Source organism: Frankia nepalensis (genome assembly GCF_016786325.1).
GTDB classification, from domain to species: domain Bacteria; phylum Actinomycetota; class Actinomycetes; order Frankiales; family Frankiaceae; genus Pseudofrankia; species Pseudofrankia nepalensis.
In genome coordinates this window covers 1-57,469 of sequence record NZ_JADWYU010000085.1, presented here as the reverse complement: position 1 = coordinate 57,469, position 57,469 = coordinate 1, and the positions used below count along the sequence as shown (strand labels likewise).

Annotated in this window: 50 protein-coding genes and 1 pseudogene (1 of these 51 cut by a window edge); 26 read left to right on the top strand and 25 right to left on the bottom strand. The window is 72.8% G+C overall.

The window, feature by feature from the left end; all coding sequences use genetic code 11:
* The 6 genes and pseudogenes from I6A81_RS04920 to I6A81_RS04895 form a co-directional block, all read right to left on the bottom strand.
* Positions 1-52: the 5' end (the start) of a 1-acyl-sn-glycerol-3-phosphate acyltransferase gene (locus I6A81_RS04920; RefSeq protein ID WP_202999464.1), read on the bottom strand. Its footprint begins 965 nt before the window's first position; the window shows 52 of its 1,017 coding nt (coding positions 1-52); its start codon is at positions 50-52; its stop codon lies beyond the left edge, outside the window.
* Positions 53-261: 209 nt separating this feature from the next.
* Positions 262-1,098, bottom strand: a pseudogene (locus tag I6A81_RS04915) (patatin-like phospholipase family protein); the annotation flags it as partial.
* Positions 1,099-1,307: 209 nt separating this feature from the next.
* Positions 1,308-2,327, bottom strand: a complete 1,020-nt coding sequence (locus I6A81_RS04910) for a NosD domain-containing protein (RefSeq protein WP_202999462.1) — start codon at positions 2,325-2,327, stop codon at positions 1,308-1,310.
* A gap of 618 nt (positions 2,328-2,945) precedes the next feature.
* Complete coding sequence (locus tag I6A81_RS45420) at positions 2,946-3,962, bottom strand: glycoside hydrolase family 26 protein (protein ID WP_202999460.1); 1,017 nt, start codon at positions 3,960-3,962, stop codon at positions 2,946-2,948.
* Positions 3,905-5,455 (bottom strand): glycosyltransferase family 2 protein, encoded by a 1,551-nt coding sequence (locus I6A81_RS04900; protein ID WP_202999458.1) that lies wholly within the window; start codon positions 5,453-5,455, stop codon positions 3,905-3,907. Before I6A81_RS04900 ends, I6A81_RS45420 begins: the two co-directional genes overlap by 58 nt.
* Positions 5,456-5,508: 53 nt before the next feature.
* Positions 5,509-7,608, bottom strand: coding sequence for an acyltransferase family protein (locus I6A81_RS04895; RefSeq protein WP_202999456.1), 2,100 nt, complete (start codon positions 7,606-7,608; stop codon positions 5,509-5,511).
* Between the two features lie 629 nt (positions 7,609-8,237).
* Between I6A81_RS04895 and I6A81_RS04890 the strand changes: the two genes are divergently transcribed.
* Positions 8,238-8,846, top strand: coding sequence for a hypothetical protein (locus I6A81_RS04890; protein WP_202999454.1), 609 nt, complete (start codon positions 8,238-8,240; stop codon positions 8,844-8,846).
* A gap of 188 nt (positions 8,847-9,034) precedes the next feature.
* Here the strand turns inward: I6A81_RS04890 and I6A81_RS04885 are convergent, their stop codons facing one another.
* Entirely contained in the window at positions 9,035-9,337 is a 303-nt protein-coding gene (locus I6A81_RS04885) for a DUF6458 family protein (RefSeq protein ID WP_202999452.1), read from the bottom strand.
* Between the two features lie 244 nt (positions 9,338-9,581).
* Between I6A81_RS04885 and I6A81_RS04880 the strand changes: the two genes are divergently transcribed.
* Both I6A81_RS04880 and I6A81_RS04875 read left to right on the top strand, forming a co-directional pair.
* Positions 9,582-10,721, top strand: coding sequence for a hypothetical protein (locus I6A81_RS04880; protein WP_202999450.1), 1,140 nt, complete (start codon positions 9,582-9,584; stop codon positions 10,719-10,721).
* Positions 10,722-10,934: 213 nt separating this feature from the next.
* Positions 10,935-11,723 (top strand): peptidoglycan-binding protein, encoded by a 789-nt coding sequence (locus I6A81_RS04875; protein WP_202999449.1) that lies wholly within the window; start codon positions 10,935-10,937, stop codon positions 11,721-11,723.
* Positions 11,724-11,726: 3 nt separating this feature from the next.
* On the opposite strand, the gene I6A81_RS04870 is transcribed toward I6A81_RS04875, so the two are convergent.
* Together I6A81_RS04870 and I6A81_RS04865 are read right to left on the bottom strand one after the other, a co-directional pair.
* A complete protein-coding gene (locus tag I6A81_RS04870; RefSeq protein ID WP_238428161.1) occupies positions 11,727-12,680 on the bottom strand; it encodes an SWIM zinc finger family protein in 954 nt (317 codons plus the stop codon).
* Entirely contained in the window at positions 12,673-15,816 is a 3,144-nt protein-coding gene (locus I6A81_RS04865; RefSeq protein ID WP_202999448.1) for a DEAD/DEAH box helicase, read from the bottom strand. The genes I6A81_RS04870 and I6A81_RS04865 overlap by 8 nt, the downstream gene beginning before the upstream one ends.
* Before the next feature lie 81 nt (positions 15,817-15,897).
* Between I6A81_RS04865 and I6A81_RS42995 the strand changes: the two genes are divergently transcribed.
* Both I6A81_RS42995 and I6A81_RS04860 read left to right on the top strand, forming a co-directional pair.
* Entirely contained in the window at positions 15,898-16,086 is a 189-nt protein-coding gene (locus I6A81_RS42995; RefSeq protein ID WP_202999447.1) for a hypothetical protein, read from the top strand.
* Positions 16,080-16,601 carry a TrmH family RNA methyltransferase gene (locus I6A81_RS04860; protein WP_202999446.1) on the top strand — a complete coding sequence of 174 codons (522 nt, stop codon included), beginning with the start codon at positions 16,080-16,082 and terminating at the stop codon, positions 16,599-16,601. Before I6A81_RS42995 ends, I6A81_RS04860 begins: the two co-directional genes overlap by 7 nt.
* 428 nt (positions 16,602-17,029) lie before the next feature.
* Here the strand turns inward: I6A81_RS04860 and I6A81_RS04855 are convergent, their stop codons facing one another.
* The 3 genes from I6A81_RS04855 to I6A81_RS04845 all read right to left on the bottom strand — a co-directional run bounded on the left by I6A81_RS04855 (position 17,030) and on the right by I6A81_RS04845 (position 21,591).
* Entirely contained in the window at positions 17,030-19,072 is a 2,043-nt protein-coding gene (locus I6A81_RS04855) for a M13 family metallopeptidase (RefSeq protein WP_307874481.1), read from the bottom strand.
* A 180-nt stretch (positions 19,073-19,252) separates the two neighbouring features.
* Entirely contained in the window at positions 19,253-20,461 is a 1,209-nt protein-coding gene (locus I6A81_RS04850; RefSeq protein WP_202999445.1) for an amidohydrolase family protein, read from the bottom strand.
* A gap of 275 nt (positions 20,462-20,736) precedes the next feature.
* Complete coding sequence (locus I6A81_RS04845; protein WP_202999444.1) at positions 20,737-21,591, bottom strand: glycosyltransferase; 855 nt, start codon at positions 21,589-21,591, stop codon at positions 20,737-20,739.
* 206 nt (positions 21,592-21,797) lie between these two features.
* On the opposite strand from I6A81_RS04845, the gene I6A81_RS04840 reads away from it, so the two are divergent.
* Both I6A81_RS04840 and I6A81_RS04835 read left to right on the top strand, forming a co-directional pair.
* Positions 21,798-22,616 (top strand): MerR family transcriptional regulator, encoded by an 819-nt coding sequence (locus tag I6A81_RS04840; RefSeq protein WP_202999443.1) that lies wholly within the window; start codon positions 21,798-21,800, stop codon positions 22,614-22,616.
* Positions 22,613-22,978 (top strand): VOC family protein, encoded by a 366-nt coding sequence (locus I6A81_RS04835; protein WP_202999441.1) that lies wholly within the window; start codon positions 22,613-22,615, stop codon positions 22,976-22,978. Before I6A81_RS04840 ends, I6A81_RS04835 begins: the two co-directional genes overlap by 4 nt.
* Positions 22,979-23,221: 243 nt before the next feature.
* On the opposite strand, the gene I6A81_RS04830 is transcribed toward I6A81_RS04835, so the two are convergent.
* Complete coding sequence (locus I6A81_RS04830) at positions 23,222-24,301, bottom strand: DUF7507 domain-containing protein (RefSeq protein ID WP_238428160.1); 1,080 nt, start codon at positions 24,299-24,301, stop codon at positions 23,222-23,224.
* Positions 24,302-24,893: 592 nt separating this feature from the next.
* Between I6A81_RS04830 and I6A81_RS04825 the strand changes: the two genes are divergently transcribed.
* Complete coding sequence (locus I6A81_RS04825) at positions 24,894-25,736, top strand: SAM-dependent methyltransferase (protein WP_202999439.1); 843 nt, start codon at positions 24,894-24,896, stop codon at positions 25,734-25,736.
* Between the two features lie 254 nt (positions 25,737-25,990).
* On the opposite strand, the gene I6A81_RS04820 is transcribed toward I6A81_RS04825, so the two are convergent.
* From I6A81_RS04820 to I6A81_RS04810, 3 genes are all read right to left on the bottom strand, one after another.
* The gene (locus I6A81_RS04820; RefSeq protein WP_202999521.1) at positions 25,991-26,437 is read right to left on the bottom strand and encodes a peroxiredoxin; all 447 of its coding nucleotides are present in this window, start codon (positions 26,435-26,437) and stop codon (positions 25,991-25,993) included.
* 21 nt (positions 26,438-26,458) lie between these two features.
* Positions 26,459-27,010 (bottom strand): thiamine pyrophosphate-binding protein, encoded by a 552-nt coding sequence (locus tag I6A81_RS04815; protein ID WP_202999437.1) that lies wholly within the window; start codon positions 27,008-27,010, stop codon positions 26,459-26,461.
* Positions 27,011-27,390: 380 nt separating this feature from the next.
* Positions 27,391-28,584: a PP2C family protein-serine/threonine phosphatase gene (locus I6A81_RS04810; RefSeq protein WP_202999435.1), complete on the bottom strand. Its 1,194-nt coding sequence runs from the start codon at positions 28,582-28,584 to the stop codon at positions 27,391-27,393.
* A 171-nt stretch (positions 28,585-28,755) separates the two neighbouring features.
* Between I6A81_RS04810 and I6A81_RS04805 the strand changes: the two genes are divergently transcribed.
* Positions 28,756-29,454 carry a LuxR C-terminal-related transcriptional regulator gene (locus I6A81_RS04805; RefSeq protein WP_202999433.1) on the top strand — a complete coding sequence of 233 codons (699 nt, stop codon included), beginning with the start codon at positions 28,756-28,758 and terminating at the stop codon, positions 29,452-29,454.
* A 296-nt stretch (positions 29,455-29,750) separates the two neighbouring features.
* On the opposite strand, the gene I6A81_RS04800 is transcribed toward I6A81_RS04805, so the two are convergent.
* Positions 29,751-31,223 carry an MFS transporter gene (locus tag I6A81_RS04800; protein ID WP_202999431.1) on the bottom strand — a complete coding sequence of 491 codons (1,473 nt, stop codon included), beginning with the start codon at positions 31,221-31,223 and terminating at the stop codon, positions 29,751-29,753.
* A 220-nt stretch (positions 31,224-31,443) separates the two neighbouring features.
* Between I6A81_RS04800 and I6A81_RS04795 the strand changes: the two genes are divergently transcribed.
* Positions 31,444-32,064: a TetR/AcrR family transcriptional regulator gene (locus I6A81_RS04795; protein ID WP_307874479.1), complete on the top strand. Its 621-nt coding sequence runs from the start codon at positions 31,444-31,446 to the stop codon at positions 32,062-32,064.
* 85 nt (positions 32,065-32,149) lie between these two features.
* Here the strand turns inward: I6A81_RS04795 and I6A81_RS04790 are convergent, their stop codons facing one another.
* On the bottom strand, positions 32,150-32,473 hold the full coding sequence (locus I6A81_RS04790; protein WP_202999427.1) for a hypothetical protein: 324 nt from the start codon (positions 32,471-32,473) through the stop codon (positions 32,150-32,152).
* A gap of 52 nt (positions 32,474-32,525) precedes the next feature.
* Positions 32,526-35,528 (bottom strand): phosphoenolpyruvate carboxylase, encoded by a 3,003-nt coding sequence (gene ppc / locus I6A81_RS04785; protein ID WP_407661251.1) that lies wholly within the window; start codon positions 35,526-35,528, stop codon positions 32,526-32,528.
* A gap of 477 nt (positions 35,529-36,005) precedes the next feature.
* Between ppc and I6A81_RS04780 the strand changes: the two genes are divergently transcribed.
* From I6A81_RS04780 to I6A81_RS04765, 4 genes are all read left to right on the top strand, one after another.
* The gene (locus tag I6A81_RS04780) at positions 36,006-36,224 is read left to right on the top strand and encodes a hypothetical protein (RefSeq protein ID WP_202999425.1); all 219 of its coding nucleotides are present in this window, start codon (positions 36,006-36,008) and stop codon (positions 36,222-36,224) included.
* Complete coding sequence (locus tag I6A81_RS04775) at positions 36,221-37,009, top strand: SDR family NAD(P)-dependent oxidoreductase (protein WP_202999423.1); 789 nt, start codon at positions 36,221-36,223, stop codon at positions 37,007-37,009. Before I6A81_RS04780 ends, I6A81_RS04775 begins: the two co-directional genes overlap by 4 nt.
* A gap of 97 nt (positions 37,010-37,106) precedes the next feature.
* Positions 37,107-38,303: a M24 family metallopeptidase gene (locus tag I6A81_RS04770; protein ID WP_202999421.1), complete on the top strand. Its 1,197-nt coding sequence runs from the start codon at positions 37,107-37,109 to the stop codon at positions 38,301-38,303.
* A 124-nt stretch (positions 38,304-38,427) separates the two neighbouring features.
* Positions 38,428-39,621: a M24 family metallopeptidase gene (locus I6A81_RS04765; protein WP_202999420.1), complete on the top strand. Its 1,194-nt coding sequence runs from the start codon at positions 38,428-38,430 to the stop codon at positions 39,619-39,621.
* A gap of 94 nt (positions 39,622-39,715) precedes the next feature.
* On the opposite strand, the gene I6A81_RS04760 is transcribed toward I6A81_RS04765, so the two are convergent.
* The gene (locus I6A81_RS04760; RefSeq protein WP_202999419.1) at positions 39,716-40,348 is read right to left on the bottom strand and encodes a TetR/AcrR family transcriptional regulator; all 633 of its coding nucleotides are present in this window, start codon (positions 40,346-40,348) and stop codon (positions 39,716-39,718) included.
* Between the two features lie 543 nt (positions 40,349-40,891).
* Between I6A81_RS04760 and I6A81_RS04755 the strand changes: the two genes are divergently transcribed.
* The 10 genes from I6A81_RS04755 (at position 40,892) to I6A81_RS04710 (ending at position 52,391) form a co-directional block, all read left to right on the top strand.
* Positions 40,892-42,133 (top strand): ABC transporter substrate-binding protein, encoded by a 1,242-nt coding sequence (locus tag I6A81_RS04755; RefSeq protein ID WP_202999418.1) that lies wholly within the window; start codon positions 40,892-40,894, stop codon positions 42,131-42,133.
* A gap of 124 nt (positions 42,134-42,257) precedes the next feature.
* On the top strand, positions 42,258-45,125 hold the full coding sequence (locus tag I6A81_RS04750; protein ID WP_203010112.1) for an ABC transporter permease subunit: 2,868 nt from the start codon (positions 42,258-42,260) through the stop codon (positions 45,123-45,125).
* The gene (locus I6A81_RS04745; RefSeq protein ID WP_238428157.1) at positions 45,122-45,904 is read left to right on the top strand and encodes an ABC transporter ATP-binding protein; all 783 of its coding nucleotides are present in this window, start codon (positions 45,122-45,124) and stop codon (positions 45,902-45,904) included. The genes I6A81_RS04750 and I6A81_RS04745 overlap by 4 nt, the downstream gene beginning before the upstream one ends.
* Before the next feature lie 107 nt (positions 45,905-46,011).
* The gene (locus I6A81_RS04740; RefSeq protein WP_202999417.1) at positions 46,012-46,776 is read left to right on the top strand and encodes a glucose 1-dehydrogenase; all 765 of its coding nucleotides are present in this window, start codon (positions 46,012-46,014) and stop codon (positions 46,774-46,776) included.
* Positions 46,777-46,899: 123 nt separating this feature from the next.
* Positions 46,900-47,439: a nuclear transport factor 2 family protein gene (locus I6A81_RS04735; RefSeq protein WP_202999416.1), complete on the top strand. Its 540-nt coding sequence runs from the start codon at positions 46,900-46,902 to the stop codon at positions 47,437-47,439.
* Entirely contained in the window at positions 47,436-48,230 is a 795-nt protein-coding gene (locus I6A81_RS04730; RefSeq protein ID WP_202999415.1) for a glucose 1-dehydrogenase, read from the top strand. The genes I6A81_RS04735 and I6A81_RS04730 overlap by 4 nt, the downstream gene beginning before the upstream one ends.
* A gap of 16 nt (positions 48,231-48,246) precedes the next feature.
* Positions 48,247-48,696, top strand: coding sequence for a nuclear transport factor 2 family protein (locus I6A81_RS04725; RefSeq protein WP_202999413.1), 450 nt, complete (start codon positions 48,247-48,249; stop codon positions 48,694-48,696).
* Positions 48,697-49,052: 356 nt separating this feature from the next.
* On the top strand, positions 49,053-50,993 hold the full coding sequence (locus I6A81_RS04720; RefSeq protein ID WP_307874478.1) for a glycoside hydrolase family 2 protein: 1,941 nt from the start codon (positions 49,053-49,055) through the stop codon (positions 50,991-50,993).
* Between the two features lie 181 nt (positions 50,994-51,174).
* The gene (locus I6A81_RS04715; RefSeq protein WP_202999507.1) at positions 51,175-51,450 is read left to right on the top strand and encodes a GlsB/YeaQ/YmgE family stress response membrane protein; all 276 of its coding nucleotides are present in this window, start codon (positions 51,175-51,177) and stop codon (positions 51,448-51,450) included.
* A gap of 389 nt (positions 51,451-51,839) precedes the next feature.
* Positions 51,840-52,391: a flavin reductase family protein gene (locus I6A81_RS04710; RefSeq protein WP_202999411.1), complete on the top strand. Its 552-nt coding sequence runs from the start codon at positions 51,840-51,842 to the stop codon at positions 52,389-52,391.
* Here I6A81_RS04710 and I6A81_RS04705 read toward each other — a convergent pair.
* The gene (locus I6A81_RS04705; RefSeq protein ID WP_202999409.1) at positions 52,381-53,124 is read right to left on the bottom strand and encodes a hypothetical protein; all 744 of its coding nucleotides are present in this window, start codon (positions 53,122-53,124) and stop codon (positions 52,381-52,383) included. The two genes, I6A81_RS04710 and I6A81_RS04705, sit on opposite strands and share 11 nt — an antisense overlap.
* Before the next feature lie 55 nt (positions 53,125-53,179).
* On the opposite strand from I6A81_RS04705, the gene rpsD reads away from it, so the two are divergent.
* Positions 53,180-53,788: a 30S ribosomal protein S4 gene (rpsD, locus tag I6A81_RS04700; protein WP_407661250.1), complete on the top strand. Its 609-nt coding sequence runs from the start codon at positions 53,180-53,182 to the stop codon at positions 53,786-53,788.
* A 135-nt stretch (positions 53,789-53,923) separates the two neighbouring features.
* Here the strand turns inward: rpsD and I6A81_RS04695 are convergent, their stop codons facing one another.
* Positions 53,924-54,406: a winged helix-turn-helix transcriptional regulator gene (locus I6A81_RS04695; protein ID WP_202999405.1), complete on the bottom strand. Its 483-nt coding sequence runs from the start codon at positions 54,404-54,406 to the stop codon at positions 53,924-53,926.
* An 83-nt stretch (positions 54,407-54,489) separates the two neighbouring features.
* On the opposite strand from I6A81_RS04695, the gene I6A81_RS04690 reads away from it, so the two are divergent.
* A complete protein-coding gene (locus I6A81_RS04690; protein ID WP_202999403.1) occupies positions 54,490-55,074 on the top strand; it encodes a PaaI family thioesterase in 585 nt (194 codons plus the stop codon).
* Between the two features lie 60 nt (positions 55,075-55,134).
* Here I6A81_RS04690 and I6A81_RS04685 read toward each other — a convergent pair whose 3' ends face one another.
* From I6A81_RS04685 to I6A81_RS04675, 3 genes are all read right to left on the bottom strand, one after another.
* Positions 55,135-55,956 (bottom strand): SAM-dependent methyltransferase, encoded by an 822-nt coding sequence (locus tag I6A81_RS04685; protein ID WP_202999401.1) that lies wholly within the window; start codon positions 55,954-55,956, stop codon positions 55,135-55,137.
* 109 nt (positions 55,957-56,065) lie between these two features.
* Positions 56,066-56,206 (bottom strand): hypothetical protein, encoded by a 141-nt coding sequence (locus tag I6A81_RS04680; RefSeq protein ID WP_202999399.1) that lies wholly within the window; start codon positions 56,204-56,206, stop codon positions 56,066-56,068.
* A 380-nt stretch (positions 56,207-56,586) separates the two neighbouring features.
* Positions 56,587-57,363: an MMPL family transporter gene (locus I6A81_RS04675; RefSeq protein WP_323132730.1), complete on the bottom strand. Its 777-nt coding sequence runs from the start codon at positions 57,361-57,363 to the stop codon at positions 56,587-56,589.
* Positions 57,364-57,469: the final 106 nt, after the last annotated feature.

Genomic DNA, 57,469 nt, shown 5'->3' with positions numbered 1-57,469 from the left:
CGAACAGCGGGTCGACGACCAGGCGACGGACGGCGCGGGGCGGCACCTTCACCTGGTGCCGCCCGGCCCGCCCGGCCCGCCCGGCCCGCCCGGTCCAGCGGACCTGGCGGTCGCGGTGGTGCTCGCCCTCCCAGTGGTTCCCCCGGCCCCGCCGGCGTCAGCCCGGCTGCCGTTGGACTCGCTGCCGTTGGACTCGCTGGCGTCGGCGGCCGGGCTGACGGGTGACTGCGGGGCCGGTGGGCCGTTTGGGGCGCCCGTCGGGGCCCGTTCGAGGTACTCGGCGGTCGCCTGACGGGCCCGCTCGATCCTGCGGCGCACCCCGGAGGGGGACCGGTAGCGCAGGCCGAGCAACGGCGTGTCGTTGCCGTCGCCGACCGGGAGAACGTGCACCGTCACCCCTTCGGGCAGGGCAGCCATGGCGTCGGCGAAGCCGCGGCGCCGGGCGATCTCGAAGGCGACCAGCCCTGCCTCCCATGGCCAGCGGCCCGGGCGCAGCGGCCGCTCGATCCGTCCGACGTGCAGCACGTACACCGTCCGCGCGCCGAGGGCCACCGCCCGGCCCACCGGGGTGCTCTCGACGAGACCGCCGTCCACGTAGTGCTCGCCACCGATCTTCACCGGCGGGAGCAGGGCGGGAACGGCGCAGGATGCCAGGACCGCGTCGACCAGCGGCCCCTGGGCGAACCAGCGCGCGGACGCCCGCTCGATGCTGGCGGCCACGCACTGGAAGCGCACCGGCAGTTCCTCGAACGTGGCCGCGAGATGTGCCTGCAGCATCCGCCGCAGCGGTGCGTTCGAATGCAGATAGCCGTGCTGGACGACCGTCGCCAGACGCTTCGCCGGACCGCCCGCGAACACGTCGGAGCTGCCGAGGTCGGACCACAGCTCCGCCAGCTTCTCGATGGCCCCGGCCGTGGGATCGGCGGCGACCGCGGCACCGTTGATGGCCCCGACCGACGTCCCGACGACCAGATCGGGCCGGCAACCGGCCTCCAGCAGCGCGCCGAGCATGCCGACCTCGGCGGCGCCGAGCACGCCGCCGCCACCAAGCACGAAGGCGACCGGACCCGTCGGGGAGGCTGGCGAAACGGTCGTCACGGGACGCTGCTACCCGCGCGGCCGCGCGGCGAACCGATCATCACCTCGGCCGTGGCCCCGATGCTCCTAGCACGCTGGACCATGCCCCGCTCCTGGGCGTGTTGGGACATGGCCCCGCGCGCCGGACCGGCGCGCCGCCGCGGCGCCGGTCCGGCCATCCGGTCCCAGTCCACCGAATCCAGACGACTACGGGTGGTCTGGCTGGGGTCTCAGTTGCCGGTCTCTTTGCACCCGCCCAGGTTCGAGAACCCCTTTCCTGGTCCACCGCTCTGCGCGACGTTGCTACAGGAGAGGACGTTCCCCTTGCCCTTGGGGTCGATCCAGAAGAGGTACCCCTCGCTACCCGAGAGCACCTTGTTGTTGGTGAAGATGTTGTTGGTCGCCGAATTGTAGCCGTCGGGGCCGTGCACATGCGTCTGGAAGGCGGCTGAATTCTTGTCGAGCGGCGGCACGTTGACGCCGGAGTTTTCGGTGATGGTGTTGTTGTCGCCCTTGACGTCGACCCAGGAGTCGGCCGAGTTCTGCGGCTTGAGCGGCGCCCCCGGCTCCTCCGGGTCGGTGCCGAGCGTGCCGCCGTCGAAGTAGTTCCCCTTGACCAGGTTGAACGAGGATGCCTCCTTGATGTCCAGCCCTTCGCCGGTGAACTCGGTGATCGTGTTGTTGAGCACCTGGTTGTGGTCGGACTGGTCGGACTGGTCGGAGCCGCTGCCCATGTACAGCTTTTCCCAGTTGCCGCCGTCGCTGCCTATGTAGATGGCCTCGCCGTAGCCGGGCGAGCTGTAGCCCGTCTTGGTCACGAAGCTGTTCATGATCGTGTTGTAGCTGGACCCGCTGCGGAAGTGCACCGCTTCCTGTCCGATGGTGTCGACCATCACGCCGTCAAGGACGTTGTGGCTCGAGCCGTCGAGCACCAGGCCCTTTTTCTGGTTGGTGATGCGGATGCCACTGATTGTCCAGTGGTTCGCCTTGAAGACGTGGAGGCCGTAGTCACCCCCGGTGCCGTCGCCCCCGGGCTTGCCGTCGATGATCGCCTGCCGGGATCCCTGCAGGATGATGGGCTTCTCGGCGGTACCGGATACGCCGATCCTGAACTTGGCGGCGGCGTTCTGCTTGCCGATGGTGACGGAACTGCCCTTGGCGGTGTAGACGCCGTCCTTCATGGTGATGACGTCGCCGGGGCGGGCGTCGGCCAGGGCGTCCGCCAGCTCGCCGCCGTCCGTGACGGTCACGGCCCGGCCGCCCGGTTGGGGGGCGACGAGCGCCGGAGCGGGCGGGGTCTGTGGCCCAGCGGCTGGTCCGGACGGCGTGGGCTGATCACGGGTGGCCGTCGACACGGGAAGTCCGGACGTCCGGCTGGCGAGGGCGCCTTCTTCGGCCTCGGAGGCGCCGAAGAGCCCGGCGGCCGAGGCCCAGAGCACGAGGGTCAGGGTGAGGACGGCCGCGACCACGGAGGTGACGACAATCTTATGGCGTGTGATTGTTCGCTGAAGAGCAAGGGCAAAATTCTTGATCACGGGTCACGTATTCCTGGGTGACTATTTTGGCGCGATCTTCGGCAGGAGATTTCTGGGGACAGGAGCCTCTTGGCCCGGTGTGCGTAAGTCGTCACGATCGTACCTCCCAAAGACTGGCGCACTTCGAGGGCCCGACGCCCTGTGAGCGAGGATGCGCGCCGTTCCCCACACGCTCGTCGCGTACGACACGGCCGACTCGCCGAGTGCGTCAATCGAGGGCAACCCGCCGCGGCTTCATCCACGTCTCGGTTCACCACATCCACGGGGCCGCGGTGGTGATCGCGCGCCCGCCGGCTCACCGCCGTCCTGATGTTGCTCGGGCCGCGCCGCGTCCTATGCGGGGTCGACCTGGCGGAGGATCTCCCGCACGGCGGCGAGCGTCTCCGGCGTCGAGTCGAGCCGCCAGTCGGCGCGGCCGGCCGGCCGCGCGTCGTAGTCGAAGTAGCAGATGGTCCGGATCCGTGGGTACGACCGGGACTCGGCCATGTCGGCGATCCACTGGGCCTTGGTGCCGTGATGCCCCGGCAGCGGCTCGTGGCAGCCTGTCTCGCCGATCCAGAATTGTTTGTCTGACAGCGAGGTGATCCGGCGGTAGGGGTCGGCGACGATCTCGTCGAACGACTTCCACTCCTGTGGTTCGTTGAATACGTCACAGCCGACGATGTCGACCCAGTCCGCGCCGGGCCAGTAGCGCTCCATCGCCACGCCACCGATGTCTCGCCCGGTGGGGCACCAGAACCATCGGATGTTGGAGAGACCAGGCATGCGCCGCTCGCGGGCCACGATGTAGCGCCAGGCGGCGACATAGTGCTCGGGCGCCGACCTGCCGCGAGGGTGGGCGGCGGACCAGGGGTACCAGTCGCCGTTGGGCTCGTGACCCCACCGGCAGACGACCGGTCCGTCGAACGAGCGCATTCCGGTCAGCATCGCGTCGACGTGCCGGTCGTGTCTGCCTGCCGGGATGTCCGCCAGGGACAGGACCTCGGCCGCGAGCTTCGGCATCCAGCAGACGACGAGCTCGCGGCCGGCGGCGGGGGCGCGGTCGGCGGGGTAGCGAGCCCAGGTGGTGTCGAACGTGTAGTAGAGGCCGCCGACGACCGGAGCCCGGTATCCCAGCTGCTCCTCCCTGGCCCGCAGGTTCTCCGGCGGGTGGACGATGCCGATCCTGGCCGGGACCGCGCCCCACCTGGGTGTGCATCCCAGGCTGGCGAGCCCCGCGACGACCGCGCCAGCGCCCAGCGCGGCCGCCGCGGCCCCGAGTACTTTCCGCCGCGTTTCGGAAATCGGTTCCGTCAGGCGATCAGCGCGGTGTTCTCGACCTTCTGCCGCCGAACACGCCGCTCCCGCCACGCCATGGACGCTATCGGTACCCAGACGAACGAGGCAAGCGCCGCCATGAAAAGAACGGGGGCGACCGAGACGGGGTCGTTCCGGGTAATCCAGAAATGCACGCCACCGGCGAACATGACGAGGTTGGTCGTGCTCGTCCACAGGACAAGGACGGCGGTGACCTTGGAGGTCATGGTGGTGCGCTTCGTCTCACCGGTCGGTACCCACTCGGAAGTACGGTTCCGCAACGTGTCGAGGATCGCGGCGGCGTGGGAGTACGACGATATCGTGTAGACGCGGATCGTCGCCGGTGTCCAGCCCGTCCGGTGCATCACCCGGATCAGCGGATACATGAGGAACGTCGGGAGCAGCCAGAAGAAGTTGGACAGGTGCACCCGGTCCGGCAGGAACCACACCATGATGATCGTGGGAAGCGGAAGGGTGAGGATTCCGACCGCCGTCGAGATGTAGTAGCCGAACCCGGTGAAGAAGCACAGGCGCTGCCGGTAGCTGAGCGGCGAGTCGTGGAACGCCTGGTCCCGCAGCAGGCTCATCGAGCCGGCGCACCAGCGGTACTGCTGCGAGATGAAGCTCGCCAGCCGGTCCGGGCAGACCCCCTTCGCCAGGACCACCGGCACGTAGATGGTCCGGTAGCCCACCTTGAGCAGGTTCACGCCGGTGTGCACGTCCTCGCTGTGGCCGATCTGGGCGAAGCCACCCGACTTCGTCAGCGCGCCGCGCCGGTAGATCGCGCAGGTGCCGACGCAGATCGGCGCCCCGAGCCGGTCACGGGAGACCTGGGCCCAGCGGTAGAACGACTCCTGTACGGTGCCCGCGCAGCGCTGCAGCCACGACATCGACCGGTCGGTGTCGAAGAACTGCGGCGACTGGACGATGCCGACGTCCTCGTACGCGTCGAAGTACGGCGCGAGCTCCAGGATGAAGTCCGCCCTGGGGCAGAAGTCCGCGTCGAAGATCACGATCAGGTCGCCGTCGGAGTGCTCGAATCCGAACTTCAGGTTTCCGGCCTTCTTCATGCGTCCGCGGTCCGGTCTCGTGAGGTACCGGAACCCGAAGTCCTCGGCGAGCTGGCGCACCTCGGCCCGGGCGCCGTCGTCCAGCGCGTACACGGTGACCGTTCCCGGGTACCGCAGCCGCGCGACGTGTTCGTAGGTGTTCCGGATGACTCGGAGATCCTCGCCGACGCACGGCAGGAACACGTCCACCGACGGATACGTCGTGGGGCTCCACAACTCGGTGATGGCCTGGTGGTCGACGCGCGAGACCCGGCGTTTCGCGGTGGTGCAGATATGCGTGAGGATCATGTAGGCCGCGAACACGCTGAACGGGATCCAGAACCACCAGGTCGCGACCGCGGTGTTGGCGAACAGCAGCAGCGACGTGGCCGCGGAGAGGGTCGCGAAGCTACGCAGCCAGATGAACCAGCGGTGCTGGCGACCGAAATAGACGTACTTCTCGGCGTCGGTGGGCGCGCGCGGCAGGTCGTCGGCCACCGACCGTCCGGGCCTGTGCCGCCCGGGCGAACTGGGAACCGTGACGTTGACGGTCACTGGGGGACCCCCCGGAATATCGGTTGGAGCATGGGCGCGAGCCACGTGGCGTAGGTGTCGGTGATATGGCCCTGATCGCGGTAGACAGTCATGTTGTCCACCGCCGCAGGGCAGAGCCGCGGGGTGCAGAAGAAGGGCAGCGTGTCGACGTACCCGATGCCGGCCCGTCGCATCGCGTCGGCGATGACGAAGTACCGGTCCGGAAAGCGGCCGAACGCCTCGGTGCGCGGGACCAGGCACCGCTGTGCCTCGTCCAGGTTCCGCTGGAGGCAGGTGATCGGATCGGCGAGGAAGGTCGGCGTGTCGCCGATGTAGGCGACCGACGCGGTCGAGCCGGCCAGCGTGACGAGGGCCGCGACCGACCTGCGCGCCCATTCCTCGTCGGTGATGTTGTCCCAGGGCGCGATGTTGGACTGGCTGGCGATGACGAGGTCCGGCTGTAGGCGGGCCACCTCGGCCGCGGCCCACCGCCGGAACACGTCACATTCGCGGTACTCGCGCTTCAGGTCGTTCTGGAAGAACTGGACGTCCGCGATCGGGCAGGCACCCTTGGTGATCTCGACGAGCTTCCACCCCGTCCGCTTCGCCTCCTGGTCCAGCGCGGTCATCCACTGATGGGCGTGCGAGTCGCCGAGGACGACCGCGACCCGCTCGGCGGTGAGGTCGCCGGCGTCGCACAGTCTGATCTCGGTCTGATGGAGATCCGCGAACCCGCAGCTGCCCATGCCGGGCGGCATGTCCGTCGGCGCGTCGGCGAGCGCCGGCGTCAGGTTGCGCGGCAGCCTTTCGATCTGGATGCTGCGCGTCAGCGCCGCCTGGACCGCGGTGACGTCCGGAGTGTTCAGCGCCAGCGCGCTGCGCGCGACGCCAGACGTCTCCAGCGACGGCAGCGTGAGGGTTCCGGCCACCGAGCAGAGGGCGACGAAGGCCGAGAGCGCCGCGCCGGCCCGAATCCAGCCGAACGTGCTCCAGCTGGCCCGGCGTGCGGCGTCCTCGAGGAAGTAGGTGAGGACGGCGAACCAGAACGCGAGGCAGACGATCTCCACCTGCTCCCAGACGCCCAGCGGGCGGCCCACCCACGCCGGCAGCAGGATCAGCATCGGCCAGTGCCAGAGATACCAGGCGTAGGAGACCTTGCCGGCGTACTGCATGGACGGCCGTTCCAGCAGGAACGTCTCCGGCGTCCGGCCGTGCCGCAGCACCCCCGCGCCGATCAGCAGCGCCGCGCCGGCGACCGGCACCACGGCCGCGACCCCGGGATAGACCGTGTGCTCGTCGTAGAGCACCGCCGCGGCGAGGATGGCGCCCAGGCCGGACCAGGCGAGGATCCGGCAGAGCCTGGCCGGGAGGCGGGCCCACCGGTCGGCCGTCAGCGCGACGAGCGCCCCGGCGCCGAGCTCCCACGCCCTCGTCTGCAGCGAGAAGTAGGCGAGGGGGGCCTGGTCCGCGGAGATCGCGACCGAGTAGGCCAGCGTCGCGACGGTGATGGCGGCGATGGCCGTGACGACCAGCCGGTACCGCGGGCGGCGCCGGCCGAGCAGGCAGCAGAGCAGGATCAGCACCGGCCAGACGGCGTAGAACTGCTCCTCGACGGCGAGCGACCAGAAATGCTGCACCGGGGACGGCGGATCGGAGGCGTTCTGGTACTGCACGCCCTCGTACGCGAAGTGGTAATTGACCCCGTAGAAGGCCGCGTACCCGACGTCGGTCATCAGGGACTTCATCTGCTGGTACGGCAGAACGTAGTGCGCGACGGCGACGGAACAGGCGACGACCAGCGCGGCCGGCGGCAGGAGACGGCGGAAACGAGCGGCGTAGAACCGTGCCAGGCTTACCCGCCCGGTAGCCACCGCCTCCGCGTGGAGCTGCCTGGTGATGAGGAACCCGGAAATCACGAAGAACACGTCGACGCCGATGTAGCCGCCGGTCAGGAAGGGCACCTCGGCGTGATAGAAGGCGACGGTCACGATGGCGATCGCCCGAAGCCCCTGGATGTCCGGCCGAAAACGTCTCGGTACCGGACGGCCGGTCGGCACCGCCCGGCTGTCGCCGGGCTCGCCGACGCGCTGGGTGGGCAGGACGATGGTGTTTGACATGGGCGGACTTCCGCGGGAGGGCGTCGGCGGGCAGCGCGGCGCGGGCCCGTCCACCCGCGTCCGGAGGCTTCGGAACGACGAGTCACGGCGACCCGTTCCGCTGACCCGCCGACACAGGACGGCCGGGTACAGAGGTGGTTTTCGCTGGGACCACCGGCGAGTCAGGACCCGCGCGGGCCTCCGGGCACTCCGGCCCTAATTCGCGTAAAGCGCATGATAGATCCCCCGAGGTGACGACGATCCGTTTGACGAGCAGGGCCGACAATGGCCCGCTCCCGGAGATTACAACGCATCGGGTGTACGGGCCGGGATCCTGCTGTAACGGTCTGGTGACACGTCCCCCATACATGCGCACAAAAAAGCGTCAATCCACCCACTGGCGCCAATCACCTCAATGATTCGGCGGAACGCGAGGAAGAAAACGAAAGGCCGGCGCGGGCGTTCGGCGAGACCCACGCCGGCCGGCCGGGAGGCGCCGACGGGCCGGTGCCCGGCAATGTCGCCCGCCGGCTGGCGGCTCAGGAGCGCCCGGGCGGAGTCGCCTGGGCCCGCGGGTGTGGTGACCGTGGATACGCGCCCGCTGGGTGTCGTGGGAGCGCCGCGCGATCCGCCTGTGTCCTTTCGCCGTCGTGTCCGCCGTCCTGCTCGCCGGCGCCGGCGCCGACGCGGCCGGCGCGGCCGGCATGGCCGAAGCGGCCGAACTGGTCGAACTGGCCGGCGTCACGGGAGCCGCGGCGGGCGCGCGGACGGGAGCCGCGACGGACTCCGTCTCGCCGCTGGCGTCGTTCGGGATCGCGCTGCTTCCCCGGCCCACCGGGCCCGGTGAGGACGCCGCGGCGGACCGGTCGCGGTCGGCGCGGTGCGTCGTCGAGACCGTCCGGCCGGGGACGGCCCTGACCCGCGCCGTGGAGGTGTCCGCCGACTCGGCCGAGCGGCTGCCGCTGTCCGTGTACCCGGCCGCGGCCGCCGTCGCCGACGGGTACTTCCAGTTCGCCCCAGGGCGGGCCGCGAACGACCTGTCGAGCTGGACGACGCTCGACCGGGCCGAGGTCGCCCCGTCGCCGGGTTCCCCGGTCACGGTCCGGGTGACCATCACCGTGCCCTCGGACGCGGCCCTGACGGTCCGCGCCGGGCGCCTCGCGGGGACGGCGGAGGCGACGCTGACCTGCCGGCCGGCGTGGCTGGCCCGGCGGGCGCGGACCGCCCGGAGGAAGGGCGGTTCGCGCCCGCCGGGCTGAGCGCGGCCTTACTCGTGCCGGCGCTGGCCGCGCTGGCCGCGCTGGCCGCCGCGCTGGCGCTGTTCACCAGGGCCGCCGCCAGACGGCGCCGGTCGCGGCCGGTGCCGCCCGTTCCGGGGATACCGGTCCGCGCTGAACCGGTCGGCGCGCCGGGGCGTCGCGTTCAGTTCAGCGCGTTCGGCCGGTGGTCAGCGCATCGGCCGGTAGTCGGTCGTCGTCACCTGGCGGCGGAATCGGGGGTCGCGGTCCGTGGCGACCTCGTCGTAGACCTCGACGTCAGGACGGACCGCGGGACGCTGCTGCTGCTGGTACACGACGCGCTGCCGCCGGCGCGGGGCGAACAGGAAGACGTCGAGAATGATCCCGACCGCGCCGGCCACCATCAGCACAACCCCGATCACCGCGATGTCGAGACCCGAGATCTCGACGTCGACGGCGAATGTGAGGATCGCGCCGAGGGCCATGAGGAATATGCCGGCACCGATACCCATCGTGTGCTCCCTTCGAGGGGCCTCCCGGCTGGAGACGATCGCGTCTCGGCGTACCCGAAGAGATTGGTGGTATTCGACGGAAACCCTGTGGATATAATATCCAATCCTGTTTCTGACCGCGGGGTATTCGGCCAGGGGCGCTGGCCTGCGGTTTCGTGGCTCGAACGGATTTCGGCCCAGACGTGGAACCGGGGCGCGCGACCGCGCGTCGAAGACGCGTGGGGGCTGCCGCAAGGGGGTTGCCGTGAGAGCTCGTCCGGTCCGCGCGCCGCGTACATCCGCCGTGACCCGGCTGGTGGAGGCTGCCCGCCGCGCCTGGCCGCGCGTGCCGCGCGCGGCGGTGTGGGTACTGGTCGCGGTGGCGCTGGTCATCGGCGGCACGTTGCTCACGGTCGGGCGGGCGGATGGCGACGACGAGACGGTCCGGCCCGAGGCCGCGCGGGCGGTCTCCGACCTGCCGGCGCCGGCGCCACAGTGGCGACTGGAGTCGTTCCTGGACGCGGTCGTGGAGGTCCCGGCCTCCTGGGGGTACGCGCCGGCGCCGGCCAGCGACTGGTGCGCGGCGACCGAGCAGCCCCGCGTCTTCCCCGAGCAGCCGTACGTCAACACCCGAGGGCCCGGCGCGCCCGTGCTCATGATCGCCTGTCCGCCCACCGGAGCGGCGCCGGATCTGCACGGCGGCGACGTCCCCCGCGAGCACTGGGCCCCGCACGTCTGGTTCGCCGCGACCCCCGCGGCCGGCGGCGTCGAGGAGGTGCCGGACGGGCGGGTGAGCACCGAGGGCTGGACCCGGCTCGTCCGCACGGTCGGCTCGGCGAAGGTGTTCGTCCTGACGGACGACGCCCACCTCGGCGAGGCCGAGCGGATCATCGCCTCGGCCCGCCAGAGCGCCGTCGACCAGCACGGCTGCGCCGCCAGCTCGCCGATCCAGGCCGGCAGGTTCGTCAGCCCACCCGCGCCGTTCGACCTGGCCCGGCTCGACACCGTCGACAGCGTCGCGGTCTGCCACTACGACCTGAGCCGCCCGGTGGGCACCCCCGGGCTCCTGGCCTCCCACGAGCTCGGCGGAGCCGGCGCGACGGCGCTGCTGGCGGCGATCCAGGCCGCGCCGGTCGGCGGCGGGCCGGACACGCCGGACACCTGCGTGACGGAAAGGTGGGGCGACACCGGGATCGTGCTGCGCCTGACGGCGGACGGGTCGTCGCGGGAGGCCTACGTCTACTACGACTGGTGCTTCGGCAACGGCATCGATGACGGAACCACCCGCCGAGCGCTGACCCCCGAGAACTGCGGCCCGCTCTGGTCGGGACGCGTGGTGGTCTGGAGCGGTAGCGGCGCGCCCTTCGCGGCCTGCGACCCCGCGGCGGTGTCCGGAAAGGCGTAGCCGAGACTCGCCCGGCGGCGTCTCGGCGGCGTCTCGGCGGCGTCTCGGCGGCGTCTCGGCGGCTCGCGGCGGCTCGCGGCGTCGCGCGGTGTGGGGTGCGTCGTTGGCCGGATTCGAGTACGGAGGCGCCTGGATGCCCCTAGGCTGCCCCTGATCACCGGCGGTGCCGACCGGGCCGGTCGGCCAGGGACCTCGAGACGCGTGGGGGCAGGTGTGACGACTCCCGACCGGGTGCGCGTGGGGCGGGGTAGCTGGCCGTCGGACGGCAGGGGCGGCACCGTCAACGCGACGGGCAACGGCTTCGGGCCGTACTACGGGATCGGGGCTGGCGAGCGGGCGCCCGAGGGGAGCACGCCCGAGGACATCGAGGCGGTCCGGGCGGGGGTGAAGGCGATCCAGCGGGCGCTGAACTGGCACGTGGCCGTCTCCGGTGAGAAGACGCCGGCCATTCCGGCGGACGGCCGGTTCACCGAGGCGACCCGGGCCGCGGTCATCGCCTTCCAGCAGCGCAAGCAGCCGACGATCAACCGCGACATGTACCTTCCGGCGGTCGAGCGCAGCCCTTCCGGCCTCGTACACAAGGAGACGGCGTACGCGTTGTTCATGCCGATCGCCGACCGGTACGCGTTGAAGTACACCGTCCCGCGGGGCCTGCTGCGGGGGATCACGACGATCGAGAGCAACTGGGACCCGGGCGCGGTCGGCTACTGGACCAACTCGGACTTCGGCCTGAACCAGTGGAACACCACGCTGCCCGACATCACCAGGGACAAGGCGCTTGACCCGTACTGGGCGCTGGACTCGACCGCGCACGCGATGCGTGACCGCATCGACTCGGACCGGTGGGGCAAGAACTGGGTCTATGTAATCGCGGCGCACAACGTGCCCACCTGGGCGGCCGAATGGGCACAGGGCAAGCTGTCGGCCGCCAACCCGGACGACAAGCCGAAGCTCGACCGGATGACCGGCTACGTCACCAACGTCCTCGCTCGCGTCTGGTAATCGCTACACGAGGCCGCTCGGCGGGCTCTCCGCCGGACCCGCGGGGTCGGCCGGGCTTCCCGACGCGTCACCGGCCTCGTCACGCCGCCGGGCCGTGAAGCTCTGGTACGCGGGGCGCAGCGCGTCGCGCAGGTCGCCGAACGGTTCCACCACCAGCGGCCCGCACAGTTCCAGCAGGATGTCGGGACGCGCCGCGGGCCGGTGACGATCGGGCGTGGTGCCCAGGCGGCCGGCGGGAACCGGCGATGACCAGAACGCGGCGGGCGCGCTGGGCAGCGGCTCCGCGTCTCCGCCGGCCGGGAGCGCCGCCGTCGTGGCGCCGGACGGCCCGGGCACCGCCGGGGACCATCCCGGCCCCGCCGGCCAGGAGTACGCGCGGGTGCCGTCCGCGGAACGAGAGGTGGGCGGCGGGCGAAGGCGTCGGATCTCGCCGAGGAGCGCGTCACGTTCCCGGCCGCGCAGCGCCAGGAGCGCGAACGGGTCGAGGCCGAGCACGTCGGCGAGCTGGTGGCCGGCCGCCACGAGGTGCGCGCACGGCCGCTGCCAGTCGGCGCAGGTGCAGTCCATCGCCAGGTCGTCGACGCGGGTGGGCAGGAGGGAGAGCCCGAGCGCGCCGAAGACCTCCTCGATCCCCGCGGGCATCGAGCCGGCCAGCAGCGCGGCGGCGTACCCGGCCTCGGCGGCGAGCGCCTCCTCGACGCGGCCCCAGTCAGCGTCGCCGAACGTCCGGACGGCGAGCCGGGCCTTGTACAGGTCCTCGTCCCGGTCACGGACCATCGCGACGACGAGGTTGCCGGATCGCCGCACGCTCAGCACGGCCTCGGTGCGCACCAGAGCGCGGCCGGCGCGCAGTGGCTCGGGCGGGCTCATGCCCACGACCAGCGCGAGGAACTCCGACGACCACCAGGCCCGCCCGTCCCGGCGGCCGCGGTCCCCGCCGGCCCGGACGTCAGTCATGGACGGCCTCGGGCGCGAGCGCGACGAGATCCCGCAGCTCGTCGGTGGACAGCGCCCCCAGCCAGCTCTCGCCGCCGCCGACGATGGTCCGGGCCAGCGCCGCCTTGTCCGTGAGGATCCGGTCGATGCGCTCCTCGAGCGTGCCCATGCACAGCAGCGTCTGGACCCACACGTCGCGCCGCTGGCCGATGCGGTGGGCGCGGTCCGTCGCCTGTGCCTCCACCGCGGGGTTCCACCAGCGGTCGATGTGGATGACGTGGTTCGCCGCGGTCAGGTTCACGCCGGTGCCGCCGGCCTTGAGGGAGAGCAGGAACACGCCCGGTCCTTGCCGGGTCTGGAAGCGCTCGACGAGCCTGTCCCGCTCGGCGGGACGCAGGCCGCCGTGCAGGAACGACACGTCCACCCCGAGCCGGGTGGACAGGTAGGGGGCGAGCATGGCGCCGAAGCGGGCGAACTGGGTGAAGCACAGCGCCCGCTCGCCGCCCGCGACGACCTGCGCGAGCAGCTCCTCCAGCCGGGCCAGCTTGCCGGACCGGCCGGGCAGCGCCGAGGAGTCCCCGAGCAGGTGGGCCGGGTGGTTGCAGACCTGCTTCAGCCGCGTCATCGCCGCGAGCACGACGCCGCTCCGGCGTACCGGGGACGAGGCGTCCCGCAGGCGCTCCATCATGTCGTCGACGACCGCCCGGTACAGCGACGCCTGCTCCGTCGTCAGCGTGCACAGCTGGCGCAGCTCCGCCTTCGCCGGCAGGTCACGCACCACCGACGGGTCGGTCTTCACCCGGCGCAGCACGACGGGGCGGATCCGCCGGCGCAGCCGGGCGGTCGCGTCGGCGTCGCCGTAACGCTCGATCGGCACCGCGTAGCGGGCGCGGAACGAGCTGGCCGAGCCGAGCAGCCCCGGGTTGACCACACGCATGATCGACCAGAGGTCGCCGAGCCGGTTCTCCACCGGGGTGCCGGTCAGCGCGACCCGGTGGCGGGCGGTCAGCCGGCGCGCGGCGCGGGCCTGGGCGGTCGCGGAGTTCTTGATCTGCTGCGCCTCGTCGAGGACGAGCCGTTCCCACGCGACCGGGCGGAACTCCTCGACGTCACGGGCGAGCTGCGTGTAGGTCGTGAGGACCAGGTCATGCCCCCGGGCGGCCTCGGCCAGCTCCACCTCCGGCCGCCGGCGGTCCGCGTGGTGGGTGTGGACCCGCAGGCCGGGAGCGACCCGCTCCGCCTCGCGCAGCCAGTTCCCGAGCACCGAGGTCGGGCAGACGACGAGGGTGGGCCCGCGGCGGCCGGCGTCCCGGGTGAGCAGCTCCAGTGCCAGGACCTGGATGGTCTTGCCCAGGCCCATGTCGTCGGCGAGGACCGCCCCGACGCCGAGCCGGTCGAGCAGGGCGAGCCAGGCCAGGCCGTGTGCCTGGTAGGGGCGCAGGCGTACCCCCAGGCCGGCGGGCGGCTCGACCAGCGGCGGCCCCTGGCTCGGCTGGCGGTCCAGGCCGGCGAGCAGAGCGCCGAGCCAGCCGTCCGCGACCACCTCGATCTCCGTGCCGGCGGCGTCGTCCCCGGCGGGGTGGGCGGACAGACCGGCGAAGGGGAGGACGTCGCGGACGGCCATCCGGCCGCCGGCGGACCGCCGGGCCAGGTCGAGCCCGGCGAGCGTGCCGGGGTCCACCCGGGTCCACCGGCCCCTGACCTTGACGAGCTCGGACTTCGCCCGCGCGAGGCCGTCGAGCTCGGCGCGGCTGAGCTCGACGTCGCCCAGGCTGACGGCCCAGCGGAAGTCGACGATCTGGTCGAGGTCCGTCGTGACGTCCCGCAGGATCGGCGTCATCGGGTTCACCGCGCGCACGGCGAGCCGAGGCGTGGGCCGGACCGGCCGCGCCCACCAGGACGGCACGAGCACCCCGAAGCCCTCCTGCTCGAGGGAACCGGCGACGCGCAGGAACTCCTGGGCCTGCTCGAGGGTCAGGTCCAGTCCTGTCGGCCGGGCCTCGCGCAGCGCCCGGCCCAGCTCAGGCCACACGGCCACGGCCCGCCCGAGCCCGGCGAGCAGCGACTCCTCGGTCTCGGTGGCCCACGTCGCGGGCCCGGTGGGCCGATCCCGCCAGACCTGGCCGGCGGGCACCCGGACACCGGGGTCCTCGACCGCCTGGACCAGGAAGTCGATCCGCCAGGCGTCGGCGTCGCCCGGAGCGGTCCTCGACAGGGCACCCGGTTCGCCGAGCCGGAAGCACACCCGTGTTGGCCACGGCCGGGTGCCGCCCGAGCGCCACGTCTCGACCTTCGTGGCGAGCTCGTGCGCCGCGTCGCCGGCGGCGGTGAAGCGCGGGTCGTCGCCGAGGGCGCGTAGCCAGCCGGCCGTGGCGCCGCCCAGGGGCGGCCCGGGCGGTCCCGGGGCCGACGGCGTACGCCGCGCCCGCCGAAGCCGTCCGCGCGCGTGGGCGTCCACGAGGTCGTCGAGCGTGCCGCCCAGTGCCTCGGCCGGGTCGTTCCCGGCGGCGGCGCCCTCGCCGACGGCGCGGAACGCCGGCGGCATGCCGGCGGTCAGGTCGTCGAACCGTTCGGCGTCCGGCCCGGTGAGGACCGGCTGCCAGCGCGCCAGCGGCCGCGCGCCGTCCCACCCGACCGCCGGGAGAACCCGGCCGCGGTCGACCAGGTCCGCGGCGAACGCGTCGACGGCCAGCAGGAACAGCGCGGAGGCCCCGAGGCGGAACGCCTCGCCCGGCTCCCGCAACGCTCCGAGTGCCAGTGGGGCCTCCGGGCGGATCGTGTCGACCAGCCAGCGCCGCAGGACCGGGCCATGGGCAGGCGCGCCGGCTCCACCAGGTCCGGACCCGGGCGTCGCGGCGGCCAATGCGGCCGCGAGGTCCGGCGAGGCGAGCGGTGCCGCGGGTGCGCTCGGCAGGAACACGGCGAGCCGCGGGGTCGCGGTGGGTCCGCCCGTGGCGAGCGGCGCCAGCTCCGGGGGCAGGGCGGCGAAGGGGTGGGGCGCGGGCTCGGTGTTCCGGGTTGGCCCCGGCGCCCGTTCGCCGCTCCCGCTTCCACGGAACGTGTCAGGTCGTCCCGGTGCCTGGCTCCACCGCCGCGTGTCCTCGGCCCACAGCCAGACCCCGCTGGCGGTCGCGCGGACACCGTGCACGACCAGCATCGGCACTCCCAGAGGCCGTTGCCCGAGTTCGGGCATCTCCGCGGCGCTCGCCCGAGAGCTTACGTACACCATGCGACCCGCGTGGGCGTCGAAGCGGCCAGCGACAAGACGGACTCGCCGCCTGCTGGTCACGGTATCGTCGACGCGACTGTCGTCGTCGATGGTTTCGGCGCGCCGCGAAGCGCCGTGCTCATGTGGAGATCGTGGGAAGCGGGCCGGTCGGCCGGTCGAGTCGGCGATGCGGAGGTGGTCTCCACCAACGGATGGTGAGCGCCCCGCGCCCGCGCAGCCCGGGGGAGCTGCGACGTGCCCGTCGCCCACGCTCGCATTCCTGCTGGGACCATCTGATCGCCGCGCCGCTGTGGCCCCTGCACGGCGTCAACCTGGGCACGCTCCTGCGTACCTGCGACGCCGTCGGGGCCTGTCTCGCGGTACCCCGGCTTCCCCACGTACCCGAGGCACTCGCCCGCGGCAACACGCTGCGGCACCGGAGCTGCGTGCACTGGGTCGGCCGCGACCCACTGTCCTGGCTCGAAGGCCAGAAGGCCGCCGGCAGCCGCGTCGTCGGCGTCGAGCTCACCGACGAGTCGGTCCGCCTCGCCGACCTGCCGGCTGCCAGGCAACGCACCGTGATGCTGCTCGGCCACGAGCGGACAGGCCTGCCGGCCGACGCCTTGGGACTGGTCGACGTCGCGGTCGAGATACCGATGATCGGCACCGGCGCGAGCCTCAACGTCGCTGTCGCCGGCTCCCTGGTCCTCTACCGGCTCGCCGGACTCGTTTAGTGATGGAGCCGGCCTTCGACCGGCCGCCTGTGGCGATGGAAGATCCCTGGCGGCCGGCCGGTCCTGGGATCGGTCCATGGGCTATGGCGCCAGACGAGCGGGTTTTCGGCACCATGGCGTCTGGGATCATGGTCGAAAACCCCACAGGTCATGACCAGCTGCCCCTCGGGCCGCCCCGCTCGTCGGTTCCGAGGTTTCTTCAGGGCTTGTCTGATGGCTCCTGGACGAGGTCGTGGCCCCAGCAGGCACGGACGGTGGACAGGGAGCTGGCGCTGATCGCGTCGCGTCCTGGCCCGCGGGCAGTCCGGTCCATGATTCCAGCGCTGGTGGTGCCGCCACGGCCTGTTTTGGCACCCTGGCTCATGCCCCGATCCCAGGCCGGGTCCGCGGCTGCCGGAAGCCGCGGACCCCGGCCGGCCAGCTTCCGGCTACCAGATGCGGACCCGGTCGTCGGGGTCGAGCCACAGGCCGTCGCCGGGGGTGGTGTCGAAGACCTCGTGGAACTCGTCGAGGTTGCGCGCGATGTTGGCGCGGAACTCCGGCGGGCTGTGCGGGTCGGTGGTGAGGTACTGCCGCTCGAGCTCGAGGCGGCGCTTGGTGCGCCACACATAGGCCCAGTTCATGAACAGCCGCCGCCGGTCGTCGCGGGCGGCCTCGCCGCCCTGGGAGATGACGTAGGCATGGTGCGCGATGGTCAGGCCGCCGAGATCGCCGATGTTCTCGCCGACGGTGAGCGCGCCGTTCACCTTCTCGCCCGGCAGGTTGCGCGGCTCGAAGGCGTTGTACTGCTCCACCAGCGTCTTCGACTTCACCTCGAACGCGGCCTTGTCGGCCGGGGTCCACCAGTCGTTGAGGTTGCCGGCGCCGTCGTACTGCGCTCCCTGGTCGTCGAAACCGTGACCGACCTCATGGCCGATGACGGCGCCGATGCCGCCGTAGTTCTCGGCCGGATGGGCGTCCGGGCTGAAGAACGGCTTCTGCAGGATGCCCGCCGGGAAGCAGATCTCGTTGGTGCCGGGGTTGTAGTAGGCGTTGACCGTCTGCGGGAGCATGAACCACTCGTCGCGGTCGACCGGCGCGCCGATCTTGGCGAGCTGCCGGTCGGTCTCGAACGCCGCGGCGGCCTGGGCGTTGCCCATGAGGTCGCCGCCACGGACCCGCAGCTTCGAGTAGTCCCGGAACCGGTCGGGGTAGCCGATCTTGGGCCGGAACGTCTCGAGCTTCTCGAACGCCCGCTGCTTGGTCTCCTCGGTCATCCAGTCCAGCCGGGAGATCGACTCACGGTAGGCCGCGAGCAGGTTCGCGACCAGGTCGTCCATCTGCGCCTTGGCGCGGGGCGGGAAGTGCCGGGCGACGTACTCCTCGCCGACCGCCTCACCGATCGCGCCCTCGACGAAGGACACCGCGCGCTTCCACCGGGCCCGCAGCTCGGGCGTGCCGGACAGCGTGCGGCCGTAGAAGTCGAAATGGGTCTCGACGAACGCGTCGGGCAGGTAGGGCGCGGCCGAGCGCAGCACGTGGCCGACCAGCCAGTCGCGCCACACCTCGATCGGCGTGTCGGTCAGCACCACCGAGAGGTGCTCGAAGAACGACGGCTGCCGCACGCACACCTCGGCGAGCGTCGCGCTCGGGCCGGCCAGTGTCTCCGCTTCGCTCCGTCGCCCACGCGCTCCGGCCCCTTGCTCGTCCCTCGCAAGGGACCTCCGCGCGTGTGCTCCTGCGCTCAGGTGCCCGCCGAGGCCGGTGACGTAGGCGTCCCAGTCGAAGGCCGGGCAGAGCGCCGCCAGCTCCTCGGCCGTCCTCAGGTTGTAGGTCTTCTGGACGTCGCGGGTCTCGGCCCGCTCCCAGTGGCCCTTGGCGATCAACGTGTCCAGGTCGAGGATCCGCCGCGCGGCGCCGTCGGCGTCGGGGTGCTCGGCCAGCCCGAGCATGCGGGTCAGGTAGGCGACGTACTTCGCGCGGATCTCGGCGAACTTCTCCTCGCGGTAGTACGACTCGTCCGGCAGGCCCAGGCCGCCCTGGAGGAGGTTGAACAGGTAGCGGTCGGAGTCGCGGTCGTCGGTGTCGACGTAGGAGCCGAACAGCCCGTGGCCGCCGACCCGCTCGAGCTCGCCGAGGAACGCCGCGAGGTCGCGGACGTCCCGCACGCCGCGGGCGGCGTCCAGCAGCGGCCGCGCCGGACCCAGGCCGAGCTCCTGGATCGTGTCGACGTCCAGGAAGGAGTTGTAGAGGTCGGCGATCTTGCGCGTGTCGGCGCTCTGGGCCGCCGGGTCCCGTGCCGCGAGGTCGGTGATGATGTCGCGGACCTGCCGCTCGGCGGTGTCGGCCAGCTGCACGAACGGGCCCCAGCTTGAGCGGTCGGCCGGGATCTCCGCCTCGGCGAGCCACCGGCCGTTCACGTGGCCGAAGAGGTCGTCCTGCGGTCGTACGTCGAGGTTCATGCCCTCGCGGGCGTCGTCGAGGATGCTCACAGAACGGAAGTCTCCAGGTGAGTGGGTGCCCAGGGAAGCATCTCACCAAGAACCCTCCGGCGGCCGGCCGTTCGGGCGGCCGCCCCGGCCGCCGACCCGTGGGCGCGCGCGTCGACGCGCGCGCCGCCGGCCAGCGGCGCGGCGCTGGCGGCACGGTGGCTCGTGGGGCCGAGCGTGGGTCTACGGGGCGATCGCGGGCCAGTCGCTGCTCTGGGGCAGCGGATGCCGGAACAGCTTCGCGGCGTTGCCGCCGGCGATCATCACGGCCTCGTGTCGCGGGATGTCGGCGAAGCGCTTGCGCAGCAGGTCCTGCGAGCCCGGCCAGGTCGAGTCGGCGTGCGGGAAGTCCGTCTCGAACAGGATGTGGTCGATCCCGATCATGTGGCGCTGGTCGAGGGTGCCGGGGTCGTCGAGCATGCAGAAGTAGAAGTTCCTGCGCAACGCCTCGCTCGGCGTCACGTCGTAGGTCCACGGCGTGCCGCCGCTGCCGGAGTGCGCGAGCACGTAGTCGAGGCGGTTGATCGCCATCGGCACCCAGCCGATGCCGCCCTCGCTCAGCGCGATCTTGAGGTTCGGGTAGCGCGTCGGGATGCCGGCCCACACCCAGTCCACCGCGGCGCAGAACGCGCCCGCCGGGAAGAGCGACGTCTGCACGTTCAGGCCACCACCGGGCGAGCCCTGCAGGACGAAGCCGCTCGCGCCGCAGTGCAGCGAGATGACGGTGTCGGTCTCCTCGCACGCCTTGAAGAACGGCTCCCAGTGCTTGTGGTTGGTGATCGGCGGGAGCTTGAGCAGGTGCGGCGACTCGAGGAACGACACCGACGTGAAGCCGAGCTCGGCGTTGCGGCGGATCTCGTCTGCGGCGACCTTCGGGTCCTTGAACCAGGGCAGCTGCATCGGGATGAAGCGCTCCGGGTACGCGCCGTGCCACTCCTCGATCATCCAGCTGTTCCACGCCCGGACCGCGGCGAGCCCGACCTGTTCGTCGAGGTTCATCGACAGCACGCGGCCGGTGAAGCCCCAGGCCCCGGACGGGAAGCACAACGACGCCCAGATGCCGTCGAGGTCCATGTCCTTCACCCGCGCGTGCACGTCCCACGCTGACCGGCGCATCTCGCTGAAGTTCAGCGGGTCGAGGGTCCACTCGGACTTCGGGCGCCCGGCGACGACGCTCATCCCGTTGTCCCGGTAGAGCCGGTCGCGGTAGAGCCAGGCCTCCGACCCGTCCGGAGTCGTGATCAGGTGAGGTGCCTGGTCACGGAGCTTCGCCGGGAAGCGCTTGACGAAGATGTCGGCGGGCTCGGTGAGATGATCGTCCACCGAGACGATCGAGTAGCTGCGTTCCTGCGGTTCTGGGTCCGGAAGCAGCTGCCAGTTCGGCCTCGGCATCGTGTGCTCCTGGTTCTCGCCTGTCGGCTGCGGCGCGGTTGTTTGCGAGCACTTACTCTCTACGATCCTAGCCGCACTCGCGAGCGTGGGGCGCCGTCTCGGGCCGGAGACGTTCGCGGTCCGAGACGCCTTGGGTCGCGAACGCCTCCGGCCGCGGCCGTCTCGGGTAGCGGACGCCTCGGATCAGAGACAGGGCAGCGGGGCCTGACGGGGGCCGTTCGGCGCCCCGCCGCGGCCCTCCCAGGCGAAGGAGGAGCCGCGGCGGGGCGGGCGCGTCAGCGCTTGACGAACAGGTGCGGCGGCGGCGGGCCGAAACGGCCGCGGAGGAAGTCGACGATCCCTCGGACCTGCCCCTCGGGGCTCCAGTAGGCGCCCCGCCGGGCCGGGGCGACCGCGCCCGACGCCAGCTGCCACAGCGCGATGCAGAGGCGGATGAACATGTGGTAGCGGCCGGAGTGCTCTCGCACGAGCAGCAGGGTGTTGCGAAGCTGCAGGTAGTCGATCGCGGCGGCCGCCGAGCCGACGTACGGGTTCTTGACCATCGCGCCCCGCACGAGCCCGGACTCCCAGCCGGCGGACTTCGCCCGCAGCGCGAGGTCCGCCTCCTCGCAGTACGCGAAGTAGCGCTCGTCGAAGATCCCGACCTCGTCGAGGCAGGCACGCCGGGCGAGCATCAGCGTGCCGTGTGGCTGACCGATCGGCTCCCAGCCCGCGTCGGCGCTCCCGGGCACGAGGATCCCGCCGAGGTAGGGATCGACGACCGGCGTCATGCCGTCGCCGACGTCGGCGCACGCCAGCCCGGCCCGTGGGTGGTCCGCGAGCACGCTCAGCATGTGGCTCAGGCAGGTGGGCTCGGGCAGCGCGTCGTGCGGCGCGATCACCACCCACTCGCCCGCGTCCCGGTCCGCGAGGAACCTGCGGTAGCCGATGTTGACCGCCGGTCCGAACCCCAGGTTGCTGCCAGCCAGCACGACCGCGACGTCGGCGGCCTCGACGGGCGGCACGACCGCCGATCCGTTGTCGACGATCGTGATCGTGACAGGAACGTCTTGGGCGCGGAACGCTTCGATCGTGTCGACGAGTCGTTCCGGCTGGTCGCGGTGAACGAGGATGACCGAGAGAGGCTGCACGAACCAGTGCTACAGCAGGGAGGGGGCGCCAGGCGCGCCAAGACGGAGAATGCCGCCGATCCCGCGGTGGCAACCGTCTCCCGCCGGGCCGTGCCGCGGGCCGAAGCCGCTCCGGCACCCAGGGGTGGGCATGCCCGGACCACCTGCCAGCGCCCCCGCCAGAACCTCCTTGACCTTCCAGCCGCTGGAAGGTCTTGACTGGCTTCATGGCATCGAGCGTCACCATCGGTGAGTTCTCGCGGATGTGTCACGTGAGCGCGAAGACGCTGCGGTACTACCACGACATCGCCCTGCTGGTACCCGACGCCGTCGACGAGTCCACCGGCTACCGGCGCTACTCGACGGATCAGGTGCGCGACGCCCACCTGATCCGCCGCCTGCGGGATCTGGAGATGCCGCTGGCCGAGATCCGCGGCGTGCTGGTGGAGCCCGACGGCACGGCCCGGGAGCGGGCCCTGGCGCGGCACCTCGACCGGATGGAGGCCGAGCTCAGCCGCACCAGGGACGTGGTGCTGTCGCTGCGGCGCCTGCTCGGATCGGTGCCGGCGATACCGGTGATCCGTCGTCAGTCACCGGCCGTCACGGTGCTGCGGACCTCGGCCCGGCTGGCCCGCGACGAGGTCGGGCAGTGGTGCGGGCAGACCTTCCCGGCGCTCTACGGGCTGCTCGCGGAGCACGGCCTGGACCCGGCGGGCGCCGGTGGCGCGACGTACTCGGCGGAGTTCTTCGAACGCGACGCGGGCGAGGTCGTGGCGTTCGTGCCCGTGTTGCCCGAGTCGGCGCCGGACGGTGACGACCGCTTCGCGGTGCTGCCTCGGCAGCGTTACGCGGTCGCCGTCCACAGCGGCCCGTTCGCCGACTGCGACCTCACATATGGATGGCTCGGCGGCCAGGTCGCCGAGCACGACACGGCGGTGGACGGCCCGATCAGAGAGGTGTACCTGGTCGGGCCAGACCACACCGACGACCCCAGCCAGTTCAGGACCGAGATCTGCTGGCCCATTCAACAAGGAGATCGATCATGACTCAGCTCACGGTCGGCAACGTCACCGTCGACTGCGAGAACGCGGCCGAGCTGGCCCGGTTCTACGCGGAACTGCTCGGCGGCGCCGTGGACGACGGAGCCACGGAGTTCTTCGCCACGGTCGGGCGCGCGGCCGGAGCAAAGCCGGTCCTGATGTTCATCAAGGTGCCGGACCGCACCGCTGGCAAGAACAGTATTCATCTGGATCTGCACGCACCGGACGTCGCCTCCGAGGTGGAACGGGCTGTCGGACTTGGCGCGAAGCACGTCGCCGACTTCGCCGAGTACGGGGTGGTGTGGACCACTCTGGCCGACCCGGAGGGCAACCTCTTCGACATCGGCGACGGCGGCGAGGGGTCGTAGTCCCGGGCGGTCAGGTCGGGCTGAGGCGAGCCCGGTGGCCCAGATCCGCCTCGCCGGATGTCCGGACATCGTCAATGTCCGGACATCCGATCCATCACTCGGCGCCGCCCGGGTCATCCGCCCGGGTCATCCGGCGACGGCTACCGGCCGACAAGCCAGTGGGCTGGCGCCGGCCCCGCATCAACGCCGCCGCTGACACCGCTTCTCACCGCGCCGAGGCGGGTCCCCGCTCCGCCAGCTGGGTCACCGATCTGACCAGGTCACCGGAATCGGCACCGGGATGAACACGAACCGTGGGCGGACCTGCCGCGGCCGCTGGTTGGGCGGCACCAGGAGAGGCGACGCCAGGGGAATCGTCGCGGTCGACGGCAGCGAGGAGACGGCCGGGCCGGTGGGCGGGGTGGCCGTCACCTTCGCCGTGTCGGTGATCTTCCCTGCCGCGACGTCGGCCTGCGTCGTCGTGTAGTCGGCGAAGCAGAACCCCAGCCTGCCGGGCGCGAGCGACTCCGCGCAGCGCACCGGCCCCAGCCCAGGATGGGGGTCGTGCACGGTGATGTCGGTCAGCGTGGCGTTGCCGGTGTTGAAGACCCCGTAGAGGTAACGGATCGACTGCCCGGCCCGGGTGAACCGTTCCTGGAGGGTCCCCTTGATCAGCGCCACGGCCGGGGCGGCGAGGGCGGGAACGGTCACTGAGACGGGAAGTGACAGGACTGCCGGGCCGGCCGGCGGTGTGCCGACAGCGGTCGCGACGTTGGTGACGCCGCCGGCCGTCACGTCGGCCTGGGTCGTGGTGTAGGGCGCCACGCAGTCCGTCGAGGCCCCGGGCGCGAGCGTCCTCATCTCGCAGAAGGCGAAGGTGATGCCGGCCAGCGAGTTCCGCAGGGTGACACCGGTCAGCGTCTGGTCGCCCGTGTTGGTGACCGCGTACTGGAAATGGATGATGATCCCCGCGGAGGCGAACGACTGCTCCGGCGGGGGCAGGGCCGCGATGCCGATGCCTGGCCCGGCGGCCGCCACGGCGGGCCCCGCCGCCGGCGCCGGTTGGGCGGAGCTCGCGGCGGGCGGTGGCGCGCTCACGCCCATGGCCGGCGGTGTCGCCTCCAGAGCCGGTGCCGCCGCCAGAGCCGGTGCCGCGGCCAGAGCCGGTGCCGCGGCCAGAGCCGTGGCCGCCGCCGGGACCAGCAGCGCCACGAGCGTCGCGGCCTTGGCCGTCAGGCGCCGGGGCACCGGGTGGCGCGCCCGTGGCGAGGAACCGTGGGCGCGCGGCGCCGTGCGCGCCGCGGTGGCTGGCTGCGCGGGGTCGCGCCGGAGGTGGCTGGGCATGGCGAGATGCACCTCGAGCTTTCAAGCCGGTGGCCGGTTCCGACGGCGGGTCGCCGCCGCGCACGGACCCTTCGAACGGGCTCGGTCCGCCCGCGGGTGCCTGGCGGCCCCGATCGCGTCGAACTCGGCATGCGCTCCACGGGACTGCGCGTGGATAGTTACACAGAGTAATCAGTCGGCTGGGGTGCGCCGCTCGGGCGTGTCGTCGGCCCACGTCGCTGGCCCGCGTCGTCGCCCGTGTCGTCGGCCCACGTCACCGGGCTGAGTCCGCGCCGCCGGCGGCCGTGGCGAGGCCGCGCGCCAGGACGCGTTGGTCACGAGCGTGGCCGGCGCCGTGAACCCGCGGCCGGTGGCGGCGCGGGACGGTCTACCCGGACGCGCTGGCGGCAGGGGTCCCGCGTGAAGGGTGACGGCGTGCTGACCCCGCACCGGGGTGGTCGCCACCCTCCGCGGCGAAACCCACATAATCGGGCCATAGGAGATACCGCTCGCTGGTCCTGCCGGCGGGCCGGACCTCCACGGGGCAGGGCGAGATGGTCGGTATCGCCTTCGAGATGACGCGAGAGGCTGAGGCGACGTGAACGACAGCCCGATGGCTGAGGTCGGTACGACGGACCTGACGAGCCTGGCGGGCCCGGTGGACCCCGTGGTCCTGCGGACGGACGTGCCGCACACCGCGCGGATCTACGACTACTACCTGGGCGGCAAGGACAACTTCCCCGCCGACCGGCAGGCGGCCGAACAGACGTTGGCGGTCTACCCGCACGCGCCGATCGCCGCCCGGCAGAACCGTGAGTTCGTCCGCCGGGCGATCAGGTTCCTCGCCGCCGAGGTCGGCATCCGCCAGTTCCTCGACGTCGGCACCGGCATCCCGACCAGTCCCAACCTGCACGAGATCGCCCAGGGCATCGCCCCGGAAAGCCGGATCGTCTACGCGGACAACGATCCGATCGTGCTCGCGCACGCCCGCGCCCTGCTTGCCAGCACCCCCCAGGGGAAGACCGCCTACCTCGACGCCGACCTCCGGGAACCGGAGAAGATCCTGCACTCGGCCGAGTTGCGCGACACGCTCGACCTGTCCAAGCCGGTCGTCCTGTCGGTCATCGCGATCCTGCACTTCATCCCGGACTCCGACGACCCCCTCGGCCTGATCCGCCGGTATCTGGACGCGCTGCCCACGGGCAGCTATCTGGCGCTGACCCACGGCACCGCCGACTTCGCCTCCGACGTCGCGCGGGCCCAGGAGGTGTATCGCAAGCGCGGAATCTCCGGGTCGGCGCGCAGCCGGGACGAGGTGGCGCGCTTCTTCGAAGGCCTGGACCTGGTCGAGCCCGGGATCGTGCCCGTGCATCGCTGGCGCCCCGACGGCACGATCCCGGAGGGCCTGACCGACGCGCAGGTCAGCGTGTACGGCGCCGTCGCTCGAATCTCCTAGGAAACCGTCTCCGGCCAGCGGCGGCCTCTCGTCCCCGTACGATCGCGTCCCCGTACGATCGCGTCCCCGTACGATCGCGTCCCCGTACGATCGCGTCCCCGTACGATCGCGTCCCCGCGGCCGGCACCAGGCGGTAGAGGTGCCGGCCGCGGCGCCGGAGCGTTCTGGCGTGGGTAGTTACGGCGTCGGGCCGCCGGGCGAGGGCGCCAGACCCACCCCGTCGATGCCCTGGCGCGCGTGACAGGCTCGGCTGCCTATCCGCCGAGCGCGGTCAGTGCCCTGTCGGCGTGAATGTTCATGTTCAGCTCGCTGGAGATGACGTCGATGAGGACGCGGTCCTTGCCGATCACGAACGTGGCGCGCTTGACCCGGAGCAGGTCGATCGACCGCTTCACGCCGAATTCCCTCGAAACGGCGCCGTCCTCGTCCGACAACAGCGGGTAGTCGAAGGAATGCTTGTCGGAGAACTGCTTCTGCTTGGCGACCGGGTCGGTACTGATACCTATCCGCTGGGCGCCGACCTTGGCGAACTCCGCCGCGAGGTCCCGGAAATGGCAGCTTTCGGCGGTGCAGCCCTTCGTCATCGCCGCCGGGTAGAAGAACAGGACGACCGGCCCCTCCTCCAGCAGCGTGGACAGCTTGCGTGGAGTGCCGTTCTCGTCCGGCAGCTCGAAATCCGGCGCGGTGTCGCCGACGCGCAGCATCTTCTGCGTTCCTCCCCCTCAGGCCGGGCCACGTTCCGGGCCCGGCGCTCGAGGCCGCCGGGACGGCAGCCGCTTTCTCACCATAGTCCGGCCCGGTGGCGACCCGCCACGATCCGTGGGCAGGACAACCGTGCCAGGATCGCGGGCCGCCGTATCAGGCTCCGTAGAGAGCGCCGAGGCTGTCGTGGAGCCTCCTGGCAGTCTCGTATGCGACGTTCCGCGGGTCATCACGGCGGCGGCGCACACGACGGGGCCGGCCATGTGACTGAAGAGCTCGAACTCGCCGTTGCCCAGGGTGTGGTGCACCTTGGCACGGGCCCGTTGGGTCGGCATGGCTGGCATGCCGGTGAGGTGGAAGACCGGCAGGTTCTCCGCGTAGGAGCCGGCGACCGCGTTGATCGCGCTCAGCTCGCCTACGCCATACGTCGTGCTGAGCGCGCCGATTCCGCGGACACGCGCGTAGCCGTCGGCGGCATAACCCGTGTTGAGCTCGTTGCGGCAGCCGATCCATTCGAGGCCGGGGTGCCGCACGATGGCGTCCTGGACGGCGAAGGCGAAGTCGCCGGGCACCCCGAGACGTCGTCGACGCCGATCTCCTTCAGGCGTCGGAGAACATACTGGATCACCGTTTCAGGCATGAGGACTCCTCGATGCTTTCAGCGAGGGTCATCCGACGTGGTGCCGGCCGCCCTCCCGCCCCGACGGGCCGCGCTGACCGGAGAGCGCGCAACCATCCGCCCAGGTTTCCCGTCGGGCTCGCGGCCCCGGGCCGAGGCCTCCGGGACCAGGCCGGGCGTGCATGGGAACGGCCTGCCCGTCTTCGGCGTCGCGGCATGTCCCCGAACGCGCATCCCGGCGCCAGCCGCCTGGCCGGGCGCCGTCTGACCGGGCACCGTCTGGCCCGGCGCGCGGGCGGCTGGAGCTGAGGCGCGCCGCTGGCTGTGCCCAGGTCAGGTCGTCGGTCCCCTGAGGAGCAGGAGGGCGACGTCGTCGGTCAGGGGGCCACCGTTGCGGCGTTCGACGCGGTCGATGAGCTGGTCGGGGAGAGTGTCGTCGCCGGGGGGTGGGCCGAGGGCGGCGATTTCGGTGAGGACGCCCTCCCAGCCGAGCCGTTCGCCGTAAGGGCCGTCGCGTCCTTCGAGGAGCCCGTCGGTGGCGAGCAGGAGTTCCCAGCCGTGGGGGAGGGGGACGGTGATCTTTTCGGTGGGGAGGGTGTCGAGGACGCCGAGGGCGGGTCCGACGTGGGTGTCGGGCAGCGGGGTGGGGGTGGGGTGGATGAGGGCGGGTGGTGGGTGGCCGGCGAGGCGCATGCCGACCGAGGCGCGGTCGGGGGCGATGGTGAGGGTGCAGGCGGTGGCGAACAGTTCGTCGTTGGTGCGTTCGCTGACGAGGACGTCCTGGAGGTGGGCGAGGCGGTCCGGTTCGGGGACGGCGGCGAGGACGAGGGTGCGCCAGGCGATGCGCAGGCTGGCGCCGAGGGCGGCTTCGTCGGGGCCGTGGCCGCAGACGTCGCCGAGCAGGACGTGGACGACGTTGTCGGGGGTCTCGACGACGTCGTAGAAGTCGCCGCCGAGGAGGGCTTGCCTGCGTCCGGGCCGGTAGCGGGCGAGGGGGCGTAGGCGGGTGTCGCGCAGCAGAGGAGTGGGCAGGAGGCCGCGCTCGAGGCGGGCGTTTTCCTCGGCGCGCAGTTGTGATTCGCGCAGGGCCTGGGCGGCGCGTTCGGCGTCGCGGCGTTCGAGGGCATAGCGCATGGCGCGGACGAGGGTCTTGCCGTTGATGTCGCCTTTGGCGAGGTAGTCCTGGGCGCCGGTCGCCAGGGCTTCGATGCCACGGTGTTCGTCGGCCAGCCCGGTGAGGACGACGATCGCGGCGCGGGGCGCGAGGCGGCGCATGGTTTCCAGGGCGGACAGGCCGTGGCTGTCGGGAAGTCCGAGGTCGAGCAGCACGCAGCGGACGTCGGTGGCGAGTGCGCGGGCCTCGGCGAGGCTGCTGGCACGTAGCAGCCGGACCGGGGCCGACGTCTCCTCGAGGAGTTCCTGGACGAGGAACGCGTCGCCGTCGTCGTCCTCGACCAGGAGCACGGGCCAGTCGGTCTGGTCTGGCTCGGATGCGACCTGCGCCGGCAGCTCGACCACGCTCCGCATGGGACTCGGCGATGCCTTTCTGGCGAACGATCCGCGACCCGTGGCTTGCCGCGGTGCCGGCGCCGTCAGGGCGTACCAACCGGCCAGACCACACCTAACTCATCAACGGTGGGGCGCGGTACACCCCTAAGGGTGGGGTATCTACCACGCTGCGGCGGGTATCCCCCGCCTATGGAGGATGGGCCGCAAGTACCGCCGATAGCCGGGGCGTCCGCGCCGATCACGGTGGCGCTAGTCGATGACTACGACATCGTGCTCGCCGGAATCGCCCGGATCCTGGAGCCCTACCAGCGGCATGTGCGGGTCGTCGAGATCGACAGCAATCGGCCTGTCGCGCAGGACGTCGACATCGTGTTGTACGACTCCTTCGCCCAGCCCGAGGCCGGCGGAGACGAGATCGCCGAGATCGTCGAGAACCGGCACACGGGACGGCTCGTCATCTACACCTGGAACTTCCATCCGAATCTGGTCGAGGGCGCCCTGGCGCGCGGTGCCCGCGGCTACCTGTCGAAGACGCTGCCGGCCCGCGACCTCGTCGCCGCGCTGGAGGCCGTGCACGCGGGCAAGGTCGTCGTGAGCCCGTCACCACGCTCCCGCGTCATGGCCGGCCTGGACTGGCCGGGCCGAAGCGAGGGCCTCACCGAACGAGAAGCCGAGGTTCTCGCGCTGATCACCCAGGGTCGCAGCAATCTCGAGATCGCCAGGATCACCTGCCTCAGCCCGAACACGATCAAGTCCTACATCCGCGCGCTTTACCGCAAGATCGGTGTGGCCAGCCGCTCTCAGGCCGTGCTGTGGGGCGTCAACCACGGCTTCGCCCCGGACCACCACCGCATCCAGTCCTGGCGCCCTCAACGGGAAACCTCGTGACCGTTGAGCGGGGCGGCCCTGACGGGCGGCTGGTCATGACCTGTGGGGCGTTGGACCATGATCCCAGACGTCATGGTGCCGAGGACCTCCTCGTCGGGCACCACAGCCCATGGACCGATCCCAGGACCGGCCAGCCACGTGGGGCGATTTCCATCGCCCCACGTGGCTCGCCCACGCCGGACCTCGGAACTCATGGGGGACTTTGTCGGGTGCTCCGACCAGCGCATCCGGACTCTTCGGAGGCGCGGCAATCTGTAGTTCTTCGTTCGGGCGTTCTTCGTTCGGGCTGGTCGCGGTCAGACCGCCGCGGCCGCCTCCGTCGCTCGGGCCTTGGCCGCCGCGACCCGCGGTGACGCGAGGGCCGCCAGGACTCCCGCGGCCGCGAGGCCGGTCGCCACCGCCAGGCCGCGGTGGAAGCCGTCGACCAGCGCGGTCTGCTCGGACGCGCCGCCGGCCAGCGCCGCCCCCGTCCGGGAGTTGGCGAGCGTGCTCACGACGGCGAGGCCAAGTGCCCCGCCGATCTGGTAGAAGGTCGTCACGACGCCGGAGGCCGCGCCCGCGTCACGCGGTTCGACATCCACGACGGCGGCGATCTGCGCGGGCACGCCGACGCCGATGATGCCGAAGCCGAACAGCACCAGCCCGGGGAGCAGCGCGGTCAGGTAGCTGCCGTCCGCGCCCGCCTGGATGAGCGTCACCAGGCCGGCCACGCTGAGCGCCGCGCCGCCGAGCTGTACCGGCCGGGTGCCGATCCGGGTGACGAGCTGGGAGGCCACGGCGGCGGCCACGACGGCCGCGACGCCCATCGGCAGGAAGTGCAGGCCGGCGGCGAGCGCCGAGTCGCCGCGCACCTGCTGCAGGAAGAGCGCGGTGAGGAAGAACATCGACAGGAAGGCGCCGCCGTTCAGCGCGAGCGCGAGGCTCGCCGTCGTGAGCGAGCGAGACCGGAACAGTCTCGGCGGCACGAGCGGCGCGACCGACCGGACCTCCACGACGACGAACGCCGCGAGCAGCGCCACGCCACCGGTGAGCGCACCCATGACCTCCCATGACCCCCAGCCGAGCGGTTCGGCGCGCACCACGCCGTAGACGACGGCGAGCAGCCCCGCGGTGCCGAGGATGGCTCCAGCCGCATCGAACGCCCGCCGTCCGTCGGGGGCCTCCTGGCCCGCCGGGCCGGTCTGGCCGTCCGCCTCGCGTGGTTCGGCGACACTCTCGGCCACGAAGACCCGGACCACGGCGAGCAGCGCCACGACGATCGGCACGTTCACGAAGAACACCCACCGCCAGCTCAGCGCGTCGACGAGAACGCCACCCGCCACCACGCCGAGGGTGCCGCCGAGGCCGGCGAGACCGCCCCAGACCCCGAGCGCGATGTTGCGGTCCCGGCCCTGCGGGAACGTGACGGTGAGGATCGACAGCGCGGCCGGGGACATCAGCGCGCCGCCCAGCCCCTGCGCGGCGCGGGTCGCGACCAGGACGCCCGACGTGGTCGAGAGGCCGGCTACCAGCGACGCCGCGCCGAACAGGACCAGGCCGGCGACGAACATCCGGCGCCGGCCGAGCAGGTCGGCCGCGCGCCCGCCGAGCAGCAGGAAACCACCGAACAACAGCGTGTAAGAGTTGATCACCCATTGGAGGCCCGCCGCGGAGAAGCCGAGATCCCGCTGGATGTCGGGCAGGGCCACGTTGACGATCGTCACGTCGAGCACCACCGCGAACTGGGCGAGCGCCAGCACGACCAGGGTTGCCCAGGGACTGCGTCGCATTGCTTCCTCATGTTCCTCGCGGGGCTACGCCGTCCGCTTACGGCATACGCATACGACGTATGTCTGCGATGTATGTATACGACGTAGATCTAGCCGGACTTTAGGTGTACGCCGTAGACTTGTCAACGTGACGGCAGCGGAGACCGGACGAGCGGCGGGGCGGCACCCGTCCCCGCGGACGCGTGGGCGGGTTCGGGAGCCTCTGACGAGGGACCTGGTCGTGGCCGGGGCGATCGCTCTCGCGGACGTCGAGGGACTCGACGCGGTGACCATCCGTCGGCTCGCCCAGGAGCACCAGGTCACGCCGATGGCGCTCTACCGGCACTTCCGGGACAAGGAGGAGCTGTTCGACGGCATCGCCGAGCGGTTGTTCGCCAACGTCGCGCTGGCGGAACCGTCGGACGCCCCCTGGCACGAGCAGCTGCGCGACCTGCTGGGCGCGCTCACCGAGGCGGTGCGGGAGCATCCGGCCGTGGCGGGCCTGGTACTGCCGAGGATCATGTCGTCACCGCCGGGGCTGGAGCTCGCCGAACGCGGCCTGGCGATGCTGCGCTCGGCCGGCTTCTCCGTCGAACGGGCGGCCGAACTCGGAACGATGGCGGTGACCTCGGCGATCACGCTGGTCACCAGCGAGCCCGGGGCTCCCCGCATCCGGGACCCGGAGGCCCGCGACGACGAGATCCGGGCGAAGCGAGCCCGCCTCGCCGCGCTCTCGCCGCGGCGCTACCCGAACGTCGTCGCCGCGGCCGACGCCCTCACCAACTGCGCGAGCCCGCCTGACTACTACCGCCTGGGCCTCGACATCGTCGTCGCCGGGATCCGCGAGGCGCAGCCGCGCTGACGCTCCCGCCCGTGGTCTCGCCACCGGCTCCGGGCAGGGCTGAAACCGGAGCCCGAGCCGCCGCTGGGGAGGCGAAAGTCCTCGATCAGGTGAATCGGTCGGCGACGTCACGCATCCTGCGCGCGGCGGCGAGGGCGGCCCGGACGTGGTCGCCGCCGAGCAGGGCCGCTGACTGTTCGATCGTGGCGGCGTAGCGCAGGTGCCGGTCGCGGGCGTGCTCCCGGCACGGCAGGCAGGTGACGCGCTCGGGGTGAGGGGACGTCGAGGCGTACGGCACCCGCGTGTCGCATCCCGTCCGCACCGTGCGCGGCGCGTCGGCGACGAGCCCGAACACCGAGGCCGTCACCGCGCGGGTGTCCGCGCTGGTGTCCGGCACCGTCCACTCGACATGCACATGCGGGTCGTCCATGTTCCCGTTCCCCTCCGTGGACGAGGTACCGCGGGTTCGCCCACCCGGCCTGCTACCCAGTGTTGCGCAGGCCCGCGGCGATGCCGTTGATGGTCAGCAGCAGGGCCCGGCGCAGGCGCGGGTCGATCTCGCCGTCCGGGTCGGCCTGGGCGTCGGCGCGCGAGCGGGCGAGCAGGGAGACCTGCAGCGCGTGCAGCGGGGCGAGGTACAGGTCCCGGACCTCCAGCGTCTGCCGGAGCACCGGTGCGTGCTCCAGCAACGTCGACGCCCCGGTGACGGCCAGCACCTCGGCGACCGTGCGCTCGTGCTCGGCGCGGATCACCTCGAACGGGCTGGCGTGCTCGGCCGGAACCAGCGTGGTGACGTAGTCGGCGGCGATACGCAGGTCGGTCTTCGCCAGCGTCATCGACACGTTGCTCAGGAACGTGCGGAAGAAGTGCCATGACCGGTACATCTCGGCGAGCGTGTCGCCCGCGCCGGCCGCCCGGGCGGCGGCCAGGCCGGTGCCGACCCCGAACCAGCCGGGCAGGATGATCCTGGACTGGGTCCAGCCGAACACCCACGGGATCGCGCGCAGGTCGGCGAGCCCGCCGGCGCCGCCCGGCCGGCGCGACGGGCGGGAGCCGATGTTGAGGTGGGCGAGCTCGTCGACGGGGGTCGCGGCGAGGAAGAACGGCACCAGCGCCGGGTCGGCCGTCAGGCGCCGGTAGGCGGCGCGCGCGGACTCGGTCACCGCGTCCATTGTCTGGTCCCACTCGGCGAGCACGTCCGCCGGCTGCCGGGACGCGCGGTGCAGGATCGACGCCTCCAGCACGGCGGCCAGCGCGATCTCCAGGTTGTGGCGGGCAAGCTGGGGCAGCGTGTACTTGTCCGAGATCACCTCGCCCTGCTCGGTCACCTTGATCGGGCCGTCGAGGGTGCCGAACGGCTGGGCGAGGATCGCCTCGCCGGTCGGCCCGCCGCCCCGGCCGACCGAGCCGCCGCGGCCGTGGAACAGCCGCAGCACGACGCCGTGCCGGCGCGCGACGTCGCGCAGTTCCCGCTGCGCCTTGTGGATCTCCCACTGGGACGCGGTGATGCCGGCGTCCTTCGAGGAGTCGGAGTAGCCGAGCATGACCTCCTGGAGGTTCCCGCGCGCGGCGACCACCGCCCGGTAGGCCGGGTCGGCGAGCATGCCGTCGAGCAGCCGTCCGGCGGCGCGCAGTTCGGCGACCGTCTCGAACAGCGGCACGAACCCGATCCGCGCCCGCGCGCGCATGCCGTCCGGCGTTCCCGCGCCGTCCCGCGTTCCCGCGCCGTGCTCCGCGCCCGCGCCGTCCTGGGCTGGGCCGCCGGTCGTGCCGGTGCCGGGGGTGATGTCGACGAGGCCGGCCTCGCGGGCGAGCACGACGACGGCGAGGATGTCGTCGACGTCCCGGGTCATCGAGACGATGTAGCTCTCGATGACGTCCTCGCCGAACCGGTCCAGCGCGACGCGGATCGTGGTGAACAGCTCCAGCACCGCCGCCGCCGTCGGGTCGGCGGGGACGGGCGCCGCCGCGCCGGACAATGGCCGGCGTCCCGCCAGCTCGCGTGACAGCAGCGCGATGCGTTCGGCGCGGTCGAGGTCGGCGTACGGGCGCCCCAGCTCACCGAGCCGGTCGTAGAGCGCGCCCAGCGCGGCGTGGTGGCGCTCGGCGTGCTCGCGGATGTCGAGCGTCGCGAGCGACATCCCGACCGCCGCCGCCACCCGGATCGCGCGCCGCAGCGGTCCGTCCGCCACCAGCTCGCCCCGGTTCTCCGACAGCGAGCGGTGCATCAGGAGCAGGTCGGCGAGCAGTTCGCGCGCGCTCAGGTAGTCGCGGCCGGGCACATGGGCGGTGCCGGCGGCCAGCCGGTCGCGGGTCGCCGTCAGCCGGGCGCGGACGTAGCTGCACTTCAGCCGGTACGGCTCCGTGGCGTTGAGCCGGATGAACCGGTCGTACACCTCGGGGTGGGCGGCCCGGTCGGCCGCGAGGCTGGCCAGCAGCTCGTCGCTGACCTCGACGACCCGGGTCGAGGCCGTCAGGTCCCTGATGAGGCCGTCGACGGCGCCCAGCAGGACCCGGATGCCGAACTCGTGCTGCAGCGTGAGCACGTCGAGGGTGACGGCGGGGGTGACGTTCGGGTTGCCGTCGCGGTCGCCCCCGGCCCACGAGCCGAACCGCAGCGGACGCGCGGTGACCGGCAGCCCGGCCCCGACCGCGGCGAACGCGCCGTCGAGCTCCTCCAACAGCCCGGGCAGCACGTCCGTGGCGATCGAGGTCAGGTAGTAGGCGGCGGAGCGGGCCTCGTCCGCGGGCTTCGGACGCTCCACCCGGAGCTCGTCGGTCTGCCAGAGCGCGTCGACCGCCTCGGCGAGCCGGCGCTCGACCACCGCGCGCCGTGACGGGTGCGCGCGTGGGTCGTCGGCCGCGTCGAGCAGCTCGGCGATCCCGCGCAGCACGTCGAGCACCGACCTGCGGCTCGCCTCGGTCGGGTGCGCGGTGAACACCGGGCGCAGCTCGAGGCGGTCCATCACCTGGGCGGGCAGCCGTGGGTCGAGCTGGCCCGCGGACACGGCGGCGGCGATCCGGACGCCGGTCTCCTCGAGCGCGCCGCGCGGGCGGTCGGCCAGCTCACGTGCCCGGTGCAGCTGCTCGGTGATGTTGGCGAGCTGGAAGTACGCGGTGAACGCGCGCGCCAGCACGATCGCCGTCGGGTGGTCGACGGCGGCGAGCACCCGCTGGAGGTCGCCGCGGTCGCCGCCGCCGCGGGCCAGCGAGCGGACCCGCTCGACGAGCTCCAGCAGCTCGCCGCCCTCGTGCCGGGTCAGGGACTCGCCGAGCAGCTGCCCGAGCCGGCGCACGCCGGCGCGCACTCCGGCGTGCCGCACGTCGGAGGCGACCCCGCCGGCGAAGGTGCCGGCGTCGCGGCTCCCGTTGCCCCCGGCGCCGCGCCCCCGCTCGGCGTCCGGCAAGGGGCCGTTCCCGTGGCCGCTGGTCCGTTCCTCGCCGCGGTGGTCCGTGTCGCGCTGGTCCGTGTCGCGGTGGTCCATGCCGCCGTGGTCCGTGTCGCGGTGGTCCGTGTCGCGGTGGTCCATGGCCGTCATGCCGCCCTCCGGTGGTCTCGGTCTTCGCGCGGGGCGCGCTCAGCGGAGCTTCCCGCGGACGTGGGCCTCGTAGCCCCGGTCCTGTGCCGGCCGTGTCGGCGCGCGCCTTCGGTTCGCGGGCCAGGCGGCACCGCGTCGTCGAAGGCCCGCGACATGGCGCCCCGTCGTTGCCCGGACGCCATGCTCGCGCCTCCAGGTCAATTTCCTAGGTCAGACCTGTTTCAGACCGGTCGTTTCGCGGTGCGCGGAGCGGACCGGCGCGGCGAGGCGGCCGCGATGGCGGGGGGTGGGCGGGGGGTGGGCGGGGGGTGGTGCCGACCGTCCGGGTGGCATGCCGGAACCCGGCCACCGGGTGAGTAGCGCGCCAAACTAACACTTGTTAGTATGACCCGCGTCTCGTCTGGTCTGGATCTGGTGGTGCCGATGAGGTCGTCCGTCCTGTTCCTCGGGGTGTCCTCGGGGCCGCGCGCCGGGTTCACGGCGGCCGTCGGCGCGCGGGCCCGGCGCGCGGTGCCCGCTCCGGCGAGCGACCGCTGGAATGACGACGGCTGGAACGCCGGGCTCGCCGTCTGGGGGATCACACCCGGCACGGCAGGGAACACGGGCTCGGCGGCGCGTGTGGACCGCGGGCGGGCCCGGTGAGCGCCCCGGGAGCGCCGGCGGCGGACGGCCCGCGGCGCAGGGTCGCGGTCGTGACCGGCGCGTCCGGTGGGGTGGGCCGCGGCATCGCGGTGGCCTGCGGGGCCGCGGGCTGGGAGGTGTGGATCGCGGCCCGCCGGGCGGCCGCCTCCGCGGCGGTCGCGGACGAGGTGACGGCCGCCGGTGGCCTCGGCCGGGCCTGGCCCTGCGACGTGACGGACCCGGCCGCGGTGGCCGGGCTGGTCGACGCCGTCGATCGGGCTCATGGGCGGCTCGACGCCCTGGTGCACAACGCGACCTCCGGCCTGTCCGCCCGGTCGGCGCCAGCGGCCGAGATCAGCGTCGCCGAGCTCGCCGAGCACGTGGCCGTCGCGGTCACCGGGCTGCGGCGCCTGGCCGTCGCCGCCCATCCGCTGCTCCGGAGGTCCGGCGGGTCGGTGCTCGTGACGACGTCGGAGGCCGGCTTCGAGGGCAAGTGGCTGCTGCCCGCCTATGCCGCCGCCAAGGCCGCGCAACGTGGGCTGGCCCGCGTGCTCGCCCGTGAATGGGGCCCGGACGGGATCCGGGTCAACTGCGTCGCGCCGCTCGCCGACTCCCCGGCGATGGCGCGGGCGTTCGCGGGCGACCCGGCGATGCGGGAACGGGTGCTCGGCCGCAACCCGCTCGGCCGGCTCGGTGACCCCGTGGCCGACGTCGGCGCCGTCGCCGAGTTCCTGATCTCCCCGGCGGCGCGGTTCGTGACCGGCCAGACCCTCATGGCCGACGGCGGAAGCTGCCCCATCGCATGACCCGGCCCGCGGCCGCCTGCCCGTCCGGCCCGCCCAGACCCGGCGCGCCTGGCCAGGCCCTCGGACCGATCCCGTTCGACGAAAGGCGCAGAACCCGATGACACCCCCGTTCAGGGAGCTCGACCTCCCCCGGATGCACCGGGAGCGGCACCGCAAGCTCCAGGACCTCATGGCCGCCGAAGGCCTGGGCGCGCTGTTCCTGCTGACCAGCGGGGGAGTGCTCTACGCCACCGGCGCGAACCCGGTGCAGGGCGACAACAACCGCGTCTACCAGCAACGCGCCGTCGCGCTGGTCGTCGCCGGCGCCGAGCACCCGCACCTGTTCACCGCCTGGCCGGACGCCGCGCCGGCCGACCTGCCCGCCGACCACGTCCATCCCTGCCTGCAGCTGGAGACCGAGGAAGGCGTCGTCGCGGCCGCCGCGCGGATCAGGGAGCTGACCGGCGGCCGCGGCGACCCGGTCGCCGTGGACGACTACACGGCGCCGATGTACCTGCGGCTGCCGGCGCTGCTCGCGCCGTCGCCGCTGGCGCCCGCCGGGCCGCTGCTGGTCGCCGCGCGGCTGCACAAGACCCCGGACGAGGTCGAGTGCATGCGCCGGTCCTGGGAGATCAACGAGGCGGCGACCCACGCCGCCGAGCGGGCGCTGCGCCCGGGCATCCGGCTCAACGAGCTGTCCGGCCCGTTCTACGAGCGGCTGTTCGAGCTCGGCGCGACGTGCAACTTCCTGGATCCGGTGTGGCAGGCGATGCCGCCGCGGATCTCGGACGGGCCGTGGAGCGTGAACGGCGACATCCCGTTCAACCTGATCACGAACGACCACGTCGTCCGCGAGGGTGACGTGATCTGGACCGACACCGTGACGGGCTACGAGGGCTACGCCTCGGACGTCGGCCGGACCTGGGTGTGCGGCCGGCCGAGCCCGACGCTGCGCGGCCTGTACCGGCGCTGGCAGGACATCACCGACGCGGTGCTCGAGCAGCTGCGGCCCGGGGTGAGCGGCGCGGAGCTGGTGAAGCTCGCGACCAGCCTGAACGACGGCAGACGACCCTGGCTCGACCACTTCTTCCTCGGTCACACGCTTGGGCTGGAGGGCGGCGAGTCGCAGCAGATCGGCTCCGACCGGGGCCCCGAGTTCGACGAGCGCTTCGTGCTGGAACCCGGGATGGCGATCGTCATCGAGCCGGTCACCTGGCAGGAGGGGCACGCCGGCTGGCGCTGCGAGGAGCTCGTCGTCATCACCCCCGACGGGCACGAGCGGATCAGCCGCTACCCGAACGAGATCGACGCATGACCCACCCGCCGGCCGACCGGCTGCCCACCGATCACCCGCCCACCGACCGCGCCCACCAGGCGGCGGCCCGTGGCCGCGCCGGCCGGCCCGGCCCGTGGCTGCCCCCGCCGCGAGGAGCGACAACGTGACGATCACGACCATGGCGTACGAGGACGGCGCCGGCATCGACTTCCCCAGCCTGCGGGCGCAGCGCCGGGCGCGCGTGCTCGCCGCGCTGGCCGAGCACGACATCGACGTCCTGCTGCTCGGCCGGCAGGGCAACGCCCGCTACGTCGCCGGTCACCGGCCGCTGTGGCGGGCGGTCGTGACCGGCTGGGGGCCGGTCTGCGCGCTGGTCCGCGCCGACGCGGCCGTGCACCTGCTGGTCACCACCTGGGACGACGGGGTGCCGCCGGACATCCCGCGCGAGCGCCTGTCCGGCCTGGTGTGGAACCCGCGGCTGATCCAGGCCAACGTGGCCCGGATCGACGGGCTCGCGGCGGCGCGCCGGATCGCCGTCGACGGGATGTCGGCGTCGATGGCGACGCTGCTGCGCGACCTCGCCCCGCGCGCCGAGCTGGTGGACGCCGAGGCGCTGTTGCGCCCGCTGCGCTCGGTCAAGCTGCCCGGCGAGGTCCGGTGTCTGCGCACGGCGCTCGCGCTCGTCGAGGGCGCGCTGCACGAGGCGGCCGCGCTCGCGGCCCCGGGCGCGCGGGAGCTGACGGTGAAGGGCGCGTTCCACGCGGCGCTGGCCCGCAACGGCCTCAACCACGCCGCGTCCGAGGGCACGTTCTGCGCCACCCCGCGCGAGGCCGCGGGCTTCGCGGACGGCGTGCCGCTGCGGCTGCGGCCCTCGGCCAGGACCCTCGGGGCGGGAGACCTGGTGGCGCTGAGCGGTGCCGCCCACCATGCCGGCTACGAGGGAACGGTCGCCAGGACCCGGCTCGTCGCGGGGCCGGCCGCCTCCGGTCCGACGGCGCCGCGGCGCGCCCTCTACCGGCGGTGGCGGGCCGCCTACGACAGGCTCGCCGCGGCCTGCCGGCCGGGGGCGACCGTGCGCGACCTGGCGGCGGCCTGGGCGGCGACCGGCGAGCCGCTGCCGCCGCTGCCGATCGCCTTCGGGATCGGCCTCGGCGTCGAGCCGCCGTTCCTCGGTGGGGCGCGCGGCCCCGCGCCGGTCGACGCGCCGATCCGTGCCGGAACCGTGCTGGTGCTGCAGCCCTATGTGTGGGAGCCGGGGGAGGGCGGCTACCTCGGCGCCGAGACCGTGCTGGTCCGCGACGACGGACCGGAGCGGCTGAGCCGGTTGTCCCACGCCCCGTTCGAGGACGAGTGGTGACGGCGGCGCGGGGCGTGGCCCGGACTGGGGCGTGGCCCGGCGCGTCGCCGGGGCCGCCCGGCGGGCGCCGGGCGGCGCGCGGCGACGGTCCGGGTCAGGTCGGCCGTGCCGGCCGGGCGCCGCCGGGCGTGTCGGCCGGCCGGGCCGGGGACGCGACGATGCCCTCCAGCAGGGCGCGGCGCAGCTGCGCGAGCAGCTGGCTCTCCTGTTCGGGGGCGAGTGGCAGATGCCCGTAGCGCTTGGTGTCCAGGAGGCTGTGGATGGAGCTGGTGATGATCCGGACCATCGGCACCGGGTCGACCTCCGGGTCGATCGACCCGTCCGCGACGCCCGCCCGCAGCGCGATGGTCCACAGGTCGAGCGTGCGGCTGCTGCGGGACATGACCTCCTCGATGCTGGACAGCGCGGTCCAGTCGTAGTGCAGGATCGTCAGCTCCAGGCGGTGCGCGGCGCAGACGGTGAAGACCTCCTGGATCATTCGGGCGACCTTGGCCGCGCCGTTCTCCGTCGGGTCCTCGAGCACGGCGGCCTGGCGCGGGAGAAGCGTGTCGTAGAAACGGACGACGATATCCGTGATCATCTCGGTCTTGCTCTTGAAATGCGAGTAAAGACTGCCCGCCATCAGCCCGCTGGCCTCCGCGAGGTCCCGCATCGAGGCGGCCTGGTAGCCGTTGGCGGCGAACTGTCTCCGCGCGATGTCGAGAATCTCTTCGCGTCGCGACGCCAATGCTCCTCCTGTCAGCCGGCCGCGCCAGATACTGCTCGCCCGGTATCCGCCGGCCGGAACGGGACCGGCGACGCGGCGAGAGCGCGTCGAAGCGGCACGTTATCGCCCCGCCACACCTCGGGGTGACTCGGGTGGCCGGACCGGGCCCCTGACCTGAGCCGACATGCTCCGGCACCCCGCGTACAGGTTACAAACTAACACTTGTAAGCAAAGCCGTCCGGCGTGTTTAATCGGTTGGCGGGCGGCCCAGGGCCGCTGGCCACGGGCTCGAGTGGTCCGTGTGCTCACCGGATCCAGGGCCCTACGCCCCGAGTTTCGGGCCCGTCGCCGCGTCGCCCGGCCGGCGACGCGGCCCGACAGACGCGCCACGACCCGCGCGCGAACGCCGCCGCGCATATTCAGCCGCGCCGAACGTGATACCGCCTGGCCCGCCGAATCCTGATCCGCCCTGCTCATAGGGAGTACGTGACGATGCGCCCACGATCCACCCCGGGAACCTCGCGATGGACGCGCGATATCCGCCGGTACCCGTTGTTAGCGAACGTGGCGGGACTGGTCGCGCTCGCCGTGGTCGCCGCCGCCTGTGGCTCCTCCGGCGGATCGGACGGCCCGCGCGGGGTCACCGACACCAGCATCACGATTGGTGGCATCGCCGCGCTGACCAGCGCGAGCGGCGGCTACCCAGGCGCCGACATCGGCGCCAAGGCCCGCTTCGAGCGGGCGAACCGGGAGGGCGGCATAAACGGCCGCACGATCTCCTACATCGGGGTGTCCGACGACCAGGAGGCCGGCGACACCAACCTGCAGCTCGTCCACAAGGCCGTCCAGCGGGACAAGGTCTTCGCGATCGTGCCCATGCTCGGCGCCGGCTTCCTGCCCGCCAGCTCCGACTACCTGAACGCCCAGAAGGTCCCGTCGGTCGGCTGGGGCTTCATGCCCGGTCAGTGCAGTGGCGACAAGGCCGGCTTCGCCTTCGGCTACAACGGATGCATCCAGCCGCCCGGCGCCACGGTCGTGAACACCTCGCTCGCCAAGCCCATCATCGACAGGCTCGGCGCCGGCACGACGGTCGCGATCGTCTCCGATGACTCGGCCAACAGCACGGACGGCCTCAAGACGGTGCGGGCGGCCTTCCTCGCCGCCGGCGCGAAGGTCGTCTACGCCAAGGCGAACGTGCCCACCACCGAGAAGGTCGACTACACCCCGTTCGTCCAGGCCGTGATGACGAGCGACGACGGCGCCCCGCCTGGCCTGGTCGTGTTCAACAGCCTGTTCGCGAACACCGTGGGGATCAGCGCCGGGCTGCACACCGCGGGCTACAAGGGCGCCTTGCTGAACTACATCACCTACTCACCCGGCCTGCTCGAGGGCAGCGCGGACATCACGGCGGCGCTGCAGGGCAGCTACGTGAGCACCCAGTTCCTGCCGACCGAGTTCGGCGGCGACGCCATCACACAGCTCACCGACGACATCAAGGCCGTCGACCCGAACGCCAAGCTGACGCTCGGCGCGATCCAGAGCTACTGGATGGCCGACGTCTTCGTGCAGATGCTCCAGGCCGCCGGACGTGACCTGACGCCGGAACGCTTCGACGAGGTCGTCAACGGCAGCTTCACCTACCAGCCGACGGCCAGCCAGCCCGGCATCGGGCCGATCTCGTTCCCGGCCGGGCACGGCGAGCCGGCCCCCTGCTCGGCGCTGGTCCAGATCGAGGGCACCAGCTACCAGCCGGTCAGCCCGATGACCTGCACGGGCAACGTCCCGATCGCCAGCGTGCCGCGGTAGCCGCCCCAGCCCGCCTGGCGGGACGCGGCCACCGCCGGCCCGTCCCGCCAGGCGATGCCCGCCAGGCGATGCCCGCCAGGTGGTGCCCGCGAGGTGGTGCCGAGGCCCGGGAGGACCTGACCGGATGAACACCTTCATCGCCCTGCTGGTGAGCGGGGCGGTTTCAGGCGCGGTGTACTCGCTGCTCGCCGTCGGCCTGGTCCTGCAGCAGACCGCCCTGCGGATCTTCAACTTCGCGCACACCGCCGTCGCGTTCTCGATCGCGCTGCTCTACTACGAGCTGACGACGGGACTCGGCTGGCCGGTGCCGCTCGCCGTCGCCGTCGCCGTGCTGGTCGCGGCGCCGCTGCTGGGCCTGGTGGTCGACGCCGTGCTGTTCCGGCCGCTGCGGGACGCGGACGACGCCACCAAGATCGTGGCAACGGTCGGCCTGCTGATCGCGCTGCCCGCGCTCACGCTGTTCCTCGTCGAGACCGCGGTCGACACCTTCGGCGCCGACATCCCCCGCGGCGACAACATCACCTATCCGCCCGGGATCGGACCGACCCCGAAGCACGTCTGGCACCTGACCGACTGGCTGCACGTCGACTCCAACCAGACGATCGTGCTCGTCTCGGCGGCCGTCATCGCCGCGGGCCTGTGGGCGCTGCTGCACCGTTCCCGGCTCGGCCTGCGGGTGCGGGCCACCGTCGACCGCCGCCAGCTCGCCGAGTACCGCGGCGTCGACACCCGGACGACCTCCAGGCTGGTCGTGCTGGGCAGCTTCGCCCTCGCCGGGTTCACCGGCGTCATCGGCGCGCCCTTCTTCAGCCTGACGCCCGCCTCCTTCACCGGCCTGGTCGCGGTCGGCGCCGCCGCGGCGGTGCTGGGCAGCCTGCGCTCGATGCCGCTGGCGTTCCTCGGCGGCCTGCTGCTGGGCGTCGCGCAGAGCATGTTCTCCGGCTACGCGCGCTTCGCCGACTCGGTCCACGGCGCGGCCTCGGCGCTGCCCTACGTCCTGCTGTTCGCCGGGCTGTTCTACCTGGCCAGGGACCGCGGGCGGATCGCGAGCTCCGTCGCCGAGGCGCGCCTGCCACCCGACCATCTCGCCGGGCTGGCGGCCTGGCGCCGCTACGCGCCCTGGACCGCCGCCGCGCTCGCGCTCTACCTCTTCGCCCAGTTCGGCGCCGACGACTACTGGCTGACCCTGATCGTGCAGGGCCTCGCCTTCTGCATGATCTTCCTGTCGTTCGTGCTCGTCACCGGCCTCGGCGGGATGGTCAGCCTCGCGCAGGCCGCGTTCGTCACCTTCGCCGCGCTCGTGTTCGGGCTCTGCCTCAGCCACGGTCTTCCGTTCCTGCTGGCCGCGCTGATCGGGGTGGCGGCCGCCGCCCTGCTCGGGGCGGTGGTCGCCGTCCCGGCGCTGCGGCTCGGCGGCCTCGCGCTCGCGCTGGCCACGCTCGCGCTGGCGCTCGTCGGCGACACCGTCCTGTTCCCCTGGGAGGCGCTGAGCAACGGCGAGTACGGCTGGACGATCCCGCGGCCGACCCTGCTCGGCTTGGACCTGGCCGACGACCGGGTGCTCGCCGGGGTGCTGCTCGCGCTGGTCGCGCTGGCCTGCGCCGCGATCGGGGCGCTGCGCGACTCGCCGTCCGGGCACGCCGTGACCGCCGTGCGCTCCGCGCCGGCGGCCGCGACCTCGGTGGGTATCTCGGCCGCCTGGGCGAAGCTGCGGATCTTCACGGTGTCCGCCGCCGTGGCGGGCCTCGGCGGGATCATGCTCGCGACGGTCAACCAGAGCGTCAGCCACACCAGCCTCGACGCGATGACCGGCCTCGGCTGGCTCGCGGTCGTGGTCCTGTTCGGCATCCGCCGGCCCGCGGGCGCCGTGGTCGCCGGCCTGTTCTTCGCCGCCAGCCCGGAGATCCTCTCGCACGTCACCAGCTCGACCAGGATCCGGGACATCCTGTTCGGCCTTGGCGCGATCCAGCTCGCCAAGGCGCCCGACGGGATCGTCACCCAGATCAGCGGCGCGCTGGCCGGGGCGCGCCGGCGCGCACAGCGGCGCGCGCGCCTCGACACCCCCGGGGACGGCGCGGGAGGCGCCGTCCCGGCCAGGGCGCCCGGCGTCGGCGCCCACGCCGACGGTTCGGAGCCGGCCGCCGTGGGCGGCCTGGCGGCCGCGAGAGACCTGGCGGCCGTGAGGGACCCGGAGGTCGACGCCTCGATGCCGGGCGACCCGCTCACGACCACCGGGCCGGGCGACGCGCGGGCCGACGGCCCCGCCGTCGGCCCCGCCGTCGGCCCCGCCGTCGGCCTGCGGCTACGCGGCGTCCGGGCGGGTTACGGCGCCGTCGAGGTACTGCGCGGAATCGACCTGGTGGTCCGGCGCGGCGCCGTGACCGTCCTGCTCGGCGCCAACGGGGCGGGCAAGTCCACGGTCTGCGCCGTGATCGCCGGCGGCCTCGCCCCGACGGCGGGAGCGATCGAGCTCGCCGGCGCGGACGTCACCGCCCTGCCCGCCCATCGCCGGGTCGGGCATGGGCTCGCGTTCGCCCCGGAGTCCCGCGGCGTGTTCCCCGCGCTCACCGTCACCGAGAACCTCGCCCTCGCGCTGCCGCGCGGCGTCGACGCGAGCGGCGGCGTCGCGGCCGTCCTCGACCGGTTCCCCGCGCTGGCCGCGCGCCGCCGGGTCGCCGCCGGCAACCTGTCCGGCGGCGAGCAGCAGATGCTGGCGCTGGCCCCGATGCTGCTCGACCCGCCACGGGTGCTCGTCGCCGACGAGCCATGCCTGGGGCTCGCGCCCCGGATCTCGGCGCGGGTGCTCGAGCTGTTCGCCGAGCTCGCCGCCGCCGGCACCGCCGTCCTCGTCGTCGAGGAGAAGGCGCGTCACGTGCTCGACCTCGCCGACGAGGTCGCGTTCCTCGACCTGGGCCGGGTCGCCTGGTCGCGGGCGGCCGGCGACGTCGACCGCGACACCCTCGCCGACGCCTACCTGACGGGAGCGCCATGACGATGACCGGGACCGGGGCCCGCCCGGCGCTGCGGGTCACCGACGTCACCGTCCGCTTCGGCGGGGTCGTCGGCCTCGACGGCGTCTCGCTGGACGTCGGCCGAGACGAGGTGGTCGGCGTGATCGGGCCCAACGGCGCCGGCAAGACCACGCTGTTCGACGTCACCTCCGGCCTTCGCTCCCCGGCCAGCGGCCGGGTGTGGCTCGACGGCGCCGACGTCACCCGCCGGTCGGCGACCTGGCGGGCCCGGCACGGCCTGCGTCGCACCTTCCAACGCCAGCAGGTCTTCGGCGAGCTGACCGTGCTCGACAACCTGCTCGCGGCGCAGGAATGGCGCGGTCGCACCGGAGGGATCGCCGCCGACGTCCTGGGCCTGTCCCGGCGGCTCGCCGTGGCGCGGGCCCGCCGGCGGCGCGCCGAGGAGATGCTCGACCTGTGCGGGCTGGCCGGCAGCCGGGACGCGTACGCCGCGACGCTGCCGATCGGGCAGGCCCGGCTGCTGGAGCTCGCCCGCGCGGTCGTCGACCGCCCGACCGTGCTGCTGCTGGACGAGCCAACCTCGGGTCTCGGTGACGCCGGCTCCGCCGTGCTCGCGGAGGCGATCACCCGGATCCGCCGGGAGCAGGGCTGCGGCGTCGTCCTCGTCGAGCACGACGTGCCGTTCGTGATGCGTCACTGCCACCGGGTCGTCGTGCTCAACCTCGGCCGGGTCATCGCCGCCGGCACGCCGGACGAGGTTCGCGCCGATCGGCTCGTCCGGGAGGCCTATCTCGGCTGACCACCCTTTTCATCCCCCTTCTCGTCCACCCGTTCGCGCCCACCCGTTCCCGTCCGCCGGTCCGCCGCCGTGGCGGAGTGCTCGATCAGCAGCCAGGAGCAGCACACGTGATCCATTACGACTTCGACGGCAAGGTCGCCGTCGTCACCGGAGCGGCGGGCGGCATCGGCCGTGCCACCGCCCGCAGGCTCGCCGCCGCCGGCGCCCGCGTCGTCGTCGCCGACCTCGACCTCGATCAGGCCGAGGAGACCGTCAAGCTGATCGCCGGCGACGGCGGCGACGCGGCGGCGGTCCGCGTCGACGTCGCCGAGTCGGCCTCGGTGAAGGCGATGGTCGACTTCACCGTCCGCCGCTACGGAGGGCTGGACTACGCCCACAACAACGCCGGGATCGTCGGTGCTGGCGCGAACATCGCCGACATGCCCGACGAGGTCTGGGAACGCGGCATCGCCGTGATGCTGTCCGGGGTGTTCTACGGGATGAAGCACGAGATCCCGGCGATCCTGGCCCGCGGCGGCGGCGCGATCGTGAACACGTCCTCGGGCGCCGGCCTGATCGGCTTCCCGGGCATGGGCAACTACGTGGCGGCCAAGCACGGCGTGATCGGGCTGACCCGCACGGCGGCGCTGGAGTACATCACCCAGGGCATCCGGATCAACGCCATCTGCCCCGGCACGGCCCGCTCCCGCATGGTCGACGACTGGATGCGGGGCAGCGCCGAGGCGGAGGCGCAGGTGGCGGCGCTGCACCCGATCGGCCGGATCGCCGAGGCCGACGAGATCGCCGAGGCCGTGCTGTGGCTGCTCTCGGGCGCCGCGTCGTTCGTCGTCGGCGCCGCCCTGCCCGTCGACGGCGGCTACACGATCACCTGACCCGCGCGGTCACGCACGCCCCCCTTTCACCTCGGCCCCTTCACGTCGACGACGGGCGGCGAGCAGAGACAGCCGAGCAGAGACAAGAGACAAGAGACAGCCGAGCAGAGACAGGAGCCGTTCATGACGACGAGCCGGGCCGAGGCGGCCGCGGACCGCCTGGAGATCCACGAGGTGCTGACCCGCTACACCCACGCCGTCGACGCCCGCGACTGGCCGCGGCTGTCCGAGGTGTTCACCGAGGGTTCCGTCGTCGACTTCACCCGCAACGGTGGCGTCCGCGCCGCCTACCCGGAGATCGTGGACTACCTGCGCGAGTCACTGTCGATCTTCGTCGCGTGCCAGCACTACCTCTCCAACGTCGACATCCAGCTCGACGGCGACACCGCCAGCGGACGCGCCTACGTGCTCACCCAGATGATCACCCTGGACGGCCGGGGCGGGGAGACGCTGCTCGCCGACGGCGGCTACTACGACTGCCGGTTCGCCCGCACCGCCACCGGCTGGCGGCTCACCGAGTACGTCGCCGGCCTGGTCTGGCTGGACGGCGCCTGGCCCCAGGGCGTGCCACGGCCGGGGTGGTGGGGAGCGCCAGGCAACCGGTTCGCCCCCGCCGCGGTGGAGGTCTCGGCGGCGGAGGTCTCGGCCGCGGAGGGCTCATGAGCCCGGCCGGGCCCGGCGCGGCCGGAACCGGCGAGGGGCTCGACGGCAAGGTCGTGCTGGTCTCGGGCGCGGCGCGCGGCCAGGGGGAGGCGGAGGCCAGACTGCTCGTCGCCCGCGGCGCCCGCGTCGTGCTCGGCGACGTCCTCGACGAACAGGGCGAGGCCGTCGCGGCCGACCTCGGCGACGACGCCCGTTACCTGCGCCTGGACGTGGCCGACCCGAACCACTGGGCCGGCGCCGTCGACCACGCTGTCGCGGCCTTCGGCCGGCTCGACGCGGTCGTCAACAACGCCGGGATCGTGCGCACCGGGCTGATCGAGGACACCGCGCTCGACGACTACCTCGCGGTCGTCCAGGTCAACCAGGTTGGCTGCTTCCTGGGGATGCGGGCGGCGATCGCTCCCCTGCGGGACACCGGCGGCGGCTCCATCGTGAACGTGTCCTCCACCGCGGGCATCGAGGGCGTGCCCGGTGTGGTCGCCTACGTCGCGTCCAAGTTCGCCATCCGCGGGATGACCAAGACGGCGGCGCTCGAACTCGGCCGCTACGGGATCCGGGTCAACTCGGTCCACCCCGGCACGATCGACACCCCCATGGTCGACGCCCCGGAGTTCGCGGGCGTCGACAAGGAGGCGGTCTTCGCCGCGCTGCCCGTGCCCCGGATCGGCCGGCCAGCCGACGTGGCCGAGATGGTCGCCTTCCTGGTGTCCGACCGCGCCTCCTACTGCTCCGGCGCCGAGTTCGTCGTCGACGGCGGCGCGCTGGCCGGCAGCCCCATGAACATCAGCTGACGAGAGGGAGATCGGCGTGAGCGAGCGGGACATCCGGGCGATCGGGTCGCTGGTGTACTCCTACCCACGGCTCATCGACGACGGCGACTTCGACGCGGTCGCGGACCTGTTCCAGCACGCCCGCGTGATCGCCGGCGACGGCACCGTCTTCCAGGGGCGCGAGGTACTCCGTGAGCTCTGGGCGTCCGGCGTCCGCCTCCACGAGGACGGCACCCCGCGCACCCAGCACGTCGTCACCAACCTCGACATCACCCACGCCGAGGGCGCCGACACGGCGACGGCCTCCAGCTACGTCACCGTCCTGCAGGCCTGCCCCGGCCTGCCGCTACAGGTGATCGCGGCCAGCCGCCACGACGACGTCTTCGAACGGGTCGACGGCGCCTGGCGTTTCGCCGAGCGCCGCGACCGCCAGCGCCTCGTCGGCGACCTCTCCCACCACTTCGCCCCGCCACCCGCGTCCGCCTGAACCGTCCCCGCTCGCGCCGCGGTCTCGCCACCCGAGGTCCTCGTCGTCCCGACGGCACGCGGCCTGGTCCTCGAGCAGATGCGACCGATCGGTCAGGCCCGGTGCGCGCCCGCGGCGGCGGGCTCGGCCCCCGCGGCGCCGGCGGCGGGTGGCGAGGGCGTCCGATCGGGACGGCGGGAACGGGAACGAAGGCACGCCCGCCGGACCACCCCGCTTGTATCAGGCGGCCTCGGGCGGGTCGTGCCCGCGCGTCGCTACAACCTGTCGCGGCAGCGCGCCGCCGGTGGATCACGACGACCGGCGGACAGCCAGGGTGAGATCTTCTAGCATCCCGGAAGGTGCTCCGGAGAAGACTGGTGACCGCCTGGTCGCGCGCGGTCGCCACAAGGCGTCCCCTGACGGAATACCCACGTCCCCAGCTCGCGCGACCGTCCTGGCTCTCGCTGAACGGCACCTGGGAGTTCGGGGGAGAACGGGGATCGGAAGGGCCCGCCGCCGGCGGCGGGCAGGGGGGTCTCGGCGGATTCGACGACCCACCGGTCGGCCGGCGGCTGCCGCGGCGCATCCTGGTCCCGTTTCCGGTCGAGTCGGCGTTGTCCGGCATTGGGGCCGCGTACGAGCGGATGTGGTACCGCCGGACCTTCCGTGTACCGCCCGACTGGGCGGCCGGGCGGGTGCATCTTCATTTTGGCGCGGTCGACTGGGAATGCCGGGTATGGATCAACGGCGTCGCCGTGGGCGTGCACCGAGGTGGCTACGACGCCTTCGGCTTCGACATCACGCCTTACCTGACCTGGAGCCAGGAAGAAGTGCTCGTCCACGTATTCGACCCGACGGACGGCGGCGGGCAGCCGCTGGGCAAGCAGCGCCGCCACCCGGGCGGGATCTTCTACACCTCGGCCTCGGGGATCTGGCAGACGGTCTGGCTGGAGCGGACGCCGACCTGCCACCTGTCCCGGCTCACCCTCACCCCGGATCTGGCCGCCGGCGCCGTCCACGTCCTGGTGAACGCGGTCCAGGCGGACGCGGCCCTGGCGGACGCGCGGCCGGCACTGGGCGAAAGCCCCGGTCAGACAGGGGCCGCGCATCCCGATCCGGCGGTCCCGGTCCGGGTGGAGGTGCGGGCCGGGCTGGCGGCCGGGGCCGAGACGGTGGCGGCCGGGACGGGCGTCAGCGGCCGGCCGTTCACGGTGGAGATCCCGGACGTGCGGGCCTGGTCACCCGAGGACCCGTTCCTGTACGGCGTGACCGTCACGGTCGCCGACGGGCGAGGCGGGCCTCCCGCCGTGGGCGACCGGGTGGACAGCTACGTCGGGATGCGGTCGGTCGAGGTGACGGAGGTTTCCGGCGAGCCACGGCCGCTGCTCAACGGCAGGTTCGTCTTCCACCTCGGGCTGCTGGACCAGGGCTACTGGCCGGACGGCGTCTACACGGCACCGACGGACGACGCGCTGCGGCGCGACCTCGAGGTGGCGAAGGAGCTCGGCTTCACCTGCGTCCGCAAGCACGCGAAGGTCGAGCCGGCGCGCTGGTACTACTGGGCCGACCGGCTCGGCATGCTCGTCTGGCAGGACATGCCGTCCATGCCGCATGACCGGGAGCCGGACGAGGCAGCTCGCCGGCAGTTCGAGGCCGAGCTGGCGGCGCTGGTCGAGCAGTGCCGTGCCTTCCCGTCCGTAGTCGGGTGGGTGCCGTTCAACGAGGGCTGGGGCCAGTACGACGTCGCGCGCATCGCCCGGGCCGTTCGGGCCCTCGACCCGACTCGCCTCGTCAGCGAGAACAGCGGCAGCGCGGATCCTGGGAACAACTGGATCGACGCGGGAGCGGGCCACGTGGCCGACCTGCACTCCTATCCAGGCCCGGCCGCCGTCGCGGCCTCGGACGGCCGCTGTCGCGCGCTCGGCGAGTTCGGCGGCATCGGACTGCCAATGACCGGCCATGCCTGGCCCGCGACCGAAGGGTTCAGCTACGAGTGGGCCACCTCGCCCGGCCAGCTCACCGATCGCTACGTGGGAATGGTCGACGAGCTGCGCGCGCTCGCCCGCGATCAGGGCCTCAGCATCGCCATCTACACCCAGGCGACGGACGTCGAGGGCGAACGCAACGGCCTGCTGACCTACGACCGCGCCGTCCTCAAGGTGGATCCCGAGCGGGTACGCGCCGCCCACCAGCGGCTGTACGACGACATCCACGCCGACGTCCGTGCCGACGTCCGCGCCGACGTCCGTGCCCTGCCGCCCGCCGCTCCTGGAAGCGACGCGGGCCAGCTACCCCCCGAGCCGGGCCGGACGCCATAGGTGACTTCGTGGTCTCCAGCGGTGACCGACCGGGTGGATGGAGGCATGGAGAGGAGCGCCGCACCACCCCGATGGAGGTATCCGAAGACTGCTTTGTTTGAGTCACGCGGTCGGTGGGGTAAAGCTCCCGATACCACGACGAGTGATCGTCGAAAAGTATTCCGCCCACCTGGAGGATCTCGTGCTCTGGACTATCATCGCCTGGATCGTGCTCGGTCTCATCGCCGGCGCGGTCGCACGTCTTGTCGTGCCCGGCCGTGATCCGCTCGGCATTGGGGCGACAATTCTCCTCGGTATCGTCGGCTCGTTCGTCGGCGGATTCCTCGGATACCTTCTCTTCGGCAAGGACCTGGGCGAGGGCGCGCTGCAGCCGTCCGGCATCATCGGGTCCATCATCGGCGCGATCGCCGCCCTGCTGATCTACCGGGCCGCCAGCCGGCGCCGCGTCCTGCGCTGAGGGCCGCTCGCGACGACGGGCTCCCGCCGGACCGGGAGCGACCCGGATCGGTCGGCGGGCGGGCCTCGCCAGGACACCGCGCGACGAAACTCCGCCTGATGGGCGGCTGGGGCAGCCTCCACGGTGCCCCAGCCGCCCATCGCCGTTCCGGCGCGGCCGTGGCCGTCGCCGCCCGGCCGGTGAGCCGTTCGCCGACGACATCCAGAGGCACCGTCGCGAGACAGCGGCCAGCTCGTGATCTTGTCTGTGGGGCGTCCTCGTGAGCGTCCTCCGGCCACCGGGTGACCGCCTGACGCACCCTGTCGGCCACCTCACGTTTTCAGAACGGCAGACCTGGTAGGAACTGGCGTGGCCCGAGAGGTTTCGGCGCCGCGCGAGGAGGGGACGCGATGGCTGACGAAGAACTGAGCATCCTGCTGAAAAGCGCGAATCCGGCAATGGTCGTCGTGACCGCCGCCGCAGGCGGGGAACGGGCCGGCTGCCTGGTCGGTTTCCACGGCCAGTCCAGCATCACGCCGCCCCGGTACTGCGTGTGGCTGTCGAAGGCGAACCACACCTTCAGGATCGGGCTGCGCTCGACGCATTTCGGGCTGCATTTCCTCGGCGCCGACGACCACGCGATGGCGGAGGCGTTCGGATCGCTCACCGGTGACGAGACCGACAAGTTCGCCGGCCGGTCGGTGCTGCCCGGGCCAGGGGGCGTCCCGCTGCTGGCCGACCTTCCCAACCGGCTGGTGGGCCGGAGGCTGTGCGTCCTGGACGACGGCGGGGACCACGTCTGCTTCACCCTGGAACCCGTCGCGGTCCGCGGGCCGACGTCTCCGTTCATCCCGTTGCGCCAGTCCCAGGCGCTGGACATCGCGCCCGGGCACGGCAACGCCGAACGCCCCGCGCCGCCGACCGAACGAGCCCTCCCCGGCGGCGCGCGCCTCAGGACGTGAGCAGCGAGCGGGCGTCCTCCGTGTCGAGGTGCGTGCAGCTCTGCTCGGTGCGCACGATGGCCTCGACCACGTCGATCTCGAGCATCGTCCAGCGCTCGCCGAGGTCGAACAGGTCAGCGGTGGGATGCCGGTCCGCGAAGTGCGCGGTGAGCCGGGCCGCGTCCACGGCCGGCACCGCGGCCACCCAGCCGCCGAAGGCGATCGAGACCCAGTGGGCCCGCCCCGCGACCGGCCCACAGAACTGGAACCGGCAGGCCTGGTCGTCGTCTCCGAGCAGGTGGCCGATCGCGGCCGGCGCCAGCACGAGGAGGCGGGTGACCGGCTCCGTCGGCCAGGTGGCGTCCAGGCCGGCGATCTGCTCGACGCCGGTGACATGTTCGCCGGCTCCGGCCGCGGCTGGGTCGGCCGCCGGTCTCTCGTCCGTGGGAAGGTCGCGGGCCGGCGCGGGAGCGGGCGACGAGTCGGCGCAGGGCTGCCCGCCCGCCGAGGGGCCAGCCGTCGGCGGCCCTTCCGGCTGGTCCGCGCGCGCCGGGTCCGTCAGCCGCGCGGGCGCGTTCGGGCTCGGCGAGCCGCTGAGACAGCGACTGGTGAAGCGCAGGCCGTGGGCGACCCGGCCGCCCCAGAGCGCGAGGCTGCCGTAGTCCGCCGAGTCCGTCAGCGCGCGCGCGGCCGCCACGAGCCCGGGGAGCCCCAGGGCGGCACCGCCACCGGGAACACCCGTCATCCGCTCCATCGCGACCTCCACTATGGTTGGCTTAAGATTAGGTTCACCTAACTTAATGGAGGCGATCGTGCGTCACAAGCCCGTGGCCAAGCTCAGCCGGGGCCTCGGACTGCCGCTGACCGAGAAGGCGGTCAAGTACTTCGAGAAGCGGCCCTACCCGCCCGGCCCGCACGGCCGCGGCCGGCGCAACCCGAGCCCCTACAAGCTCCGGCTGCTCGAGAAGCAGCGGCTGCGCTTCCAGTACCACATCAGCGAGAAGCAGCTGCGGCGCGCGTTCGAGGACGCCGACCGGGGCGATGGCCGTACCGGCCACCTGCTCATCGAGGACCTGGAGACCAGGCTGGACGCCGCTGTGCTGCGCGCCGGCTTCGCCCGGACCATCTACCAGGCCCGCCAGTTCGTGGGCCACGGGCACATCCAGGTCAACGACCGTCGCGTCGACCGTCCCGGATACCGGCTGGAGGTCGGCGACGTGGTGACGGTGTCGCCTCGCAGCCGGCGGATGGCCCCGTTCCTGCTGGCGGTCGAAGGCCCGGCGCCCCGGGTGTCGCCCCCGCCCTATCTCGAGGTGGACCGGCAGGCGCTGCTCGCCGTGCTGGCCCGGCGGCCGAGCCGCCCGGAGATACCGGTGACCTGCGACGAGCAACTGGTCGTGGAGTACTACGCGCGCTGACGGTCACCCGCGGCGGCGGGCCGCCGCGCCGCGGCCCCCGCCGCGGGAGCCTCGACCGGCGTCAAGGACGGCCCATGTCCCGGCTCGCGCGGCGGGCCGGGGCCAGGCGCCCGGGTGCCGGTCGCGCGGAAGCGATCACCGTTCGGCCGAGTCGGCCGAGTCGGTCGACTCGGCCACCGCGGAGATCATCCGGGTGTCGTCGATGACATGGCCGGCGTCGCAGACGTGCCGGACGCGGACCGGGGCGCCGCAGCCGGTGTGGGTGAAGGTCGCGGGTGGGCCGGCCTCGCCGGACAGATGGCGGTCGCCCCACTGGCGCAGCGCCGACAGCACCGGAGCCAGCTCCCGGCCGGCCGGGGTGAGCCGGTACTCCCACCGGGTCCGCGAGCCCTCCTCGCGGTAGCTGACCCGTTCCAGCGCGCCCGCGCGCACCAGGCCCGCGAGCCGGTCGGTGAGCACGGCGCGCGGCGCGCCCGTGGCCGCCTGGATGGCGTCGAAGCGGCGCACCCCGAGGCTCACCTCGCGGATGACGAGGAGCGCCCACCGCTCGCCGACCACCTCCAGCGCGCGGGCGATGGAGCAGACGCGGGGCTGCTCGAGCAGTGGTGGTGTCGTCACGAGGGTCGCACCTCCATGGTCGTGAGTGTAGTTCGCGCGCCCATCTAGGTTCGAGAATCGAACTCAGATGGTAGGGTGCGGCCATGACGATCACGGACCCGTCCACGCCCGCCCCGTCCGAGCCGGCCTCGTCCGCGTCGCCGGCGCGGGCCTTCGCCGCCTGGGGCGAGCCGCGCAGCAGGACCGTCAGCTGGCATGATCCACTGCGGACGGCCGCGCGTGCCGCGACCATGAGCGGGCTGGAGTTCCTGCGCGCCCTCCAGGACGGCTCCGTTCCGCCGCCGCCCATCGCGTCGCTGCTCGGCTTCCGGCCGGTGCGCGCCGAGCCGGGCGACGTGCTGTTCGCGTGCGCGCCGGACGAGTCCGCCTACAACCCCATCGGGGTCGTGCACGGCGGCCTCGTCTGCACCCTGCTCGACACCGCGGCGGCCTGCGCGGTCCACTCCACCCTGCCGGCCGGCATCGGGTACACGTCCATCGAGATCAAGGTGAACTACCTGCGTCCCGTGCGAGTCGAACCCGGGGAACCCACCGAGCTCCTCACGCACGGCTGGGTCACCAAGCCCGGTCGGCGGGTCGCCTTCGCCGAGGGGGATGTCCGCGACGCCGCCGGCCGCGTCGTCGCCACCGCGAGCACGACCTGCCTGGTCTTCCCGCTCGCGCCGTAGCCGGCCCGGTGCCGGGCCGCCCACCGGCCCCGTCGCGGTGGGACCGGTGAACCCGACCGGCTACGGCTTGCGGGCGACCGCGCCGTGGCTGCCGATCGGCCGCGGGCTCGTGCCGGGCTCGGGCCGCCACAGCGGGGTGGACACGACTCCCGGGTCGATCAGCTCGAGGCCGGCGACGTACCGGGCGAACTGGGCCGGTGTCCGCGGGTAGTACGGGTCGCCGGCCTCCTTGCGGCGGCGCGCGGCCTCGGCCGCGCCCCGGGCGGCCTCCGCGTCGGCGATCGTGCCGTCGTTGACGACCAGGTAGCTGCCGGCCGGAATCGCGTCGACCAGCCGCTTCACGATCTCGTAGGCCTCGTCGAGGTCGGCGACGTTGCCCAGGACGCCGAGCATCATCAGCCCGACCGGCCGGGTGAAGTCCAGGACGCCGTCGGCGGCCGCGAGAATCGCCCCGGGGTCGCGGACGTCGGCGTCGACGTAGGCGGTCGCCCCCTGTGGAGTGCTCGTCAGCAGGGCCCGGGCGTGGACGAGGACCAGCGGATCCCGGTCGACGTAGACGACGCGGGACTCCGGGGCGATCCGCTGGGCCACCTCGTGGGTGTTGCCCGCGGTGGGCAGGCCGGTCCCGATATCCAGGAACTGGCGGATGCCCGCCTCCCCGACCAGGAAGCGCACCACCCGGGCGAGGAACGCCCGTGACTCCCGCGCGACGTCGATGATCTCCGGGTAGACCTCGCGGACCTGCTCCCCGACGGACCGGTCGACGGGATAGTTGTCCTTGCCGCCCAGCCAGTAGTTCCACACCCGCGCGGAGTGCGGCACGGTGACGTCAAGGGTGGGCGCGGCGGGTCTGTCCGGACCCGGCGCGGTGTTCGATGTCAAGAAGGCTCCCCGGGACAAACTGGCTCACCGGCGTTCTCACCGTAGACCATCCGGGGGCGGACGGTTCGGCCAGGGCACCGGTCGCCCGTGCGACCGGATGCCCCGCGGATCAGCGGCGCCTGAGCTGTGACCCCGGCCGCGCCTCGGTACAGAAGTAGCGGCGATGGATCTCCAGCAGCTGGGCAGCCTCGGCCCGCGTCGACAAGTTGTCGGACTTGGTCTTGCAGCCAGGGCACACATAGCGAGCCATGATGGTGATCCTCCTCCAGGAGCGGGGACCTCAGGGGTCTGGGGTATTCCCTGCTGTCTAGCGCGCTATGCCCGGGAAGGGGCAGATTTCGAGCAGGTTGGTCGGGAGCGCTGGCCGCGGGTCTCGGGACCGGGAGGGCGGGTGACCTCTACGAGAGACGCGCGGGCGGATGATTCGAGGATGGCGACGATCCACAACACCACCCTGGTTCCGTCCAAGCTGGAGCTGCTGACGGCCTGGCTCCCTGGTCAGCCCTGGTACCTCGACGCCGGCCGGACACCGCGGCTCGTCAAGGCCGGCGGGTTCCGGGCGGACGGATGGGGACCACCGACGCGCCATCCGCCGTGCGGACCTTACCGTGGGTCCGCGTCGCCGCCAGGTCAGCAGCGCTCGGGCACGGCGGCGAGCGCCGCCTCCCGCTCCCCCGGGAGCTCGGTGCCGCCCGCGCGCACGCGGGGGAGGTGGCGGTCGAGCCACCGGGGCAGCCACCAGTTCGCGCGCCCCAGCAGCGCCATGGTGGCGGGCACCAGCACCATCCGCGCGATGGTCGCGTCGAGCACGATGGCCGCCGCCAGCCCGAGGCCCATCATCTTGACCAGCGGCGAGGGGTTCGTGACGAAGCTGAGGAACACGACCGTCATGATCAGTGCCGCGGAGGTGATCACACGTCCGGTGCCGGCCAGGCCGCGCGCGACCGCCTCGGTGCTGTCACCGATGGCGTCGTACTCCTCGCGGATGCGGGAAAGCAGGAAAACCTCGTAGTCGATGGACAGGCCGAACAGTACCGCGAAAAAGATCGTCGGCAGCGGGGAGGCGATCAGGTACGTCCGGTCGAGGCCGAACAGGGAACCGAGCCAGCCCCACTGGAACACCGCGACGACGATGCCGTACACGGCGCCGATGGACAGGGCGTTCGTCAGCACCGCCTTCAGCGGCACCACGACGGAGCGGAACACCAGCATCAGGAGGAGGAACGAAGCGACCAGGATCGCGCCTATGAAGATCGGTAGGGTCCGGGTGAGCTGCACGGTGAGGTCGTCGGTCATGGCGGTCAGGCCCGACACCGCCACGTTGTCGGGGACGAGAGCGCGGACGCGCGCGAGGGTCCGGGAGGTCGCGGGGTCCGCCGGCGCGGTGGTCGGGCGCGCGGGCAGCACGATCGTGTCGCCGCCTGGCGAGACCCGGGGCTCGCCCCCCCCCCCCCGGCCCGCGGGGGGGGGGGGCCCCCCCGGGCCCCCCGGGGGGGGGCCCGGGGGCCCCCCC

Bases quoted from the DNA above. Each gene is read 5' to 3' on its own strand.
- I6A81_RS04895 (WP_202999456.1), bottom strand. From the start codon at position 7,608: ATGTCAAACACCATCGTCCTGCCCACCCAGCGCGTCGGCGAGCCCGGC.
- I6A81_RS04885 (WP_202999452.1), bottom strand. From the start codon at position 9,337: ATGGGTATCGGTGCCGGCATATTCCTCATGGCCCTCGGCGCGATCCTC.
- I6A81_RS04870 (WP_238428161.1), bottom strand. From the start codon at position 12,680: ATGACTGACGTCCGGGCCGGCGGGGACCGCGGCCGCCGGGACGGGCGG.
- I6A81_RS04865 (WP_202999448.1), bottom strand. From the start codon at position 15,816: ATGCTGGTCGTGCACGGTGTCCGCGCGACCGCCAGCGGGGTCTGGCTG.
- I6A81_RS04860 (WP_202999446.1), top strand. From the start codon at position 16,080: ATGGTGAGCGCCCCGCGCCCGCGCAGCCCGGGGGAGCTGCGACGTGCC.
- I6A81_RS04850 (WP_202999445.1), bottom strand. From the start codon at position 20,461: ATGCCGAGGCCGAACTGGCAGCTGCTTCCGGACCCAGAACCGCAGGAA.
- I6A81_RS04840 (WP_202999443.1), top strand. From the start codon at position 21,798: ATGGCATCGAGCGTCACCATCGGTGAGTTCTCGCGGATGTGTCACGTG.
- I6A81_RS04835 (WP_202999441.1), top strand. From the start codon at position 22,613: ATGACTCAGCTCACGGTCGGCAACGTCACCGTCGACTGCGAGAACGCG.
- I6A81_RS04830 (WP_238428160.1), bottom strand. From the start codon at position 24,301: ATGCCCAGCCACCTCCGGCGCGACCCCGCGCAGCCAGCCACCGCGGCG.
- I6A81_RS04825 (WP_202999439.1), top strand. From the start codon at position 24,894: ATGGCTGAGGTCGGTACGACGGACCTGACGAGCCTGGCGGGCCCGGTG.
- I6A81_RS04810 (WP_202999435.1), bottom strand. From the start codon at position 28,584: ATGCGGAGCGTGGTCGAGCTGCCGGCGCAGGTCGCATCCGAGCCAGAC.
- I6A81_RS04805 (WP_202999433.1), top strand. From the start codon at position 28,756: ATGGAGGATGGGCCGCAAGTACCGCCGATAGCCGGGGCGTCCGCGCCG.
- I6A81_RS04800 (WP_202999431.1), bottom strand. From the start codon at position 31,223: ATGCGACGCAGTCCCTGGGCAACCCTGGTCGTGCTGGCGCTCGCCCAG.
- I6A81_RS04790 (WP_202999427.1), bottom strand. From the start codon at position 32,473: ATGGACGACCCGCATGTGCATGTCGAGTGGACGGTGCCGGACACCAGC.
- ppc (WP_407661251.1), bottom strand. From the start codon at position 35,528: ATGGACCACCGCGACACGGACCAGCGCGACACGGACCACCGCGGCGAG.
- I6A81_RS04780 (WP_202999425.1), top strand. From the start codon at position 36,006: ATGAGGTCGTCCGTCCTGTTCCTCGGGGTGTCCTCGGGGCCGCGCGCC.
- I6A81_RS04770 (WP_202999421.1), top strand. From the start codon at position 37,107: ATGACACCCCCGTTCAGGGAGCTCGACCTCCCCCGGATGCACCGGGAG.
- I6A81_RS04750 (WP_203010112.1), top strand. From the start codon at position 42,258: ATGAACACCTTCATCGCCCTGCTGGTGAGCGGGGCGGTTTCAGGCGCG.
- I6A81_RS04745 (WP_238428157.1), top strand. From the start codon at position 45,122: ATGACGATGACCGGGACCGGGGCCCGCCCGGCGCTGCGGGTCACCGAC.
- I6A81_RS04735 (WP_202999416.1), top strand. From the start codon at position 46,900: ATGACGACGAGCCGGGCCGAGGCGGCCGCGGACCGCCTGGAGATCCAC.
- I6A81_RS04730 (WP_202999415.1), top strand. From the start codon at position 47,436: ATGAGCCCGGCCGGGCCCGGCGCGGCCGGAACCGGCGAGGGGCTCGAC.
- I6A81_RS04710 (WP_202999411.1), top strand. From the start codon at position 51,840: ATGGCTGACGAAGAACTGAGCATCCTGCTGAAAAGCGCGAATCCGGCA.
- I6A81_RS04705 (WP_202999409.1), bottom strand. From the start codon at position 53,124: ATGGAGCGGATGACGGGTGTTCCCGGTGGCGGTGCCGCCCTGGGGCTC.
- I6A81_RS04690 (WP_202999403.1), top strand. From the start codon at position 54,490: ATGACGATCACGGACCCGTCCACGCCCGCCCCGTCCGAGCCGGCCTCG.
- I6A81_RS04680 (WP_202999399.1), bottom strand. From the start codon at position 56,206: ATGGCTCGCTATGTGTGCCCTGGCTGCAAGACCAAGTCCGACAACTTG.